A 57,671-nucleotide genomic window follows, 5' to 3' on the forward strand; every position below is an offset into this window, starting at 1 on the left:
GCCCCACGGGTGAAACCGCAGGGGCCTCCCTGCGTTTAAGCCCTGCCAGGGCCAACCCCCCCCTTGCCTTTGAGGCGGCACCCCGCTATATTGGGTAAAACCGGAGGCAAGCCTGCCCCCTGGGCGGCCTTGGTCAGATTACGCCCTCTTTCCACCCCCAGCCTCCCCATGTTCTCCGGGGGCGATGGGGCCCCACCACTCCGGCCATTGGGCCCCTGCAAACAGTGTGCCTTCAGCCGTTGCCCTGTTGGAACAGTGCTGATCAGCACTCCCTATTGCGTTACCTCTTTCGCTAGTCTGTCTTATCAACCTGCTTTTGACCTTATCAACCTGCTTTTGACTGCTTATTCCTTTGCTCGGAAGTTGGCTGCAGTTGTAACTAGGCTCGTAGACGGCCATTCCATAATTTGAGGGAAAGCAAGAGAAACAGCTGGTAGCAAATTATGGACAAAAATTGCAGATGAAATCCAGCAGAAGAATTAGATTACCTTAGCAAAAGAAAGCAAACCCCAGCCGACTTTAATCGGCAGGAGTAGCAGAAGAGGAATTGACGTAAAATACTTGCAAAAATAATTGACCAGCAAAGCGCCCAAACCGACGCCAAAACGAATTTTTGACCTGATTTTCATAAAACAAGCTAAAAACGGAAGGATAGAGAATTTATCTATCTCTTCCTTTTTGCATTTTCGGGCTATTTTTCTAAAAACAGGCCAGAAACAGAAAAGTAAAAGATATAAATCAGGTTGTTGTGCAGAGAAACATCTGCAGCCAACCATGCATATATGTCAGCCTTCGGCCGACGGCTTTGGCTACCGCTTGTACGAGTCCGTTGCAGTATATTCAGTAGTCGATGTATAGTTTAGATTATTTTATGCATTAAATAAGTCATTTAGGCATTTAAACTATAGATGCTCTTGTGCATAGTCTTTGATCATCTAGGTTTTAGGCGATTAGGGTTGCTTTCCCATTTCAATCTATTGTTTGTCTTTTATATTATATCTGAAATGTGGTCACTCATTTGGTGTGACTTTTGTTTCTGCCTGATTATTGAAATCAGGTATTAAAAGCATGGACGCTTCTAAAGTAAAGTAAAAAGCCTTGATGAGATATCTCTTCAAGGCTTTTTACTTTACTTTACAAGTTTAGCGTGTTTATTGTGTACCTCCTACAGCAACAATATGTAGCGTCTCTGTAGATAGATACTCCTTTGCAACCGTTTGAACCTCTTCTCTGGAAGCTTGTTGCATTTTATTTTGGAGGTTGGTAAAGAAGTTTGGTGGAAGACCTAAAAGTACGCTGCTTCTATATCTGTCCATTTTATCAAAAATGGTAGAGTTGTCAGAAATAAACTTTCCAGCCAGATGCTTTTTAATTGTATTTAATTCTTCTTCTGATAGAAGCTCTCGCTGAAGAACTTCGATTTCTTTTTCTATCTCACGTATGGTTTCTTCTATCTTATCACCTTTGATATCTGTGCCTATAGATAACAAGGTGCCATGCTCTTTTATTGAAATAGAAGAGTGAATACCGTACGTAAATCCTTTCTCTTCTCTAATATTTTTCATTAGCCTTGAACCAAAGTAGCCTCCTAGCGCATGATTGGCAAGATACAATAGGGAGAAATCTGGATGCTCCGGAGATGGAAGAGTTCTTCCCACTCGTATGGCAGCTTGCATTGTATTAGAAGACCGTTCCATCTTTTTAGAAGCAGTTGCCTCCTTCTTTGAATACTGCTTCTCAACATTATTTAGGCCTGTGTTTCTTTGGGTCTGATCTAAGAAGCCTTTCAGCAGATTGTTGCCCTCTTCATCAAAATCACCCGTTACAAAAACCTCAGAAGAATTAATGTCATAACGGGTTTTATAAAATGCTTTAATGTCTTCTAACGTAAGTGCTTTAATCTCTTCTTCACTAATAACTGTGGAGTAAGGATGGTCTGCCCCGTATATAGAAGAGGTGAAAAGTTCTGTGGCAAGGTAGCCATTCTTTTGTTTGTCTATGGCTAGTGTCTGAATTACCCTTTGCTTTAATAATTCAAACTCTTCTTCAGGGAAAGAAGGATGTTCTAAGATTTCAAAAACTATGGGTAATAGCTCTGGAAGAAACTTGGATAAGCAGTATAAGGTAAGAGTTGACCTGTCAAACCCATGCGTAATTTCTAGAGAAGCCCCATAGAAATCAATGATATCAGCCAGTTGTTTTGCGGTATGACTGGTTGTACCCTCTTTTAACATTTTTGCGGTTAAAGAAGCTACGCCCGGCTTATCTTGATACCATTTCCCTGCTTTAAAAACAAATTCAAGCCTTATGATGGGTTGAATAGAATTAGGATACAAATGTACTCGTGTCCCAAAAGAAGAAGTAAGAACCGTTGGGTATATAGATAAGTCGGGTGTTTGCTCTGCTAATTCTGGTGCTTTTGATCTGTCTAAGGCCATACTAATAGGTTTCACCGTCAATTCTGAAGTGAAGGGTAAATCGTAGGGTTTGTGCTAAAGGGTTATTTTGTTCATTAGGAATTAGATAAGCGGCATCAACCCCAAACTTTTGGTACCTCACGCCTAAGCCCATGGTGAAATACTGACGGCCCCCTTTTAAATCATTCTCATAGAAATAACCGGCACGGGCAGCAAAAAGGTTATTATACCAGTATTCTAGACCTGTAGAAACAGTAACTTCTTTCATTTCTTCACTGAATCCTCCGGGGGCATCATTAAAAGATTTGAAGATACCTGAGAAGGTATTGGTGTTTTCATTGGCAGCAGCGTTGTCTGCTGGAGTATAGGGTACCAGAAGTTTATTGCCATCTACAGCTAGAGTTATCTTGTTATAAGGATCCAGCTCCATAGTTATAGCAGTACCAAGGCGTAAGTTGGTAGGTAAGAAATCTTTCCTGTCTGCGGTAGTATAAGAGATTTTAGCGCCTATGTTTGAGACATTACCACCAAACGCAAGATTATAGTTCTTACCGCCTAGTGCTAAATCTTTAGTATAGTAAATACCCAAATCTACTGCTACAGAGTTCCCGGGCTCTGATTCTCCTGTAAAGCTACCGTTGGTATAAGTAGCATTACCAGCCAGGTTGGAGCGTATATAGCGGGCACCTACCCCAAGGCTTAAGTTTTCACTCAGCTTTTGCCCATAGGCTACGCTCACCGCATATTCCTTCGGGTTGAAATAACCTGTTTCAGCACCTTGTTCATTTGAGAACCTGATTTCCCCAAGGTCAAAATACATCAATGAAGCCGATATAGAAGAATTGGGTGTCAACTTCTTGTGTCCTGATAAGTAAGCCAGATACATGTCATTCACTATTTTCTGTAACCAAGGCGTAACAGACAGAGAGACGCCTAAGTCTTCTTCAAGAAACGCAAGTTTGGCTGAATTCCAGTAACTGGCATTGGCGTCTGGTGAAATAGCCACGCCAGCGTCTCCCATGGCAGCAGAACGGGCATCTGGTGAAACGCTTAAAATAGGAACTGCAGTGGTAATGGGCCTGTATTCCTGATTTCTGCCATCTGTGGTTTGTGCAAAGGCAGAAAGGCCAGAGGTCAGAATCAAGAATAAACTTAGTACTGTAGATCGTAAGGAAGTGCAGTTCATGCGGTAGAAGTTGTGTATCAGATACGTTATTTAAGTAATACTAGCTTTTTGCTCTGTGTTGTACTGGAGCCATCAAGGCGAGAACGTACATTCACCCGATAAATATATACGCCTTTTGGTAAATATCCATCATGGTCGCCTTTGCCGTCCCAGGTGAGATCAGAAAAGTGAGCATTGCCTGTACTGGTAGTACGCAATGTCTTAACCAATGTACCTGATACGGTAAAAATGTGAATTTGTATATCCAGTTCCTGCCCCGGCCTGTTATGGTCAAAATGGAAAGTAGTTTGGTCAGCAAAAGGGTTTGGTGCCGTTAAAACATGCTCCAGCGCTAATTGTTCAGAAGATGCTACCACAAATTCAATTCTGGCAGTACTGGAGTTATTATGAGTATCCCAGGCTTTTAACTGCAAGGTATGCATACCCTCAGAAAGATCAGTGAGGGTGTAGCGCACTTTGCCCGCCTGATAAGAGTCTACATCAGCGGTATAAAAATCATTTAAGATAATAGGAGAAGATGTCTGATCATCTAAAATGGCGGTGATCTCATGGCCTATACCAGCACCGGCCGTGTTGATGCCGTTCTCATCAGAAAGATGCGCCAAAAGAATAGCGTCTTTATTGACAATACCTCCAGAAACAAAAGTGGCATCATTCATAAACAGTTTTACCAGAGGCGGGGTATTGTCAGCTGAAGCAGCGGCATCTGCCTCTCCAACCGGAAGTATGGCCGCCCCATGGGCATCAGTGGTGGCAGAGAACGCATACAGTTGAATAGACCCCGGCCCCACTACATAATTGATATCTTTGGGTACTACAAAAGAGACTTCAAATTCCCCATTTGTAACAGTGGCCAAGCCATCATAGAGAATGTTGGTACGGTTTTGTACCTGGCGCTTAGCACTCTGATCTCCCAAGGTGGTGAGGGAAGAACGTTTATCATATACGGTTAAATGCACTTTGCCCTGAAAGTCTGAGGTAATCTGCTGTTGATTACCAATAGAGCCGCCTAACGTTATTTTTGATAAGGCTTTTAAGGTATCTGAGGAAACCGCGGTGTATGCTTTGCCATTGATGGTAGTAAGGGCTACTCCCAACTGCGGGTAAGCCAGTCGCATAGAAGGGTCTCCCAGCAATGTGAAATTGCGGTTGTTTACATGATACAGGCTGTTATTCTTGGTCTCACTGTACAGATACCCCATATCTGGCATCTTACCGTTTGGAAGACGAATAAAAAGCCGTTGAAAGAACTCAAGATTTAACAGACGGTTTCCGGAGGAGTAAACCGGCCGGGTGGTGGTCAATAGACCAACAGCACCGCCATTAGGGTGCAGAAGGGCTGTTTCTGCACCAGAGTTACGCTTAGGATCATCATACCGGCCAAACTCACAGGTGGCCGTTAACAGAAACGTGAGGCGGTCTGGGTTCTTCCAGCTCTGTATTTCATTCAGGGTAAGAATCTGTTCATCTGCTAAGCTAATGGCATTTCCATGGCCGGTGTAGTTCACTAACAGCGCACCCTTTTCTACCTCCTCTTTCAAAGATCTGTTGGTGTCAGGAGAACGTTGCCCGTTCGGGACGGTGACTTGCGAGAAAAGATCCAGGTACACCTTTTGGGAAAGGTAGTTAGGATGCGTCCGCTCTACATACTCTGCCAGGTAATCAGCGTCATTCAGGTGTTCATTGAGGTCACCGTCGTCAGCTAAGAAGACAAGCCTTTTACGCCAATTCCCAAAGGTTTGACTGCTCTCATACTTGATAATCTTGTTGATCAACAGGTCGGCCTCTGCGCCAGATTTTGCCGGCAACCTACCTATGCCAATGTCTAACCGGTGCGCAAGGCTGAAATCAACCTCTGACCATTCTCCCTCTTCGTCATCAAGAAACCCAAAGAAATCTTCTGAAGAATAGGTGTTGACAGGGTTTAATGATTCCCGGGATTGATAAACAGGAATGAAGTTGGTGTTTTGGGTAACCCTGCGTTTGGGGTCATAAGAAGCATCTCCCAGTAACAGCAAATTAATTCTTTCGGCACCTTGCTTGCTGCTGCGCTCATAGAGCATTTTCATAAAGTCTCTGATCGCTGAAATGTCCTGCTTGCCAGAAGAAAACTCTTCATAAATCTGCGGGAGGGACACTACCTCAACCGTAAGGCCAGAACTGGTGCGCCTATGGTTTGCCAACCGCTGCGCCTGGGCCAGAAACACCGGGGGAGAGATAATCACCAAATCCAGGCTTCCGTCTAGATTTAAACTATGTAAATTCTGGTTAGAAACTTTGCCTGCAAAAGTAGGGGCCGGAAAGCCGGAACCCTGAAACACCACGTACTCCCGCAAGCTCTGGCTGCTGGCAGAGAATGATGCCGTCCCATTGGTTAGCACATACTCCTGCTGCACCGGATGCAGCGGGTCAGTCACGTCCCAGATGAAGCTGCCAGCCGGTACCCCCGCCACTTGAAAAGTACTTATGGGGTTTTGCAGGCTGGCGATTGACCTGAAATTAGTTTGGTTTCCAAATAAGCGTAATTGGCGTTGAGCCACAACGGTGAAGTAATTCAGAAAACCATTGGTAGAGGAATTCCCCTTTGCGTCAAAAATATAGTGCAGGCTGAGGTCTCCTGTATAATTCAGGTTGCTGAGGCTGGCTTGAAAAGACAGGGTACTGTTCACTCCTGCGTTATGGTAGTTGCCAGACCCTCTGCCTGGAAGAATGTGCTCACCCAGGTTTGTTCCGTTTAACTTAAGGCTAAAAGAAGAGCCAATGGTGCTTTCAGATACGGGAGAGTTCCCCATCACTGAAGACGTGACTTTTACCAGACTGTTAGGCACCAGATCAGAGGCAGGCAGAGAGAAGGCAGACGGTTGGGTAAAAGAATTGAATTCTTCGCCATACCACTCCCGGCCAGACTGCAGAACATTGACACGGTCTACTTCATGGTGCCAGCGGGCGTCATAACTGGTAATAGCAGGGTAGGTGCCGCTAACAGAAGCCTGCTGCTTGACTCTGCCGGAAGGGGTGGGTTGTACGGTTAGATAGTAATAAGTAGTGTCTGAGTAGAGGTTGAAGGAATGAAGGAAAGGGGTTTGGGCAGACGTACGGTTGAAAGACCATGTATGCGGCCCCTGCCCATAGAAAAGAAGATAGTCATTGGCATCAAAAGAGCCATCTTGCTCTCCAACTACCAGTATGTCATTTTCTACCAGATCATCTGGCCGGGGTGCGCTGTTGAGTTGGGGCAGCATACCACCACCGTTGCCGTAGATTTTGAGGTGCCTGGGGTTGAGGCCTTGTACATTGACCCCCATGGCTTGCAAAGCCGCCCGGTCAAGCTTGTAAATGCCATCGGCGGCCACGCCTATCTTATACCAATCGCCGGTGCTTAAAACAGAAGCCGTGGTATGGGTGCGGAGCGCAGAGGGTTGGCCTGGTCTTTTGCGAGCAGCAGCAGCGGTAGATGTATAGACATAGCTGAAACTGATCAGCTTTTCAAGGCTTCCTGTCTGTGGGTTCAACCTGAACGGCTGAAAAGACACAATGGTGCTGGACACGCGGTTGGCGGTACCGGTGCTTAAAACCGGTATGATGTCTGTTTTTAAGCTGTTTTTCGGAAATGAGCGCAAATCTGCTTCTGTGAGCGGGGCAAATTCCAGCTTTGTAAATTCAAAAGCACCAATAGCTACCTGGGGGAAGGAAATCTGGTAATAGGGAATTTCTTCCTGACCATGATAAGAAGCTTCTGCAAACGTGGGAACAGAAGAGACCGGGCTTTTAGAGGGGGTGGCAGCGGGTAGGGCGCGCCAGGAAATGGTGCGCGTTCCTTGGGTTTGAGCCCAGGCAGACGGGGTGGCCATCCAGAGAAGGGCTACGGCAAAAAGAAGCTTCTTACACAGGTGCATGTATGCGGGGTAAAGTATTCACTCCGCAACACAGCCTTTGCTTCATAGGTTCAGCAGGGGGTAAACCCTGCTGAACCTTAAAGTATTGATCCTTAATTGGCTGTGAGGCGGTAAGAATAAGATTCCATGATCAGGTTGGCCAGCAGCTTCTTGCAAGCTTCTTCTACTTTTTGGGTAGCAGCGGCTTCATCTTCGGCTTCCAGCTGTAAACGTATATGTTTGCCAATTCGTACATCAGCCACTTGCTGTAATCCTAAATGCTCCAGACCCAGCATAACGGCTTTGCCTTGAGGGTCTAACAGTTCAGCATGGGGCATGATATCAATCTCGGCGGTGAATTTCATATTGCAGAAGGTTTAATAAGGGAAATAAGAACATAAAATGCCACCAGAAGGGGCACGGCAGTAAAGTTAAGCCACGATAATAGAACAATTGCAAGTCCTAAGAAAATAAACTGCTTCTGGTTGTCCTGCCACTTGAAATTCTTGAACTTGAGCGCAAACAGCGGCACCTCAGAAATTAACAGGTAAGAGAACAGCAGGGTAATGCCCAGCAGGAAGAAAGGGCTAAGAATGATGCCAGACAAGCCATAGGTGTCATTGGCCAGAATAAGCGGGAACGACACCATAAGCATGGTATTGGTTGGCGTAGGAACCCCAATAAAAGAACTTGTCTGCCGGGTGTCCAGGTTGAATTTTGCCAGCCGCAACGCAGAGAAGATGGTCAGGATAAAGCCGGCGAAGGGGAGCCATTCTTCGGCGCCAGCCCCAAACGATGTATTCTCAGCCAGGCTCATTTTAAGGAGCTGGAGCATCATGGCACCCGGGACCACGCCAAAAGAAACCATGTCTGCCAACGAGTCCAGCTGCTTCCCAATCTCTGAGTGAACGTGCAGCAAACGGGCAATCATGCCGTCCCAGAAGTCAAAGGCCACGGCTAGCGCCACCAGGTAGGCGGCAATGGTCAGCTTCTGCTGAAAGATAAAGTAAACGGCCAGGCAACCGCAGAACAGGTTGAGGCAGGTGATAAGGTTAGGCAGGTGCTTCTTCATGCAAGGGAGTAAATGGGCGTTTTTGGGGTGTTTTTCAGAAACTAGGCCAAAAACGGGTTGCTGTTCTTTTCTTCACCAACAGTGGTAGACGGCCCGTGGCCGGGATATACCCGTACCGCGTCTGGTAAGGTGAAGAGCTTGGTTCTAATGCTGTTGATCAATGTCTGGTAGTCACCACCGGGCAAGTCTGTGCGGCCAATACTGCGCTGGAAGAGTACGTCACCGCCAATCACCTGTTGGCTTTCTTCATGGTAGAACACCACATGCCCGGGGGCATGCCCAGGTGTGAAGAGCACCTGCAGCCTGGTATTGCCAAATGACACGTCTTCGCCTTCTTTTAAAAATTTTTCAGGGAGCACCTCCTGGTACTGCGGAAAACCATAGGCGGCTGAATAGGTGGGAACCGCCCGCAGCACCGCCAGGTCAGCCTCATGAATTTCTAACGGAACATGGTAAGTGGTAGCCACAAAATAATTTCCCAGCACGTGGTCAATGTGGCAGTGCGTGTTGAGCAGCCTTGCCACAGTCAATCCCTTGGCTTCAATAAAATCCTTCAGTTCCTGCTCCTCCTGCCTGGTAGCGCAGCCGGGGTCAATGATCACACACTCCTTTGAAGAGTCAAAGAGCACATAGGTGTTTTCACTGAATGGGTTAAAGGTAAAGCTCTCTATTTGCAGACCAACAGGCGTCATGGCGGTTTCTAGCGTTATTTTGGTGGCTCTAAGTTACAGATTTCAGCGGCACAAGCCGTACCTTGTCGCATGATTTATGATTATCTGGTTGTAGGCCACGGACTGGCCGGTGCCATTCTGACCTGTTTTTTGGAAAACAACGGTAAAACAGCTTTGGTATTTGATGTGCCCAACCCCCATGCGGCCTCCCGGGTGGCGGCGGGTTTGATCAACCCGGTGGCAGGCAAGCGCTTTGCCAGGAGTTGGCGGGTAGATGAGTTTTTGCCGGCCGCCACGGCGTTTTACCGGGACCTGGAAACCCACCACCAGGTAGCCCTCTTTCACCAGAAACCCATCTTGAAATTATTCTCCACCCCAGAGGAACAGAACACCTGGATGGGCAAAAGTGCTGATCCCGCCTGGCAGGAGTATGTAGAAACCACGCATTTGCAACTACCGGTTTCTGCAGACCTGCACCAGGAACTGGGAGGCCTGTTGATTCAGAAGGGAGGCTATGTGGCCCTGCGTGCGTTTCTGGAACTGCGGGAGCAGGAACTGGCCCGGCGACAGGTTTTACGTACAGAACCTTTTGACCCAGAGCAACTGGAGCTGGTACCCGGCGGGGTAAAGTACCAGGGCGTAGAGGCCAGAAAAATCATTTTCTGTGAGGGCGCCGGCGGTGCCCAAAACCCTTTTTTCAGCTGGCTGCCGTTTTCTTTGAACAAAGGTGAAATTTTAGACATAAATGTACCTGATTTTGAAGCCGAATATATCTATAACAAAGCAGTTTACGTTGTGCCTGTAGGGCAAGGCCACTTCAGGATTGGGGCCACCTACAACTGGCGGGAAGTGAATGAGGAAATAACCCCGGCGGCGCGGGAAGAACTGGCGGCCAAAACAAAAGACATTCTTAAGAAACCCTTTGCCGTGGTAAATCAGTATGTAGGCATACGGCCGGCGGTAAGAGACCGTAAACCCTTGATTGGCAGGCATCCAGAGCTGCCGCAGGTGGCGGTTTTCAACGGTATGGGATCTAAAGGTGTGCTCATGGCCCCGCTGTTGGCGCAACAGTTGATTTCAGCGTTAGAGATAGAAACACCGCTGTGGCCAGAAGTAGACATTGCCCGTTATTTTTCATTATATTTAGCATCTAAGTCAAACACATGAGTCAACTCTCTACTCGCGTAAGAAATGTGTACCGGCTAATGTTGATTCTCCTGTGCGCAGGGGTACCATCATTCACCTTTGGGCAAGCCACGGCCCCAGATGATTTCGGGCAGAACCGCATTCAGTACAAGCGGTTTAACTGGCAGTACTACAGCACCCAGAATTTTAATGTCTACTATGCGCAAGGCGGCATAGAACTGGCCCGCCATGCGGCTGAGCATGCTGAGAAGGAGCTGAAACGCATCACCTCTCTCATTGGCTACTATCCTTACTCCAAAATTACCCTCATTGTCTACAATTCAGTCTCTGACCTGAAGCAGAGCAACATTGGCCTCATTGATGACCCTTACAAAGGCGGCAATGACGTGTTGTTTGTGAAAAGCAAGATTGAAATTCCTTTTCAGGGGTCCCAGACGGAGTTCAAGCGGGAGATCACCTACCGGGTGTCTGAGTTGCTGCTGTCTGACATGATGTACGGGGGGAGCTTGAAAGAAGTCATCCAGAGCAACTACCTGCTGCGTCTGCCAGAATGGTTTGTGTCTGGGGCTGCTGCCTACATCTCAGAAGGCTGGAGCGTGGAGATGGACAACTACGTGCGCGATATGCTGCAGAAAACCGGCGGCAAGCGCTCTGAGCCGTTGTTCGCCCGTAACCAGAAGCGCACCGGGCAAGCCATCTGGAACTACATAGCTGAAAAGCACGGCGCGTCTGCCATCCAGAACATTCTTAACCTTACCCGTATCACCCGTGACATTGAAATAGGTATTGCCAGCAGCCTGAACATGCCGTACAAGCGCTTCATGCGGGACTGGTTTGCGTATTACAACCAGATGAACACCTTTGCCGAAGGTGAGCTCCCTGCCCCAGACAAGGAGAAGAAGATCAAAAAAATCACTTCACCCAATGACTTCTATTCAGAGCCGGTATTGAGTCCCAACGGGCAGCAGATGGCTTTTGTGATCTATGACCGGGGTAGCTACAAAGTGGTGATCAGGGATCTGAAGCGTGAAAAACAGAAAACTATCTACAAGGGTGGGTTTAAAATGCCAAATCAGGAACAGGACCATACGGTGCCGCTCCTTTCCTGGCGCTCAGAAAACCAGATTGGCATCACAGACTATAAAAAAGGCAAACTCCAACTGAAGCTGCAAGCCGCTGACAGCAGGTACTGGCCTGCTGTTGAAACCGTGAAAGGCTGGTTGGGCAAGTCTCGCGGGGTGCTTCCGTTGGGGGCGTACAGCCAGGTGACCGGGTTTGATTATTCAGCAGACGGCCAGTTTCTGGTGCTGAGTGCGGTAAAGAACGGGCAGAGTGACTTGTTCCTGTACCGGGGAAACCGGTTGGTGCAGCAGTTGACCAATGATATTTATGATGACCTGCAGCCTTCCTTTTTGCCGGGCAGCAACCGCCTTGTCTTTAGCTCTAACCGGTTACAGGATTCCTTGCAATCAGCGCAGGGAAAGTTTAGCCAGGTGGCCAATAACTATGACATCTACCTGTATGATCCGGAGAATAGGCAAAGCCGGTTTTGGCAGCTGACCTATACCCCCGCCAATGAAGTGCAGCCTGTTGGCCTCTCAGCAGATGAAATCATGTACATAGGGGAGGAAACCGGCATCAGAACTTTGTACCGGCACAATACCCAAACGGGTGAGATCAGCAGGGTGACAGATTTCCGGCAGAACATCAAAGACTATGACTATCACCTGGGCACCGGCAATCTGGTGTTTATTGCCCTGGACAGAGCCAAAGAATATGCCTACTATTACCCTAATTTCCCTTTAACCACGTTTTCCGCCTTCAAAACCAAGCGGCAGGAAGTACTGGAAGGGCATCTGGCCAAACGCGTAGAGCAGGAAAGAGCCCGGGTGGCAGCTGCCCTGGCCGCCAAAGCCAAGGCAGATTCAATGGCTGCACTGGCACCGGTAGCCTCTCCCGGCCAGCAGATTACCACTGACTCAGCCGCGGCAAAGACGGCTGTTGCGGCCGCAGCGCCTAAGCCCAGAACCATTCTGGCCATGCCAGCGGCAGACACCCTGGCGCTGAATAAACCAAGGCCCTACGATCTGCGCTTTGGCGTAAACAACCTCATTACTTCTATCTATGCAGACCCGTTGCTGGGGTTTGGGTTTGTGATGGAAGTGGGCATGGCAGACCTCTTTGAAGATTACCGCATACGGGGTGGGGTCTTTGCGCTCACAGACCTGCAGACCACCAATTTTTATGCAGAGTACTCTAACCTGAAGAACCGCTATGATTACCGTGTTGGCTACCAAAAGCAAAGCGTATACATGGTTGACGGCCCGGCTGTTAGAAGACTGGGCAAACACGAGATCCTGCCCGCGTTCAGTTACCCCCTGACCAATGCGCTGAGTGTGAAAGTACTGCCAAGGTACTCAAACATCAGGTACACGTTTATTGAGAATTTCACTGAGCCAGACATTGTCATGGACTTTGCCGGTATTGGCGGGGAGTTGGTGTATGACAACTCAGTGGTGACCGGCATGAACATGCGCGAAGGCACCCGTATGAAAGTAGGGGTGACCCGCATGTACGGCATCGGGAAAAAGGAGAACGGCTTTGGCAAGTTTTACGTGGACCTGCGGCACTATCAGAAAATTCACAAAGAGTTTGTGTGGGCAAACCGGGTGAGCTACGGCCATTCGTTTGGGCCATCCCCTAAAAAGTACCTGGTTGGCGGGGTAGACAACTGGATCAATGCCTCAGAAGACTCGGTGCAGATTCCGGAGGGCGGCGCTACCCCAGATGATGTCATCTCCCAGTTCTTCTATATGGAATTTGCCACACCATTGCGCGGCTTTAATTACAATGCCCGCAATGGCACCCGGTATGTGATGTGGAACTCAGAGCTGCGGCTGCCCCTGTTCCAATACCTGTTTGAAGGGCCTATCAACTCCGGGTTCTTCCGGAATTTCCAGCTGGTTGGTTTCTTTGACGCCGGTACTGCCTATAATACCGGGAACCCGTTCAGTGAAGACAACTCTGTGAATACGCAGCCGGTACCGCAGCCGCCGTTTGAGATTATAGTGCGTAACTTCCGGAACCCGCTCATGTACGGGTACGGCTGGGGAGCCCGCACTACTTTACTTGGCATTTACGGCCGCTTTGACATGGCGTGGGGAGAGAAAGACTTGGTAAAAGTGGGGCCTAAGTTCTACTTCTCAATGGGCTATGATTTCTAGAACCTGATCAGCTGTTTCTGTTTTCGGCCTGTTTTCTGAAAAACAGGCCGAAAACAGGAGCGCCTCCCTTGGCTGGCAAGGGAGGCGCTCCTGTTTTATAGGGAAAAAGATTTTGCTACTTAAGCCTGCACAGCCTGCAACAGGGCCTCAAACATGAGGCGGCCGTCTGTGTTGCCCAGCTCCTGGTCAACGGCGCGCTCCGGGTGCGGCATCATGCCAAACACGTTTCTGTTGGCGTTGGTCACCCCGGCAATGTTGAGTACGCTGCCGTTGCAGTTGCAGATCTCATTGACTTCACCGTTGGCATCACAGTACCGGAACAGGATCTGACCATTGTCCTCCAGCTGCTTCAGGGTATCCTGGTCTGCATGGAAACGGCCCTCGCCGTGGGCGATTGGAATTTTATAGGCTTTGCCCGGTTCTAACAGGGCGGTAGGCAAGGTGTCTGTATGCTCTGGCGTGATGTACACGTTCTCACAGATAAATTTCTGGCTAACGTTGCGCAGCAGGGCGCCCGGCAGCAGGCCCGCCTCTGTCAGGATCTGGAAACCGTTGCAAATACCCCAAACGTACCCGCCGCTGTTGGCAAACTTTACCACTTCCTGCATGATGGGCGAGAAACGGGCAATGGCGCCAGAGCGCAAATAGTCACCGTAAGAGAAACCGCCTGGCAGCACAATGAAATCACAGTTCTGCAGGTCATGGTCTTTGTGCCACAGCCGCACCACCTCTTGCTGGGTGGTGGTATGCAGGGCATCAATCACATCTTGGTCACAGTTAGACCCTGGGAAAACGACTACTCCAAATTTCATGTTCCAAAGATAAGCAAATTACGTCTGTGATGCCACGCATGGGCACCGCTGAGAATGCTGCAAGATAGGCAGAGACTGGCTCTTTTTTCCTATTTTTGCTTTTTATTCCTTATTGTGCCCTATGTTGCTATCTATGACCGGGTTTGGAGCTGCCCAGCTTGAAACCGATGCCTATACTGTAAATGTGGAGTTGAAGTCGCTCAATTCCAAGTCAATGGACCTGAGTTTGCGCCTGCCCCGCAGCCTCTCAGACAAAGAACTGGAGATCAGAAACCTTATTTCCAAAAGCCTGGTGAGGGGCAAAGTGAACCTCACCGTTGAAATAAGCAGGAACAAAGCCAGCGGCACCCGCAACAAAGTAAACCGTGAACTCCTCATGGCCTATTACCAGGAACTGGAGCAGGCCGCGGCCCAGGTGGGGGCAACGTCGCCAGATTTGTTCAGGCTGGCGCTGCAGATGCCAGAGGTGATGCAGACAGAGGCCGCAGAAGAAACCGTGGCAGAAGACGTGACCTGGGGGCAGGTGGCTCCGGTGCTGCAAAATGCCCTGGACAACCTCAACTCCTTCCGGGCAGATGAAGGCAAGGCGCTTACCAATGAGATTGTCTCCTACATTGACCGCATCAGAATTCTGCTGGCAGAGGTAGACAAGCATGACCCCACCCGGGTGGAGCAGATCAGGCAGCGTATTCAGGGGCACCTCACAGAGATCAGTTCCTCTGAGTCTTTCAACCAGAACCGGTTTGAGCAGGAGATGATCTACTACATTGAGAAATTAGACATAGCTGAAGAAAAAGTACGTCTGGTCAACCACCTGCACTATTTCACAGAAACGGTGTACCTGCCTGAACCAACCGGTAAGAAGCTGGCGTTCATCTCCCAGGAGATTGGCCGTGAGATCAACACCATTGGGTCAAAGGCCAATGACTCAACCATCCAGCACCTGGTGGTGGAAATGAAAGAGGAGCTGGAGAAGATCAAAGAGCAGTTGAACAACATTCTGTAACTATTTTCTGTTTTCGGCCTGTTTTCTGAAAAATACCTTAAAAACGCACACGCAGATGCGGCAGCACGTATTGGTACTCGCCTTGTGGTTAACCCTGGGGGCCACGGTTTTACAGGCGCAAACCCGCTCCTGTGGCACCATGCAAAAGGTGAAACAGCAGGAGCGGTCACAGCCTAACCTGCTGCAGCAGCTCAGGCAGCAGGCACGGCTGGCCACCCAGCTGAGCCCCAAAGACGTTCAGGGAATGAAGCCGCTCTCTGGGGTGGTCACTATTCCGGTGGTGGTGCATGTGGTGTATAACAAACCGGAGCAGAACATCTCAGATGCCCAGATACAGTCGCAGTTGGCGGTGCTGAACCAGGATTTCCGGCGGCTGAACGAGAACAGAGCCAACACACCCGCTCTTTTTCAAGGCGTAGCGGCAGACGCCGAAATTGAGTTCTGTCTGGCCCGGCGCACCCCGGGCGGCGAGCCAACCAACGGGATCACCCGCACCCAGACCAGTGTCACAGAGTTCGGGGTTAATGATTTAATGAAATCTTCCGCCACCGGCGGAACACCTGCCTGGAACACGGCCCAGTACCTGAACATCTGGATAGTCAAGTTCTCAGACAGTGAAAATGTATTAGGCTACGGGGAGTTCCCCAATTCAGTGGCCCCTGAAATAGATGGGGTAGTCATTGATTTCAGGGCGTTTGGCACCATGGGTACCGCCGTAGCGCCTTTTAACAAGGGCAGAACCACCACCCATGAGGTAGGGCATTGGCTAAACCTGTTCCATATCTGGGGAGATGAAGACTGCGGTGATGACCAGGTAGCGGACACCCCTACCCAGAAAGAGGAGAATACCGGCTGCCCCACTTTTCCGCAGGCCAGTTGCAACAATACCAGTGACATGTTCATGAACTACATGGACTACACCTATGACGCCTGCATGAACCTGTTCACGCAAGGGCAGAAAACGGTGATGCAATCCAGCCTGAGCCGGTACCGGGCTGGCCTTCTCACCTCGCCCGGGTGCCAGCCCGTGCAGATTCCGGCACTGGATGCCGCCGTGCAGGGAATCATCTCACCAGCCTATGTGGTCTGTGAAAACCAGGTGGCGCCGGTGGTGGTACTGAAGAACCTGGGTTCCCAACCGTTGACCTGGGTACAGATAGCGTACCGGATAGACAACGGGCCCTCTCAGACCGTTGACTGGTCTGGGGCGCTTGCCACTTTTGGCACAGCCACGGTTGCACTGCCCAGCCTCCCGGTAACAGCGGGGGCGCATACGTTGACTGTTTCCATTGTTTCCCGGAACGGAGTGGCCACAGACGCCTCTTCAGCCAATGACCAGTATGTGACGGCCTTTCAGGTGCAGGGCCTGGGGCTGCCCCTCATGCAGGGGTTTGAAAGTCCAGTCTTTCCGCCCGAAGGGTGGCGGGTCCAAAACCCTGACTACGGCGTCACCTGGTCCAGGACTACCAGAGCGGCCAAAGCGGGCGCAGCGTCTGCGTACCTGCAAAACTATGATTATGACGCGGCGGGGCAGGTAGACGAGCTGGTGCTGCCGCCTCTGAACCTCACCAGCCGCACGGCCCCCGTGCTAACGTTCCAGCTGGCATACTCCCTCTATTCCTCCTCAGATTACTCAGACACGCTGGAAGTGTGGGTGTCTACTGACTGCGGAGTGAATTACCAGCGCGTGTACCAAAAATTTGGGCGGAGCTTAACCACCACCACGCCCCATTACACAGACAAGGAGTTTGTGCCTACCGCCAACCAATGGCGGCTAGAGACGGTAGACCTTTCTGCCTTTGCCAACACCGCCACCGCCCTGGTCAAATTCAGGCACGTGACAGAATATGAGAACAACCTGTACCTGGACGATGTGAAAGTAGATGGCGTTCCTCTGGGGACCGCTGAAGAACAGGCATTGCAGGCTCTGCAGGTGGCGCCCAACCCCACCACGGGGCTGGTGCAGATCACCTCACCGGAGGCGAACGTGGAACGGGTGCAGGTGCTGGATGCGGTAGGTAAAGTGGTTCAGGAAGCAAGCTACAGCCAGGGAAAGCTTGTTCAGCTCTCGCTGGCCAACCAACCAAACGGCATCTATCTGCTCAGGCTGGTGACCCCAAAAGGGGTGGTGGTAAGAAGGGTGCTGTTAATGCGGTAACCGCAAATGCTGTTTTTGGCCTGTTTTCTGAAAAACAGGCCAAAAACAGCATTTGTTACAGAGCCTTTACAAAAGCGGTGATCAGGGAGAACACTTCTTTCAATTTTGTGAAAGGCAGCGTCTCGGGTTTGTCATTGGGGTGGTGGTATTCAGTAGTGGTGCCGCCCAGTGTGTAGAAAAAGAACGCGGGAACGCCTTTCTCAGAGAAGTAATAATGGTCAGAGTTGGCAGCCTTGCCGCGGCTCTTGATCTGCGGAAGCCATTGGTGGCGCTGGTTGAGCTGTTGCAAGAGCGCAAACTGCCGGGGATAAACGCTGCCGTTCACCACCATCAGCCCTTCTTCACCGGTACTCATGAGGTCCAGGTTCAGCAGAAACTTAATCTGGCTCAAAGGGAAGAGCGGGTTTTCTGTGTAGTGTTTTGAGCCCACCAGGCCGGCCTCTTCCCCGGCGAAGGCCATAAAGGCAATAGAATAGTCTGGGCGGTTCTGGGGCTGGGCGTACCAGTGCGCCAGTTCCAGCAGCAGGGCCGTGCCGCTGGCGTTGTCATGGGCGCCGGGGAAGTACAGGTCTTTCCCCTGGTGGCCCAGATGGTCATAATGCGCGGTGATGACCACAAACGAATCTGGTTTTACGCTGCCGGGCACGTAGCCTATCACGTTCTGGCTTCGGTAAGCGGATTCCAGGCGGGCATCAACCGTGTACTCCACCTTGCGGGCTTTGGCGGGCCAGGACTTCTCCAGCACCTCCAGCACCGGGAACGGCAGCTGCTGCCCCCGTACCGTGCCCATGAGTTTTGGCCCGGGCTGCAACACCACAATGGCCTCAATCTGCTGTAACTGCATCTGGAAGAGCTCTGGTAGGTTGAGCAGGTCATTGAAGTGCCGTTGCCGCACCACCAGCACCTTGTTCCTGAGGTTGGTGGTCAGAAAATTCTGGGCGGCGTCTACGTCTTTCAGGAGCAGCGTGTCAATCTCATAGACCTTGCCTTCGCCCTGGCCCGCCCCGGTGGCGCCATGGGCGATAAAATCTGTGCCTGGTTTCAGGGGTTTGCCCTCTACCTTAAGGCTCAGCCGGTTGTCAAGAATGTTGATGGGCAGGGTGAACGGCTGTAAAAAGCCAGAGGAAAGCGGCTTTAGGCCAATGGCCGCATACTGCTTTATCAGGAATTCGGCCGCCAGGCTGTCACCCTTGAAGGCGTACCCGCGGCCGTGCAGCTGGGGAGACGCCAGCTCCTGCACCGTATGCCGCACCCGGGAAAGGTTTTGGGCGGTAGTAGTGAGTTGGAGCTGCAGGAGGAGAAGGCAGAAAAAAAGCAGATATTTCATAGCGCGGGTGAAAGGTGGTGGTTTCTGTTTTTGGCCTGTTTTCTGAAAAACAGCCTAAAAACGGCGGAGACCCAGAAACCAGACGGCCAGCCCCAGCACGCAGCCTATAGAATTGCTGACCATGTCTGCGGGGTCAAAGGCCCGGCCCCAGCCCATGGCGCCCTGCATGAATTCTACCAGAATGCCAAAACCGGTGACTACCAGAAATGAAAGCAGAACGAGCCGGGAGGTGAGGGGTACGGCCCCCGCCCGCTTACACCCGAAGAGCAGGAGCAACAGCTGGCAGCCAAACAGAACGGCGTGCACCAGTGAATCAAAAGAGAGGAGGTCCCAATGCGGGGTGGGAGGTAGGGCCTGGGCGGGCAGCAGTGTTCCAATCAGGATCAGTACTGCCCACCCCAGCGCCGGTGCAAAGTGTTGAAACCGCACCAATGAAAGCTTAGGCGCCTACCAGTTCACGGTAAGCCGCGGCAGAAAGAAGCTCTGCCACCTCTGCCTGGTTGTCAATTGACATCTTGATCATCCAGCCGTCACCGTAGGCGTCTGAGTTTACCAGCTCAGGGCTTCCGTCTAGCTGCGGGTTTACCTCCAGCACCTCACCGGTCAATGGGCTGAACAGGTCAGAAACGGTTTTCACAGCCTCAACGGTACCAAACACTTCTTCTTTGGCTACGGTCTTGCCTACGGTGTCAATGTCTACATACACAATGTCACCCAGCTCGCGCTGCGCGAAATCAGTAATGCCTACATAGGCTACCTCGCCTTCAATGCGTACCCACTCGTGGTCTTTGGTGTATTTCAGTTCTTCTGGGAAGTTCATAAGGTTGTGTGGTTAATGATGTCCAAAAATACATTCTTTTTTGATGTGGCGGAACCAGTTGCTTTTAAAATATACGCGGGCGGCTCCACTACAGGGTAGTGAAACGTTTCTGCTTTCGGCTTGTTTTCTGAAAAGCAGGCTGAGAGCATGGTTGAATCTATCTTTTGCGCTACAAAATGGCATTAAAAGAACCTGACTTTGCTCCCATTTCCCTACTGCAAAACCAACATTTGAACAAGCTCTAAAAACAGAAAGGCTAGTCAGACAGGCTGAACCGCAGCTGCACGCCGCCCTCTGTCACGGTATTTCTAAAGGAGTTGGCCACCTTAGGCTCATTGATGTTCTGGGTGAAGTAGAACTGCAGGTTCAGACGCTGGCTCACCACATAATCAATGGTGGGCCGCAACTGCATCTGCAGGGCACCGGCGGTGGTGAGGTTGTTCTGGTACTCCTGCCCGTTGTTGTCTACGGCAATGGTGCGCTGAATGGTCTCGTTGTCTCTGATGGTGAAGTCCAGGCGCATGGTCAGCTCATTCTCCAGGGTGCGCTTGCCGCCAATCTTGAACGGCAGCTTGAAGTTGGTGGCGCTGTAGCCAATACCTACTACAATGTCTTTGATGCCGTTCTCGGTGATCTGGGCGTTGGTCATGTTCAGGAGCAGGTTGCGCTGGGTCTTGTATTCCACGCGGCCGGTGATCTGGCTCTTGGTCCTGAAGTTTACCCCAATCAACGGAGACATGCTCTCTGTAATAGCCACCTGGCTGATCACATAGTACGGGATCACTTCGCCCTTGTCACTCACCTGGTCAGGGAAGCCGTTGGGTGCGAAATTGTAGTCCAGCGCCGTGCTGAAGTTAGCCACCGTGTAGTTTGACTGGTAGGCGTGGTTCAGGGTAAACGAGCTGAAGTACTTCTGGAAGAACGGCAGCTGCGACAGCCCGTTGTACACTATGTTCCAGTTGGGCAGCGGAATGGCATCAAACGGTTTGTTCGGTTTGGCTTTGTACCCGCTTATGTCTTTGCCCTGGTACGCGTTCAGGAACGCCGGAATCAGGACATCCTGTGAGTTTAGCCCGTACACCCCCGGCGACGGATTGGCCGCGTTCAGGCGGGCGGCCACCTCGGCCCGGTACCTGATAAAGTCATCAAATACTTTAGAATAGGTGCCAGAGCCGCCCTCAAACATGGTCTGAACCGCAATGAAAGACACACGGTAAGAACCTGTGGTGAAAGGGTTCTGGCGCTGCACCGCCAATGCTGAGTCACGGCGGTAGAACACTTCTTCAATCTCAGATTTGTTCATGGCCGCGTCTAAGGTGATGATGAAGTTCCTGAACGGTTCAATGGTAGCCCTCCCGGTAAGGTTAATGCTGTTGAGGGAAGACAAAGGCGTGTTCAGGTATTGGCTGCTGTCTGTGTACCAGCCTTCCCGGTTGGCCCGGTTGTAAAGGTCATCCAGCTCATACTGCTTGCCCAGCACGAAGGCCAGGCCCGGTGCCCCAAAGCCGTCTGCCAACCCAAAGTTCTGGGCCGTGGGCAGGAAGCCCGGCAGCAACGTTCCCTGGGTTTGGGCAAAAGTAAAGTTCACAGACCTGGCTGACATTAGCGTGCGTAGCACGCCCTTCAGGATTTTGTTCTCCCGCTGCCGGGTTGTGTCTGCCGCCGCGGTGGCATTGGGCCTGGCCCCCGTGCGTGTATTCTGCTGCCGGATTCCCGGATTGGGGGCGGCGTCATTCACCGCTTTCAGGAATTTGACCTTGTTGTAAAGCCGCACCAGGTCAACTTTTCCGCTCAGGCTGGTCTCTGTGCTGTTCTCAATGGTGTTCCCCAGGCGCAGGGTGTCATTGTTGCTCAAAGCCGTAGACGCTGAGGTCCACCGGTAGCCAGCCTGGTAGCGGGCGTCACCGCTCAGGAAGTCGGTGAGCGGGAACTTGTCTAGCGGCAGGCGGTAGGTGAGGGCAATGGTCTGGTCAAAGTTGGTGTTACGCCCAAAACGGCGCAGGTTGTGCCAGATCTCATCTGTTTTCCAGCGCAGGGAGTCTACATCATCATTGATACGCCCGTCTGGTTCGTCTACCACAGCGCGGTTGGTGGCGGTGTAGTCTAAGGTCAGGCTCTTGGTCAGATCCCACTTCACATCATAGATCCGGTTAAAGAAGAATGATTTCTGAAAGGTAGGCCTATACCCCGCCGTGTCTGGCAATTCATACGGGGAAACCCGCCCCTGCAGAAACGTCTCATTGTAGCGGCGGTCCAGATCTGCCCGCACGGCCACCCGGCTGGGCAGCAGCGTGAAGTTGAACTCCTTCAGCCAGCGCAGGTACGGTGACTGCAGTGCTTTGGCATTGGCAAACGGTGTGTAACTCTTAGGTGTGTTGTTAAAGGTGTAGGCAATGCCCCCGGTATATGATTTTGAGAAATTGCGGTCTGTGACAATGTCTGTATGCAAGACTTCACTGTAGGCATAAGACACTGAGAAGTTCTCTATGTCATAGAGCTTGCTCTTCTCCTCTGGGTTGGTCTTTTCTTTGCGCACGTTCAGCAGGTTAATGCTCTTGGTGGTGGTCTGACTGACGACTTCCTTCCGGTAGGCATCCCGTTCTGACTCATTGTCAAACTTCTCCATTGACAGATCCAGCGGCGTGTCCCGGTCTAGCGGGTCATACTTAGGCTCTGCCACCGTGGTCCCGTACTGAACGGAGAGCGGTACTACCAGCCCCAGTTTAGAGGGCAGCAGTTTCTCTGCGGCAATGTTGGCGGTGACGTCAAACTGGCTGGTGTTCTCCCGGGTAAGCTGGGTGGCCCGCTCCTGAATGCCGCCAAAACCTACCGTAGTGTGGCTGCCGGTGGCGGTAATATTGGCAAAGTCTGCAAGTTTCACATTGGCCCGGGCAGTAGCGGCCCAACCGCCGGTGCGGTCAAAGTCTGACACCCGCAGCTCGTTGACCCACAGGCAGACAGAATGGGAGGCCCGGTCTGCTGAAGAAGGGTTCTGAAGCCCAATCATGATGCTTTGCACATCACTAAAGTCTGGGTTACCCCTTACCCGCATGATTTTTCCATTCACCAGGGTTTCAAATACCTGGTTCAACGGTACGCCCGCTTTGTTGCGTTCTGACTTGGCCCGAACAAAATCATCAAACGCCACGTCAATCTGGTTCTCCTCAAACCAGATCTGATAAGGATCACTGCTGCCAGGCGGGGTGATCTTGAGCGGAATGGAATACTCGTAGTAGTTTTGGGTGAAGTCTGTGCCAATTCTGATAAAGGCCATCATCTCACCGTCCTGGGTGCCGCTGGGGCTCTGGGCGTGAATGTACATCTTCAGGCGTTTGTAGATGAGCATGTCCTGTGACACATTCTTGTACACTGCCTTGCTGAAAGAATCCTGCAGGTTCTCCACACACAATTGCAGGGACTGCTCATTCTGTCTACGGTTGTTGGCAGAGGCGTAATCCCGCTGCCGCTCAACCCCAGGTGGCACCACGTACGGAATGGTACCGGCATCTACCTCGCCGTTTTCTTCAATACTCACGGTAGAAACGTTGAAATTGTCTGCGTCAGACTCGCAATCTCTACAGGGGCCGCCTTCGTTCAAAATGGTGTTATACGTACGCCACTGGTTGGCTACAAACTGCATCTGCACAAAACGCAGGACCACCGGTTTCTCAAACTGGGTCATGTACATACGCATGAACCGGATAGACTTGAAGCCTTGCATGTTGTTGACATTGCCCGTTGGCTTGCGTACCGGTATCCGGAACTGGTACCAGCTGTACCGTTGACCGTTGGGATCTGTAGAGTCAACCTTGTCTACAATGTAGTTGTCGCCCACCTGCATTCGGCTAGGCCGAAGATCAATCCCGTACTCATAGTACTGCTCCAGGTCGCTTATGACGTTGTCTTTGTTCAGGTCCTCTTTATCTGGGTAAGCATAAGAAGACAGGTTGCTGTTGACCGGCGAGTTGCCCTGCATGCCGTTGAAGTTCTTATACCGGCCCAGCACCCCCACGTTGCGGGCGTCATAGTCCCCGTCCAGGTGATGCCGGAAATTATCAGCAGACGGGTCACTAAACGCCCCGTATTGGCCCCCGTGCAGGTTGCGGAAGAATGCCTGCTCATCTGAGTCATTCAAGCCGTCCAGACCTATGTCCTGGAACTGGCGTGAGCCTGACTGGTTGTCAAACGCGTCTGTCAGAAACTGGCTTCTGGTAACGTAGCCCCACTCTGTCTGCTCCAGTGCCTGGAGGTTCCCGTCTACCGGAAGGCCATTTTCAAAGGCGTACCGCTGGTCTTTGAGCAGGTCTTCTGAGATATTTCCTAAGTTGAAGACCAGCTTACCATTCTCATCAAGGCTGTTTTGGGCGTCATCTTCACCGGTGATGATTCTTCTGCCGCGTTCGCCTTTGATGAAAGGATCCATCATCCAGAATTCCAGATATTCAATGTTGGCGTTGTCAAAGTTGTTGTCAAACGAGATTTCGCGGCTAATCCCTGCCCAGTGGTTTCTGGGGGTAGTGGTCAGGAACTGCCCGTCTGGGCTCACGTTTGGGCTGTAGTTGTACTGACCACGCTCAGTAGGGTAATAGGCCAGGTCAAAGGTGTACTCAAAGGTATTGTTGGTTTCCGGATCACGGTTAGGGAAGATCTCCCGGCGCTGCACCCCGCGTACATAATGGTTCTCCAGCTCAGATTTGGTGATGTTTGACGGTCTGAGGTTGTTAGCGGTGTAATAGATCTGGTCAATGGTGTACCAGGCCAGTTTTGCTCTGTTATAGGCGTAGGCCAGCCCGGTCGCTCCGTTGATAAGGGGGGCCGGGGTGGCAGAAACGCGCCAGGCGTTGGTGTTAAACCCGCCCAGGGAGTAAGGAGTTTTGGCGTTTTCAAAATCATCAATGTACGCCACGCCGTCTTCGCCCTCAAACTTGGTTTTTTGGGGCACCAGCTGCGCAAACTCAGCCCCCAGCGTGACGGTAGACGGTACTTTGGTGTCTAAGAACGGGAGCTTGTCTGTGAGGCGGGTTAGCAGGCGGGAGTCACGCCGGTAGTTTACATCAAAACCATAGACGGTGTTGTTGCTGGGGTCATCGCCAATGCTTACCCGGTTAATAAACGGCCGCTCGCCCTGGCTCAGTACCGTGGCCCCCAGAATCAGGTCATTGTCTACTTTATAGTCAAAGCGGGCGCCCAGCAGGGTGCGGGGCTGCACGTTGAGGATGTCTGCCTTCTCAAAGGTGATGCGCAGGTTGCTGGCACTGCTCAGGTAGCTGGGGTTCAGGATCTTCACCCGGCCCAGATCATAAAAGACCTGGTAATCCTGGCCCTCTACCAGCCGGGTTCCGCCGGAGTAAACAGCCACTGACCCTTCTGCTATCCTAATGCCGGGTAAGGTAATCTCATCTGTGCTGGAGGCTTGGTAACGGCCGGTCAAAAAGAACTTATTCTTTTGTGAAAATTGCTGGGCATCTGTCTGTATGGAGTCATACAGCTCCTGAAACACATATTTATTGATAAAGCGGTCTTCTGCCGGAGAGGTGAACTGTGTTCTGAGGAAGGAGCCAAAAGGTTCTACCACCGGAAAATACATGCGCCCGTTCTCAGGGTCTATGGTGATACCGGGCAAAAAGTCAAAGTTGCCGTCTGCCGGGCGGTCATTGTTGGTATTGACGTTATCCAGGTTAAACACCTGCACCAGCGGAATTCCCTTGATGCGGGACTCATCCTGTAAGCTGGTTAAATCGCCCCCGGTCTCGTCATCTTTGTAAACCACGTTGAGCTGGAAGTTCTGGCGGTCAATCTGGTTGGCATTCAGGGCATAGACGTTTTTCATCATCAGGTCCCATGTGGGCAGGTTCACCGCCGGGTTGGTGGCCCGTAGCAGTTTCAGGAAGATCACCTGGTCTTCTGCCACATTGGTATAGTCTTCCTGTAGTTCCCCAACTTTGTACGTTCGCCCATTCAAGGTATATTCAAACGCCACCCCCAGCACCTGTTCTGGGAGCAGGGCGGCATTTAAAGAGATATAGCCCAGTTGTGGGTTGAACTTGTATTCATTCTGCTCCAGCCTACGCGCCCGTACCCGTTCAAAGTCAACGGTTTTCCTTAGGCCCAGGCCCTCTAAAAAATTATCTACCTGATTGTTGTTACGGGCAGAAAGGGCTCCATAGAGGCTGTTCTGGCCGTTGCCGGCCCCGGCCCCATTGGGCAGGCTTCTGTCAAACTGGCTGCGGTAAGGATCTGGTTCGCCCAAGTCCATCAAGGCAACCACGTTGCGCAGATTCTGGGTAGAGCGGTTGTCATTGGTAATGTACACTTCCAGACGGCGAATCACAATGCCCGAGTTTACCAGCGGCAAGTTGCGCAGGGCCTGGTCATAGCGGTTCCTGAAAAACTGGGCCAGGAAGAAGTGGCGGTTGGCGTCATACTCATCTGCCCTGATCTCAAACCTCCTGTTCTGCGCCCCGTTCTGGATGTCTATCTGGTCAATGCTGCCGCGCTGGTTGGCGGCAATGGTGGTTACTGACAAACGCCCTAACTGCAGCTGTGCCTTTAAGCCGAACAGGTTTTGCCCCCCAGAAATAAGGGAGTTGTTCAGCGGAAGGCTTACGTTACCGGCCTCAATTTTTCTGATGATCTCCTCTGGGTAGCCGGTGTATTCCAGCTTGAGGTTGTTCTCAAAGTCAAAATTTGCTTTGGTGTCCCAGTTGGCGGTGATGCGCATTTTCTCGCCAATGCGTCCGTCAATGTTCAGGGCAATGCTCTGGTCAAACTCAAAGTCCCCCACGCTCTGCTGCCGCAGCGGGATAGCCGGGTTCTCATTCTTATTAAAGAGCGCGCCAAATTTCAAGGTGGCTAGACCATTGGGTCTGATGTCAACGGTATTGCCGCCAAACAAACGGTCAAAGGTGCGGCCGCCCAACTCAATCTTGGGTACCAGGCGGCGGCTGGTTGACTCTGGGTTCTGTTCATCAATGCTCGCAGATTTGGAGCGCCAATATTCTCTGATGGCCTGCCGCTGTTGGTAGCGGGAGTACTCCTCAAAAGTCATGGTGCTGGGGTCCCGGTAATCAAAACCGCCAATCTGCTCATTAATTTCAAACCGCTTGAGGCTATCATCTGGCTCTACCACCGTTTTCACGTTAGAGGGCAGGGGCAAGAGGAGGGGGGAGAGCGTAGTGCGGTTTGAAAAAGGATCACCGCGGCGGTCATCAAACCTGATTTTAGGGCGGGTAGACTTGATGTACCCCTGGTTTTTAAGCGTGTCCTGTGTTTCTTCGGGTTCACCCGGTGAAGCCAGTAAATAGGCACTCATGCCTGCCAAGGACACTTTCATTGGCTTGGCCTGTGAGAGCCAAGCCATCAACAACACCAACCCTACCGCGGCTGCAAGAATGTGAGGCTTTCTTCTGTTAAACACAAAAAGGGGAAGTAACTTAAGATGACTTAAGAGCTAATTTAATCATTTCTTCCACGCTTAGGCCTGCACCTTCACGCTTAATGATTGAGTCTAAGGTTTTTTCGGCCACGTTTTTCGCGAAGCCCAAGGTCACTAGTGCTGATAACGCCTCCTCGCGTGCGGTATTGTGTGCCCCAAAAGAGACCTGTACCGCGTCTGGTCCCAAGCCTTTTCTGAACTTGTCACGCAGCTCCAGAATAATGCGCTGGGCCGTTTTAGCCCCAATGCCCTTCACCTGCTGAATGGTGCGCACGTCTTCCCGTACAATGGCCTGCTGTACCTCTGCCACCGTGAGGGAAGACAGAATCATTAGCCCGGTATTAGGGCCTACGCCCGATATGGAGATCAAATGGAGGAAGGCGCTTTTCTCTGCCGGCGTGGCAAACCCGTACAGGGTGTGGGCGTCTTCTTTGATGTGCAGGTACGTGTAAAGTTTGCACCGCTCACCTTCAGGCAGCGCGCCAAAGGTGTTAAGGGAAATTCTTAGCTCGTACCCCACGCCCCCCACGTCAATGATGACAAATGTAGGGTCTTTGTGGGCAAGGCGGCCATCTAAATAAGCAATCATGTAGTCTTGGTTCTATAGCGCAGGCATTAATTGAAAATTTCTGTTTTCGGCCTGTTTTTCAGAAAACAGGCCGAAAACAGAAACAAAGAAGATATGTACGGCGTGTCTTACACGCAATACGGCATGGTACTATTTAGAGTTTTGCCTTGCACGTTTGCGCGTCTACCACCGCAATGGCCACCATGTTGATGATGTCCCGCACAGAGGAGCCCAGCTGCAGAATGTGCACCGGCTTGCGCATGCCCATCAGTACCGGGCCAATGGTTTCGGCCCCGCCAATCTCCTGCAGGAGTTTATAGGCAATGTTACCGGCGGCCAGCCCCGGGAAGATCAATGTGTTGGCTCCTTCATTGGCCAGCTCGCTAAACGGATAGTGCTCCCGCAGCAGATCTGTGTTTACTGCGGTATTGGCCTGCATTTCCCCGTCAATGAGCAGGTCTGGGTACCGCTGCTTGGCCATACGGGTAGCCTCGCGGGTTTTGGTAGGTACCACGCCTGCGCTTGACCCAAAGTTGGAGTAGGACAGCACCGCAATTCTTGGCACCCGGTCAAAGAACCGTACGTAGCGGGCAGTCAGGCCTATGATGTCTACCAGTTCCTCTGCGGTAGGCTGCAGGTTCACGGTGGTGTCTGAGAAGAAATAAGGCTCTTTTTTGTTCTGGATGATGTACATGCCGGCCACCTTGTTCACGCCTTCTTCCACGCCAATAACCTGCAGCGCGGGTTTAATGGTAGAGGAGTAGTCACGGGTCAAGCCAGAGATGAGGGCATCGGCCTCGCCGGTCTCCACCATCATGCAGCCAAAGTAGTTCCTGATGCGCACCAGCTTGCGGCAGTCAAACAGGGTCATGCCTTTGCGCTTGCGCTTCTCGTAAAGCAGGTGGGCAAATTTCTCACACTTGGCGTCTTCCTCGCGGGGGTCAATAATTTTCACCCCGTCCAGTTCTAAATGGAATTCCTCAATCAGTTCCTGAATGCGGGCTTTCTCCCCTAGCAGAATAGGGAAGGCCATGTTTTGCTCCAGCACCGTCTCTGCCGCCTTAAGGATCTTGTAGTTGTCTGCCTCGGCAAATACCACGGTCTTGGGGTTCTGGCGGGCCTGGGTAATCACCCGGTTCATCAGTTTCTGGTCTATCCCAATGCGGGCCTGCAGGTCATGGTGGTAGCGCTCCCAGTTTTTGATTGGGTTCTTCGCCACCCCGGTCTCCATGGCCGCTCTCGCCACGGCAGGGCTCACCGTAGTGATCAGGCGTGGGTCCAGGGGTTTGGGGATCAAATACGTGCGGCTGAAGGAGATGGTATTGTCACCGTAGGCCTTGTGTACAATGTCGGGCACCGGCTCTTTGGCCAGTTCTGCCAGGGCATACACGGCGGCCAGTTTCATAGCCTCGTTGATCTCAGTGGCACGCACGTCTAAAGCCCCCCTGAAAATGTAAGGGAACCCGAGTACGTTGTTCACCTGGTTAGGATGGTCTGAACGGCCGGTAGCCATGATCAGGTCATCACGGGTAGCCATGGCGGCCTCATACGCAATTTCCGGGTCTGGATTGGCCAGGGCGAAAATGACAGGGTTGGCGGCCATCTTTTTCACCAGCTCTGGGTCCAGCACGTTGCCGGCGCTCAGCCCCACAAACACATCAGCGCCTTCCATGGCCTCTGCCAGGGTGGTGATCTTGCGCATGGTCACAAACTGGGCGCGGTAAATATCCAGATCATTGCGCTCCGGGTTGATGATGCCGTCTTTGTCAAACATGACAATGTTGTCAATGTTCACACCCAGGGCCAGGTAGAGCTTGGCGCAGGCAATGGCAGCAGCCCCGGCCCCATTGATCACCATCTGAATCTTCTTGATGTCTTTGCCCACCAGTTCAAGGGCGTTCAGCAAGGCGGCGCTGGAGATGATGGCGGTGCCGTGCTGGTCATCATGCATGAGCGGAATGTTCATCTGCTCCCGCAACGCATTCTCAATCTTGAAGCTTTCAGGGGCTTTGATGTCTTCCAGGTTGATCCCCCCAAACGTAGGCTCCAGTGATTTTACAATCTGGATGAATTTGTCTGGGTCTGTTTCATTGATCTCAATGTCAAACACATCAATGCCGGCAAATTTCTTGAAAAGAACGCCTTTCCCTTCCATCACGGGTTTAGAGGCCTCCGGGCCAATATTCCCTAACCCAAGAACAGCGGTTCCGTTGGAAATCACGCCCACCAGGTTGCCTTTGGCGGTGTATTTGTACACATCATCTTTGTTGGCGGCAATTTCTTTACAAGGCTCGGCCACGCCGGGGGAATACGCCAGGGCTAGATCCATCTGGGTGCTCACCATTTTAGTGGGAACCACCTCAATTTTACCCGGCTGTCCTTGGCTATGGTAGTTCAGCGCGTCTTTCTTGTTGATCTTGATCATGTTTTCTCCTGTTGTTGTCAAATGGCCCATGGCCACCAGGGGCGGCAATGGGTAAGAATTTCAAGTTGGTAAGATTTTTCCTATTCAGCAAAGGGAACAGCGCCAGATGCGCCATGTGGTGCGTTTCTGGCCTGTTTTTCTTAAATGAACAGAAAAACAAAAAGCATCTCAGACGTTTGCCCGAGATGCCATTCATATAATAGGGGGGATATCAGCCTACAATAAGCTTCATACCCGGTTTAAGTTCGTCCCCTTTTAATTTATTCGCTTTTTTAAGCTGCTCTACGCTAATGTTGTTATAGCGCTTGGAGATGTTCCAGAGCGTGTCTCCGGGCTGCACATGGTGAATCGTCTGCGGGGTGGCCACCTCTGCTTTTCTGGCAGGTGCTCTTTTTACCGCCACAGAGGCTGTGGCCGCATTCTCTTTAGGGGTTGCCTCCGCATTAGGGCCTGCCACTTTTCCTTTAGCCGCGGCCGTTTCCTCGGCAGAGGCCAGCAAGGTTGCCTCTGCTGTTGGCGCTGGGGCTTTTTCTTCTTTGGCCTCTGCCGGAACAGGTTTAAAAACAACCAGTTTTTGGTGGGCAAGAAGCGCATTTCCTTTCAGGCTGTTCCATTCTTTCAATTGGGCAACCGTCACCTGGTGCTCCTGCGCAATCTTGGTCAGGTTGTCACCTCTCTGTACCACATACACCCCTTTTTTAGCCGAGTCTGAAGGTGCTGTTACCGCCCTGGCAATCATAGTAGACGCCGCCGGCATGGTCATCTTCACCGGTACCCTATGGCGTGCCGAGTCCAGAATAGCCAGCCGGTTTTCCTCTAGCAGGGGCCTGCTGAAGGCCGGAATGCGCAACGGAAAGTTCTGCACCGTCTCTGGCAGGTACTGCTTTTTTACCGCCGGGTTCAAGTCAGCGATCTGGTTCTCTGGCAGGTTCAGCTGCTTGGCCAAAAGCTTCAGGTCCAGTGACTGGTTGATGAGCAGCGTGTCTGCCAGAATGGGCTGCTGTAAAGAATCAGGCCGAATGTTATGGTCTGGGGCGTGGTTCATGGCGTAGACAATGGCCGTGAAAGAAGGCACATAGCTGCGGGTCTCGCGGGGCAGCCACGGGTAGATGCCCCAAAAAGTAGTTTTGCCGCCAGAGCGGGCAATGGCTTTCTTTACATTGCCCGGGCCGCAGTTATACGCTGCCAGCGCCATTTCCCAACTGCCAAACATGCGGTACAGCTGTTTCAGGAACTTGCAGGCGGCCTCAGTAGATTTCTCCGGGTCCATGCGCTCATCCAGATACGAGTTCTGCACCAGCTTGAAGTCATTGGCCGTTGGTGTCATAAACTGCCACAGCCCCACCGCTTTGGCCGACGAAACGGCTTTAGGCAGCAGCGCTGACTCTACCACGGCCAGGTACTTCAACTCATCTGGCATGTTGTGCTTGGCCAGGTACTTCTCAAAAAGAGGGAAGTACAGTGGCTGGCGGCTCAGCACACGCCGGGTGTAGTTGCGGTTCCTGATGGTGAAATAATCAATCAACCCTCTCACGTGCTTGTTGAACTCCAGCGGGATCTCCTGCTCCAGACAGCTCAGGCGGTCCTGAATGAGTTCATCGGTTTCCACGGGAATAAACTCCACTGAGTCAACCAACACCTTGGTCGTGTCTTTGGGGGCAGCAGCCGCGTCTGGTAAGACGGTTGCCTGGCGGGCATGCACAGAAAGGCATAGACCCAGTGAAAGAACAAGGCCAGAGAGAAAGGTAGAAATGCGCATTAGACGGTTACTTGTGATTGATGGTTCATCAGTTGTCTGGAGAAGGCAAACAGCTGCTCCTCCCCAAAGGCTTTAGTCATCAGTTGCACCCCAATTGGCAGCCCTGCGGCATCTTGCCCAATTGGTAACGAAATAGCCGGAATGCCTGCCAGATTGGCCTGAACGGTGTAAATATCCTCCAGGTACATGGCCAGCGGGTCTTTGGTGTTCTCGCCAATCTTGAAAGCGGTGGTTGGCGTGGTGGGCAAGATCAGAAAATCATACTGCGCCAGCAAGTCATCTGTCTTTTCTTTGATGAGGCGGCGTACCTGCTGCGCCTTGGTGTAGTATGCGTCATAATAGTCGGCGCTCAAAACAAAGGTGCCCAGCATGATGCGGCGCTGTACCTCCTTGCCAAAGCCTTCGGCGCGGGTTTTCTTGTACATAGACGCCAGGTCTGTGGCATTCTCACTTCTGTAGCCATAGCGCACGCCGTCATAGCGGCCTAAATTGGAACTGGCCTCAGCAGTGGTGAGAATGTAATAGGTGGGCACTATGTAGTCCAGGAACGGGAATTCTACGGCCTCAACAGTATGTCCTTGGGCCTGCAGCCCCTCCAGTACCCGCTGTACGGCCTGCTTAACCTCTAGGTTAAGACCTGGGCTCTCAAAAGAATCTCTGATGAACCCTATGCGGGCAGGCTGGTCAGGCACAGGTGCCTGGCTATAGGCGGGAACAGGGCGCTGGCTCACGGTGCTGTCATATTCATCGGCCCCGGCCATTACTTCTACCAGAAGGGCGGCGTCTTCCACGCTTTGCGTGATCACCCCAATCTGGTCAAAAGATGACGCATAGGCAATGAGCCCGTAGCGTGAGATGCGGGAGTAAGTAGGTTTCATGCCCACCACGCCGCAATACGCCGCCGGCTGACGCACAGAGCCGCCCGTGTCTGAGCCAATAGAGGCCAGGCACAAATCTGCCTGTACGGCTACCGCCGAACCACCCGAGGAACCGCCCGGTACGCGGGTATTGTCAATGTCATTGAGCGATGGCCCAAAGGAGGAGTTCTCATTGGAGCCGCCCATGGCAAACTCATCACAGTTCTGGCGGCCAATAATGATGGCGTCTTCTGCGAGCAGGCGCTGCACAGCCGTAGCCGTGTACAGAGACTTGAAGCCGTTCAGGATCTGGCTGGCGGCCTGCAGCGTGTGGCCCTCGTAGGCCAGTACGTCTTTGATCCCAATGACCATGCCCGCCAGTTTGCCGGCAGTGCCCGCCTGGAGTTTGGCATCCACTTTTTCCGCCTGTTGGCGGGCTTCGTCTTCAAATACCTCCAGAAATGCGTTGAGGTGACGTTTGTCTGCAATGTTCTGCAGGTAACGCTCCACCAGTTGGCGGCATGAGAGCGAGCCTCGGCCTATCTCCTCCCGGATAGCGTCAAGGGATGTATAGCGCATGAATTAAACGTTGGGGTTATGAGGGGTAGTAGGGTTTACAACAGGCTCATTGTTGTTGTAAGGAGCGTTGTTAGGGTTGTTGTAACCTTGTGGCTGGTTGTAGCCGTTGGTATTAGGGTTTGGGTTGTAAGGGCCGCCCTGGTTACGGTTTGCGGTATTGTGCGGGCGGTCATCATTGGCCGCGTTCTCAATATCGTGCTTGATCTCTTTGGTGGCGTCTTTGAACTCCCTGATGCCTTTGCCTAAGCCGCGGGCCAGGTCTGGAATGCGCTTGGCGCCAAAAAGCAACAGAACGATCAAAACTAAAACCACCATTTCCCCGGTGCCCAGGTTCCCAATGAACGCCAAAACATTTGAAAGCAACATAGCTGTACTGTTAAAGTGTTAAGAATGCAAAAATAATGTTTAATTCCCGAAATCTTGGCACATCTGCCAAGTTTAAAACGGAGCAACCGGTCAGGTATTTTCTGCGGCGGGAGAAAGCTCTGTCTCTGTTTTAAGCCTGTTTTTGAAAAAGTAGCCTTAAAAGCGCCTGAACCTACGTTTTTGTAAGAGCTTCCGGTTTTTTGTGTAGGTTTACTTCTTCAGTTAATTTTCTGCCTAGTGCATAATGCTTAAGAAGTTCCTCTCCTTTCTCACCTCACTTTCAACCCTGTGGCTTTTGCTGGGCGTGCTGTGCCAGTACATACCGGCACAGCATTTCTGGCCGGCCGGGTTTATTGCCATGTCCCTGCCGGGGGCACTGGTTCTGAATATAGTGCTTGGGGTTTTCTGGCTGCTGCACCGCCCGCTGTGGGCGCTCTGGCCGGCGCTGTTGGTGGTGGTGTTCTGGGGGCAGCATACCCGCTACTTCACGCTCAACACCCCAGACGCCGCGCCAGACCCGGGGCAGCAGCGCATCAAGGTGTTGAATTACAATGTGCGCGTATTCAACTCCTACAAGCATCTGCACAAAGATGACCCCGAGCTGCCCGAGCGCGAAATTCAATGGGTGGCCGACCACCCAGCTGATATTTTGTGCCTGCAGGAGTTCTATCATTATTCAAAAGATAAGACCTACAACAGCCGCAAGCGGATTGGAAAAGAGCAAGGAAGGGAAGTATTTGTAGATAAATTTCTGATTAATAGGGTAGGGGCCGAATTCGGGTTGGCTATTTTCTCGCGGTTCCCTATTGTAGACAAAGGCCGGGTGGAATTCGGGTTCCCCACCAAGAACCAGGTGATTTTTGTGGATGTGAAGCTGCCTAACCAAGACACGCTGCGGGTTTATAATATGCACCTGGAATCTATGGCCATTGAGGAGAAAGATGTGGCCGCCGCCGTAGAAAGCGAAGAAGGACTTAAAACCAAAGGCCGCAGCATCGCCCGTCGGTTGAAAGGCGGCTTTATCGCGCGCAGCCGTCAGGTGCAGCGGTTACTGGAGCACATAGAAGCCTGTCCGTACCCCGTTCTGCTTAGCGGCGACCTCAACGATTTGCCCAGTTCGTATACCTACCAGCAACTGCGTCGTCATCTCAACAACGCCTTTGAAGCCGGCGGAAGCGGTTTTGGGTTCACCTACAACGGCAAGCTGCCCCTGCGCATTGACAACCACTTCTACAGCGACCAACTGGAACTGCTCCAGTTTGACGTGCTCAACCAGATTGCGTTCACAGACCATTTCCCCGTAGAGGCCACCTATGTGCTGAAAGAAACAGAATAGGCGCCCCTGTTTTGGGGCTATTTTTAGAAAAACAGGCCGAAAACAGGAATTGGCTCATACGCCCGCAAATCCATTACTACGGGGGGCTGGTGGTAGTCCTGAGCCTTGAGTTGTGAGTTAAAAGTGTGACTTTGTCTTGGTTTGGAAAAGCAACTTGCCAATCGTAAGAACCCACCTGCCCCTCCCGGGAAGGAAGTTGTCTGGCATGATGCGTGTGGCATATTCCGTGTGACCGTACCTCAGCAATGCGCGTCCTCCTGTGTAAACATCCCCCTTCGCCCCCTTCCAAGGGGGAAGTATCGAAGTGAGTCCTGAGTCTTGAGTTCAGAGTCCTTTCTTTTCATCTTAGGGAATTTAGCCGGAATGAAGCAGCAATGCCTGGTTTCGCCGCCGCGCCGTGAGGGCAGCCAGAGACCGCCCTCATCTGTAGGCACGAGTCCGGAGACTCGCGCCAGCGAAGGAAACTTGAACCAGAGAAAGCGACAAACAAGCAGCAATAAAAAAACAGCACTTCTGCCCCTGGCTGATGTGCGCAGCACGGGCTCGCCATAGGCTAGCGGGACAACAACGGTTACCTGCAGAGGCAGACATAACAGCACAAGCAGTAACAGGAGAGGAACCTGAACCAGTCCTGGGGGTGAGCGCCTCTGTTAATACGGTGCCGCTTCAGCGGCAAGGCCGGAGGGCCTAGTTTTAACAGCAGTGCTCACCGGCAGGACGGGGCCCCGCGGCCGTGAGCGCTTACCGGAAAACATGAAACAATGCAGCTAGTAAACCAACGCATCAAGCGCCAACGCCAAGGGAACAACAGCCTACGCATTGCCCCTGCAGCAGCATGATTATGAGGCACCTCGTCCAACAGCCCAGCCAAGGAAACAACAGACCACGCATTGCCACTGCAGCCGCAAAAAAAAGTCATGCTGACAAAGTAACCTCACAACACTAGCTTCCATGCTTCGTCCAAACTAAAAACAAGAACCCAACCTGTTTTTGGGCTGTTTTTCAGAAAACAGGGCTAAAACAGACGCACTGGCCCCAGAACCTGGCCCCCATACCACAAGTACCAGTAAGTTTTATAATTTTGCCACAGAATTAGTTTAACCCCACATGGACCATTCCTTATACTTATATAACACCCTTTCCCGCACCAAAGAGCAGTTTGTGCCGCTGCACAGCCCGTTTGTGGGCCTGTACGTCTGCGGACCAACCGTTTACGGTGACGCCCATTTAGGCCATGCGCGCCCCTACATCACCTTTGATGTCATGCGGCGCTACCTGCAGCACCAGGGCTACAAGGTGCGCTACGTGCGCAACATCACAGACGTGGGGCACCTGCAGAATGACGCGGACCACGGCGAAGACAAAATCCAGAAACTGGCCAAAGCGGCGCAGCTGGAGCCCATGGAAGTGGTGGAGAAGTACACCAACAGCTTCCACCGCGACATGGAGCGCCTGAACGTGCTGCCGCCAGACATTGAGCCCCGTGCCTCTGGCCACATCATTGAGCAGATTGAGATGATCCAGGAGATTCTGGCCAACGGGCTGGCGTATGAGGTGAACGGCTCAGTATACTTTGACGTGCCGGCCTACAACCAGCACCACCGCTACGGAAAGCTCTCCGGCCGTGTGATTGAAGACCTGCTGGCCAACACCCGCGAGTTGGAAGGGCAGGAGGAAAAGCGGTCGCCGCTGGATTTTGCGCTCTGGAAGAAAGCCTCGCCTACGCACATCATGCGCTGGCCTTCGCCGTGGAGTGACGGGTTTCCGGGGTGGCACCTGGAGTGCTCGGCCATGAGCCGGAAATACCTGGGGCAGCAGTTTGACATTCACGGCGGCGGACTAGACCTGATGTTCCCGCACCACGAGTGCGAAATTGCCCAGAGCCAGGCCAGCCACAACCACACCGATGCCGCCCGTTTTTGGGTGCACAACAACCTCATCACCATCAACGGCAAGAAGATGGGCAAATCGTTGGGCAATTTCATCACGCTGGGCGAGTTCTTCACCGGCAGCCATGAGGTGCTGCAGCAGGCGTATTCGCCCATGACCGTGCGTTTCTTCATCTTGCAGGCCCACTACCGCAGCACGCTTGACTTCAGCAATGAAGGGCTCCAGGCAGCACGCAAAGGCTATCTGAAGGTGATGAACGGCTTAAAGATTCTGAACCAGCTGCAGTATCCGGCTTCAGCCGAAGGGGGCGTAGAGGCCAAAGCCGAAGAAGAGATCAAAAAGCTGACGGCAGACTTGTTCGCCCCGCTTCATGATGATTTAAATACCGCCAAGGCCATTGCCTCTTTGTTCAACCTGCTCAAAAAGGTGAACAGCATGCACACCGGCGCCTTGAGGCTGGAAACCATTTCGCAGGAAACCTTTGAGCACATGCGCAGCCAGTACCGCACCCTGGTGACAGACGTGCTGGGGCTCAAAGAGGAGCAAACCGCAGATGCGCAGGCGCTGCTGGAGGTGGTGCTAGGGTTCTACAAAGAAGCCAAAGAGGCCAAAGATTACGGCAAGGTTGACCAGATCAGGGCGCAGCTCAAAGGGCAGGGCATTGTGATCAAAGACATGAAAACCGGGATTGACTGGGCCTATGAAGAATAAGATGAAACTGCTGGTGCTGGGTTTGCTGTTGGCCACGGGGCTTCCGGCCTGTGAGAACGGTAGAAAGCAGGAAACCGCCGGGGCTACTGAAACTCCCGCGGCACAGACCCCCGCGGCCAATGTGCCCACGTTCAATGCAGACTCAGCATTTGCGTTTGTGCAGAAGCAGGTGAGCTTTGGGCCACGGGTACCCAACACCGCTGCCCACCGGCAAACCGGAGATTACCTGATCAACCAGCTGAAAACGTACGGCGGCAAGGTGCAGGTGCAGGAGTTCACCGCCAAAGCCTACAACGGCAAGGTGCTGAACCTGCGCAACATCATGGCGCAGTACAATCCGGAGGCGGGTAAGCGTATTCTGCTGGCCGCCCACTGGGATACCCGCCACGTGGCTGACAAAGACAAGCAGAACCCGGAGAAACCCATTGACGGGGCCAATGATGGCGGCAGCGGCGTAGCGGTTCTTCTGGAAATTGCCCGCCAGTTAAAGGCCAACCCGCTGCAGGGCAACGTGGGGGTAGACCTGCTGCTGTTTGACGGCGAAGACTACGGCCAGCCAGACAGCAGCACAGACCCCTACCAACCCGACAGCTGGTGCCTGGGGTCGCAGTACTGGAGCAAGAACCTGATGCCGGCGGGCTATACCGCGCAGTACGGCATTCTGCTGGACATGGTGGGGGCTAAGAATTCCCGTTTCGCCAGAGAGGAAACCAGCCGGGTGTACGCCGGTGACGTGGTGGAGAAAATCTGGAAGACGGCGCACCAGATTGGCTACTCAGACTATTTCCCGTTTCAGGACAGCCCCGGCATTACAGATGACCACACCTACGTGATCCAGAACACCAATATAAGAATGGCAGATATCATTGCCTATGACCCCACCAGTGAAGACGGCTACTTTGGCCCGTACCACCACCGCCATACAGATAACCTGGAGGTGATTGACAGGCGCACCCTGAAAGCGGTGGGGCAGACCGTACTGCACGTGGTCATGACCGAACAGTAGAACACCTCATCGGCACAGCCGAAGTGCGTTTTGGAGCCGTTTTCTGGAAAAGAGCCAGGAAACGGCTTTTTGTTTAAGAGATGCGTGAGTACTAGACAGTCTGGATGTATCTCACGTAAAAAGTAGTATCATTGAGAAGGGAATTAACTATGACCTATGGAGTATCTAACAGATAGAATAACTCTAGATGAGAGAATCTGCAACGGGAAACCTTCCATTAGGGGGAAAAGGACAGCTGTGCAGACCATTCTTGGATTTTTGTGTGCAGGAGAAGCGGCAGAGGAAATACTTCACCAATATCCATCTCTGGAAAAGGAAGACATTACCGCGTGCCTTCAATTTGCGGCAGAATTAATGAACAGAAGCTATGTGCTGAGAACCGTAGCCTAACCAGTATGCCAAAGTTCCTCATAGATGACATCTGCCATACTATTTCTCCCTTTAAAATTCACCAGACTACCTTCATCAACCGGACATTGATGATATTTGGAGAGATAAGCAGATCTGGAAGTTCGCGAAGGAGCAGCCATTAACCAGTATCTCAAAAGACAGCGATTTCTCAAACAGAATTTTGTTCAAAGAACCGCCTCCCAAAGTAATTCATATTCGGTTTGGCAACATGAAGATGCGGGAGTTCTTCTTAACCACTACACATGTGTGGGAGCAAGTGATCGCATTAAATAAGACACACAAGTTGGTCAACGTCTTTAAAGACAGGGTAGAGGCAATAGACTGAAGTTTAGCTGTTTTTAGGCTGTTTTTACAAAAACAGCCTAAAAACAGGAACTATAAAAATTCCAGCCTCGCACCTTCAGGAGTCACCTCCAGCGCAGCCTCTCTGCCTACTACCAGGGCCAGGTTCCTGGGCACATGCCCCACTGGGAAATTAAAGCAAATAGGGTAACCGTAGCCCGCGCAATGCTCCAGCACAATCTCCTCTACCGTCTTCCCAAACGGCACCGCGTTGTCCTGCATCTCAGTGAACTGGCCCACCACCAGACCCGCCAATTGGCTCAGGCGTCCCATGCGACGCAGGTGCACCAGCACGCGGTCTATGTTGTAGTAGTATTCGCCCACGTCTTCCAGAAACAGGATCTTGCCGTTGTAGTTCAGGTCTGAGGCGGTGTTGACAATGGTGTCCAGTAAGATCAGGTTGCCGCCTGCCACGGGGGCGGTGGCGGTGCCCAGTTGGTTTAGCGGATGTGCAGGAACGGTGTAAGAAATTGGCTCGCCGAACAGGGCTTTGCGCAGGCTCTCATCTGCGGCAGCGGTGTCTGGCTGGCCCATGAGCAACGGCATAGTGGCGTGCAGGCATTCAATTCCCAGATTCTGGAGGTGGCACAGGAGTGCGGTAATATCACTGAAGCCCACCACCCATTTGGGGTTCTGCTGCAAGCGGGAGAAGTCAATTTGATCCAGAATGCGGGTGGTGCCATAGCCGCCGCGGGCGGAAATCACGGCTTTGATCTCGGGGTTGTCCAGCATCTGCTGGAAATCAGCGGTGCGCAGTTCATCAGAGCCGCCAAACTGCCGGTCCTCAGCGCCTACGCTTTGGCCAATGATGACCCGCAGGCCCCAGCTCTCCAGCAGTTGCACACCGGCCAAAATTTCATCTGGGCTCACTTTCTTGGCTAAGCAGACAATGCCCACGGCATCGCCTTTCTGGAGGGCGGGTAGGTTCACGGGTACGCGTTGTTTGGTGATTGGGCTTCCAAAATAGGCATTTTTTCTGAGCAGCCCGCTTTCTGTTTTGGAGCTGTTTTTAGGAAAACAGCTCCAAAACGCCCTTTCTAACTGTCTTTGCCGTATCTTCCATTCCTAATTCCTAATTCTTAATTCCCAATTCCCAATTCATAATTAAAAAGTGGCCCGCATCAAGATAGACCTCCCAGAGCATTTCTCCTTCCAGACCCAACTGCCCATCAGAATCACCGACCTCAACTACGGTGGCCACCTGGGCAATGACGCCCTGCTGAGCCTGCTGCATGAGGCGCGGGTGCGGTTTCTGAAAGAGCACGGGTACTCAGAGCTGGATTTCGGTGGCGCCGGGCTGATCATGAGCGACGTGGGCATTGTCTACAAAGGCGAAGGCTTCTACGGCGATGTGCTCACCGTGCAGGTGCAGGCGGTTGAGTTCAGCAAGTACGGGTTTGATCTGGTGTACCGCCTCACCAACCAGAACGGCAGGGAGATTGCCCACGCCAAGACCGGCATGCTCTGCTTTGACTACGGCGCCAGAAAGCTCCAGACAATTCCCGCCCAAGCCCGGGAGCGGCTGGAAACTAAACCGTAAGATATTTTGTACCTTTGTGGTATGAGCACTTTAGTTATCCCAGACATAGAGATTCTGAACCGGCAGGACATTAGAAAGCTGACCCTTGACCAGCTCAAGGCCTGGATGGTGGAGCAGGGCGAAAAGCCGTTCCGGGCCAAACAGGTCTATGAATGGATCTGGAAGCTCACGGCCACCTCGTTTGCCGAGATGAACAACATTGCGCTGCCGCTGCGCGAAAAACTGGAGCGCCACTTCACCCTTAACACGGTAGAAGTGAACACCAGCCAGCTGAGCGAAGACTATACCATCAAATCTACCTTCAGGCTTTTTGACGGCAACATTGTGGAGGGCGTGCTCATTCCGCACCCCAAGCGCATGACCGCCTGCGTGAGTAGCCAGGTGGGTTGCTCCCTGACCTGCTCTTTCTGCGCCACCGGCAAGATGGACCGCATACGCAACCTCAACGCTGATGAGATCTATGACCAGGTGGTGCGCATCAAAGAACAGTCTGAGCAGAACTACAACCGCGCCCTCACCAACATTGTGTACATGGGCATGGGCGAGCCGCTCCTGAACTACGCCAACGTGATGAAGAGCATTGAGCGCATCACGGCGCCAGACGGCTTGAACATGGCTGCCCGCAGAATCACGGTGAGTACCGCCGGTATTGCCAAGATGATCAAGAAAATGGCCGATGACGGCATCAAGGCTAACCTGGCCCTGAGCCTGCATGCCGCCAATGACACCAAGCGTAACGAGATCATGCCCATCAACGAGACCAACTCGCTGGAGGCATTGAAAGAGGCGCTGGTCTATTACCACCAGAAAACCGGCCGCAAGGTGACCTATGAGTACATCTTGCTCAGCCACTTCAATGACAACTTGGAAGACGCCAAAGAACTGCTGCAGTTCTCCAAGCTCATTCCCTGCAAGGTGAACATCATTGAGTACAACCCCATTGGCGACGGCCTGTTCCAGAAGTCAGGCGATGACCGCCTGGAGCCGTTTATGCGCTATCTGGCAGACAGAGGTGTGCAGGTGAACGTTCGGCGCAGCCGGGGCAAAGACATTGACGCAGCCTGTGGCCAGTTGGCCATCAAAGACCAGAAAGAAGAGGCGTAAGCCTTGGTTCACCTTCTTTCAAACAGAAAAGCCACCACCTGCGGTGGCTTTTCTGTTTGAAAGAAGGTGAGTACCGTGAGACAGGGGTGGGTGCGTTTTGGGGCTGTTTTTCAGAAAGCAGCCCCAAAACGGGAACCGTGAAAACGGCTACCCCTTCCGCTGCTCCCTAAGGGCGTCTCTGATCTCAGTGAGCAGTACTTCTTCTTTGGTAGGGGCGGGTTGGGCGGTTGGGGCCGCCGCTTTTTCCCGCTTGAGTTTATTGATGAGCTTCACCAGGATAAATATGGCGAAGGCAATGATGATGAAATCCAGGATGTTCTGGAGAAAAGCGCCGTAGTTGAGCGTGACATCGGCTACTTTGCCGTCTGGGCCCATCACATCGCGGCGCAGCACCATTTTCAGGTTTTTGAAGTGGTCACCGCCCACCAGCAGGCCCAGCGGCGGCATGATCAGGTCATTGACCAGTGAGGTGACAATCTTCCCGAAGGCGGCGCCAATCACCACCCCCACGGCCAGGTCTACCACGTTGCCCCGCATGGCAAACTCTTTGAAATCTTTGAAAATAGCCATATTGAAAGGGTGCTAAATGTAGGTTTATATTTTTCTTTCGCACTGCAAACGGATATCAAAAGAACCTGACTTCACCATTTTCTCGCACTGTAGCGCTGCCACGCCGCTCAAAAACGCTGTAGAAGGACCTTTCCCTCCCATTTTTAGCCGGCAAAACCAAAATGAAAGTAAGCTCTAGAAGGTTGGTTCTGTTTTTGACCTGTTTTTCTAAAAGTAAGCCGAAAACGTTATTTTTTTCTTCTTTTGGTTTCCTTCAGAAACCGCTCCACGCCTTTTCTGATCTGTTGGGCCATGTCTTCCTGAAACGCTGGGTTAATGAGTTTCTGCTCATCCTGGGGGTTGGAGGAGAAGGCGGTTTCTACCAGTGCGTTGGGGAACTCAGTGGGCGCGTTGAGCGCGAAGTTGAAGCCGCCAATGTTGCCAAACTCTTTCAGCCCCAGTTCCAGCACCTCTTCATACAGCGCTTGTGACAGCGGCCGGAACGCCACGTGCCGGTAATAGGTGCTGGTGCCCTGCACCTCTGGCCGCCCCGCCGAATTCACGTGCACGCTCACCAGCAGGTCTGGCTGGGCTTTTTTCAGAATACGCACGCGCTCAGAGTTGTCAACGGTTACATCTGCCTCACGGGTCATGATCACGTGGGCGCCTTTCTTCTGCAGTTCTCTTTTAAGCTGCTGGGCAATCTGGAGGGTGATTTCCTTCTCCGGAATGCCGGTTTTGCCAATGGTTCCTTTGTTGGTGCCGCCGTGCCCGGCATCTACCGCCACGGTCAGGTGCTTCAGCTTCAGTTTCTCAGGCTGCCGCTTTACCTTAATGACCAGTGAATTGCCTTGGTAGCCAATGCCGTAGCCCCACGCCTGCGGGTGCTTCAGGTCAATGATGACCCGGAACACATCTGAGGTGAGCTGCTGGTACTGCACGTTCTCCACTTCGCGCAGCGTGCGGTGCTGGGTGATCCAGTTGGAGTTGGAGACGGCCCCGTAAATATCAACCACTATGCGGCTGGGGGCTACGTCCATAAAAGAAGTGTAGGGCAGGCGCTGGCCCACGGCCACCCGCACGTAATCGTATTTCCCTTTCTCGTCATCGCCGGTCACGCTCCAGGAGCTGGTGAGGCTTTCGCCGGTAAGCGAAGAGGGCCCTCCTTCCAGCTGCACCTGCTGCACCGGCATGTAGGCGTTGAGCGTGTTAGACAGTTTAATGCGGTAATCGCGGCCAATTTTGCCCGTGATCTGCACCCGCACCAGCGAGTCCAGAAAACCCATTTTGGCGCCGCCCAGGCGGTCTTCGCCCAAACCATAGTTGAGGTAAGCGCTGGAGGTGTTGGTGAGGCCGTAAAGAGGCTGCGCGGGGTTGAGCAGGGTAACGTTGCTTTTGGTGCTGAAGACGGTAGCCGGGAACGCGTTGGTGGTGTCATCTACCAGCACCGGTACGTTCAAGCTGGGGAGTCTGTCGCCGGGCTGAAGGATGTACGTGCCCACGTACAAGCCTTTCTCTCCTTTGTTCTGTACCGCCGGAAGCTCCTGCAGCGGGTGCTGGTTCCAGAGGGTTACCTTCAGGCCAGATCTGGCCTTGACCCGCATCTGGAGCCGGTCGCCGGGCTGGAGCCACAGGTCGGCATCTGGCTGGGTGCGCACGTACTCCACTTGCAGGGAGTCAGGGGCGGCGGCGGGAGGGGTTGCCTTGGCGGCGGCTGGTTTGGTGGCTGGGTTCTGGGCCACGGCTGCCTGTAGGGCGAGGCAGGTGAAGAGGAGCAGGAAAAAGGGTTTCATGGGGTAGGTCTGTAAGAGTGCCAATATAAAGCTTCTGCCCTACATGTGCCATGAATTAGAGGGGTGCCTTCTGTTTTTGGGCTGTTTTTTGAAAAACAGGCCCAAAACAGGAGTCACTTCTTCTTCTCCATCTCCCTCAGTAGTTTGATGCTCATGAGCCCCAGCCCTGCCGCCAGTACGGCAATGGCCACCCAGATGAGAATCTTGGAGCCTTTGGTCTTGCCTACTTTTATATCGGTTTTGAGCCGTTGCAGGGACTGCACGTGTACCAGCGGGAGCTCCCGCGGAATGCTGTCCTGGAAGTACATCAAATCATAGTCTGGGGCGTCCAGCTTTTCACTGCCAAACCGGAGGCTGTACTGCTGGTCAGGCGCCATCTCGGCTACCAGGTACCGGTTCAGCTGCAGCACCTGCAGGGAGTCAATGCGCAGCGGCGGGCTGTCACCGTTGTCAATCTGTACCACCAGCTCCTCTACCCGCTGCCGCGGAAGGTGCAGCGTGGCCGGGGTGTTAGAACTCAGCAGCAGCGGCACCGTGGTTTGCTCTATCTGCTGGCGGCGTCTTTTCTTACGGACTCTGGCGGACGCTTCTTTTTTGCCCAAAACCACGCGTCCCGCACGGTGGTACAGGTGCGGGGCCGAAATATGGAACACCAACTGCTCTGGGTACACCGGCTGACCAAACCTGAGGCGAAGCAGCGTAGTCTTCGCGCTGTCAGTGCGGGAGAGGGTCTGCACCGGAATACGGGTGTACTTGCCCGCTTCAGAATAGGTGTCATAGTAGCCGGCCTTGAGAATGTTGAGCGGCGCACTGGCAGAGTCCTGGAGCTGCAGCCTAAAGTAGCGGTAGTTGCTGAGCGGGAAGTCCAGAAGCTTGACCTCGGTGGTTTTCTGGGTGTTCTCAATGGCGTACAGCACGTCCTGCTCCTTGAGCACAAACCAGTCCTGCTGGTTGTCACTGCCGCTGAGCGAGACGGTTTTACGGGTTTCAGCGTTGCCAATGAGGAGGCTGATGTTGTTGAGGGTGCGCTGTTCTGGATTGTGAATGAGCAGTTCAGACATGCCGCCGGGGCGGCGCTGGTACCGCAGAATCTCATATTCTTTGAACAGCGTCTGGTACTGCACCGGCTGCTCCACGCGCAGCAGATAAGGAACCGCCTGCTTTTCCCGGTTTACCAGGCGTATGTCGGCCAGGCTTTCCTGCAGGTGCCCGGTTATCTGGGGGCTGAGCAGCACGCGGTAATACCCCGGCTGCGGCACCGGGGTAAGCTGCGCCTGCCATTTAAAATCCTGGGCAGAGGCAGACGCAAGGGGCAGCAGCAGGAGGAAGCAGAGGAGCAGGAACGGGTTACTTTTCATCAGGAAGGGGCGTCATGTTTTCCGCCGGGGCGGAATCATCAACCAAGATAAGGTTTTTCAACTTCTGGTACATAAACGAAATCACCAGCAGCAGCACCCCCAGGCAAATGAACGCCGCAATCTTACCACCCTCAGACATATCGCGCAGGTCTAGCAGGAAGAGTTTGAGCAGCGTGAAGAAGAACAGCGTGAGGGAGATAATGCGCAGCGGTTTCAACTTACGGGACATGCCCAGCATCATCAAAAGAAACGAGCAGAGGCCCCAGAGAATTGGGAACCCAATGTTATGCACGTGGCGCAGGGTGTCATACTGGCCTTCGGCCGATGGCCGGGAAACCAGCAGCCACGTGTGCTCCAGCTCAGTGCTGGCCAGAAACACCGCCATGATGCTGATGAGCCACAGACTGACCTTGCCCCAGGCGCCTCCCCAGCCATACTGCCGCCGCACCTTCACCAGCGCCAGCACCAGTACCGCCCCCAGCGCCCCCAGCGGAAGGTAATGGGTGGCATAGGCCCCCAGGGTTTCAGTCTGGGTGAAGAGGTAGCCGTTTCTCAGGGACACGGTGGCAGGATTGAGTTGGAGGGTGTATAGGATCGCCGCCAAAAGGGACAGCCCTAGCAGAAGGTTGTGATACCCCGGGTCACGCAGCCGTCTACTCCATAGCAACAGGCCCAGCAGGAACACATACCGGTAGAAACCCAGCCAGAGTGTCTGGGTGTTTTCGCTCAGCGGGGAAAGGGGCAGTTGGTGGTGCAGTTCCAGCAATGGCACCAGGTACAGGAACGCCACCAGCAGCAGCCCCACTATGGTGCGGTAGGTTCTTAAAAGCCGGCCTTGTGCCGGGGTGGGGGTTTCACGGCCCAGCAGCCACCAGGTGCCCGCCAGCGAGGCCACCGCCACCACGCCCGTCACAAACAGCTTGTTCAGGGCCGGCGGCAACGGCAGGCGGGTCACGGTGTATTCCATCCAGTCCAGGCAGAGCGAGACCAGCATGAGTGCCAGCACCAGCACAGACGCGTACCTCATGAGCTGAATACCCGATTTCTGTGACAGCCACAGTAGCAGAACCGCCTCCAGCGCCCAGAACAGCGTGATGTAATTCCCCTCCAGTTGAATGGGGGCAGATAAACTCAGGAACGTGAGCACCAGGCCAATGAGCAGGTACACCAGGGTGCGGTCAACGCGCTGGCTGCGGTACAAGGCATAGGCGAAGACAAAATTGAACGCGCCCAGCGCAACGGTGAACAACCCCTGGTAACGGCCGCCGGTCACAAAATGGAGTACGTACAGCCCCGCTGAGTAATACAGAAAGGTGTTGCTCACCAGCATCATGATCTCTGGGCCGCTGAACCGCTGCCGCTCTTTTACATTGTAGATGATGGTTATTAAAAAGAACACCAGGTAAAACAGCGTGGCAAACAGCAACGCCCCCAGATACGGCGCGTTGGGCGTGTCTACCACCCGGGTAAAGAGCCAGCCGCCGTACAGCACAATGGTGAAGACGTAGGCAATGAAGTTGAGCAGGTTCCACTTTTTGAAGTATGCCAGCACCAGAATACCTGCGTTCAGCAGCAGAATGAAGACGAAGAGCACTACGTAATTGCCTTCGCCGGTGCTCACCATAAACGGACTCCCGAAGCCGCCCACCAAAGCCAGCACCGCCAGCTCCATACGGTCATAGGCCATGCTCAGGAAGATGGTGAACCCCGTAATGGCCGTCATCAAGATAAACGCCACCGTCTGGCTGAAAATCTGGTACTCATGAAACGCAATGGCAATGGTGAAGTACAAAACCGCCATGCCGCCGCCAATCAGCACCGAGCTGAACGCCTTGTAGTTTTGACGCAGCCGGTGCGCCACGGCCACCAACGCGCCGCCCGCCAGCAAGCCAATGGCCACGCGGCCTATCTCGTTTATCCAGTCCTGGTCAATGGCATACTTCACGAAGAACCCAATGCCCAGCACCAGAATGGCAATCCCCAGCTTGTTGATCAGGTTTTCGCCAATGAATTTTTCCCAGTCAATCTTCTGTGAAAAGGAAAAGGGCTTCTCCGGCTCAGGGCCGGTGTAAGCAGGTTCTTCCGCCGCTGGCGCAAAGGCCGCCATGGGCGGTGCTGGAATAGGAGTGGGTGCTGGTCCTGGCTTTTCGGCCGCGGGCGGAAGAATGGACGGTGGCGGAGTAAACTTTGGAGCCGGGGCAGCTGTCTCGGGCGCTTTGGGCGGGGCAGGCGCTTCTTGGGGTGCTGCCCGCACGGCCGCGCTGGCGTCTCTTTGGGCGGCGGCCGCGGCGGCATCAACAGGCGGTCTAACCACAGACCGGTTTACCTGCTCCCGCAGCCGCGCCAGTTCTTCACGCACCTCCTGCATCTCTTGCCGGCTGGCCAGCAGATGCCTGGAGACGCTTTTCCCAAACCACAGCACCAAAATCACCAGCACCAAAAGCAGAAATACTTCCATAGCAGCCTATTAACGTCTAGGCACTATATTACAATATTATCCGGTAAAAAAGATACCCCTCCACTTCGGCTGCCGCCAATGCCGTGGTTGCCCGTTCCGTTTTTAGCCTGTTTTTCTGAAAACAGGTCAAAAACGCTCTTCAATCAGTTCCTTGTTCATGGCCGCGCCCGCCATGGTGCCGGTGGCCACCGCAAACGAGACCGTTCTGAACATGGTCATGGCATCACCGGCGGCAAAAACGCCTGGTACATTGGTTTTCTGCATGGGGTCTACCTTCAAATGCCCGGTTTCAGTCAGTTCACACCCCAGGTCTATTCCTAGTTTACAGTGCTGTTCAAAAGCGGGGCGGGCAAACATGACGTTCAGGTGGTGGGAGGTGCCGTCTTTCATGTTTACCTGCCGCAGCTGGCCCTGCGCATGCGTGAGGGAGGCAATTTCCTGTTCAACAAGGGTGACATGGTGCTTCTCTAAAACCAGCCGCTGGTCTGGGGTGAGATCAGCTTTGCCGTTGGTGAAGACTGTAAGCTGCGGTGTCCAGTTCTGTAGTAGTTTCACCAGCTCCAGGGCCGTGTCGCCGTTGGCCAGAATGCCCCATTCCTGATGGGCCACTTCATAGCCGTGGCAATAGGGGCAGTGCAGGATAGAGATGCCCCAGCACTCGGCGAAGCCGTGGATGGGCGGCATCAGGTCTTTCACGCCGGTGGCGAGCAGCAGTTTACTTCCTGTATAGACGTGGCCGGCCTCTGTGGTAATTTCAAATGCCTGGTTCTGCCTGGCCGCGGCTACTGCTTTTCCCGGTTGCAAGGTGACGGTGGGGTAGGCCAGTACCTGTTCCCTGGCTTTCTGGGCAATGGCGGCCGGGGTTTCACCGTCCTGGGTCAGGAAGTTGTGGGAGTGCGGTGTTTGGCGGTTGCACGGCTGGCCGCTGTCCAGGACCAGCACGCGGCGCAGGGAACGCCCCAAACACATAGCGCCCGACAGGCCGGCATAGCTTCCCCCAATAACAATGGCATCAAACTCTTCTCTCTCTATCATGGCTGTTGCAGATTAGGCGGTCCCCTTTAGCACCAGATGGCGGTAGATGCCATGCGTTTCTTTTTCAGAACGGCTCTTCTGGCGGGGGCTCAGGGTAAATCATTTTTGGCAAATGTAGCCGAATCTTCTATTATTGCAACACTGTTGCAATAATAGAAGATGAAAAGACGAACCACCCCTGCCCAGCAAGCTATTTTATCCCTGCTCAAATCCTCAGATTCGGCGATGAGCCAGGACATGCTGGAGCAGCAGCTGCAGGGCACAGCAGATAGAGTTACCATTTACCGCGTGCTGAACCGGTTTAGTGAAGACGGGATTACCCACCGCATTGTCTCTGAGGAAGGCAAATCCTACTTCGCGCTCTGCAAAGGCTGCGAGAAGCACCACCATGCCCATGACCATTTCCACTTCCGGTGCCTCGCCTGCCAGCGGGTAGAATGCCTGCCGGAACAGGTGAGGGTGGCGCTGCCCCCCGGGTACCAGGTGGCACAGGTGAACTGCTGGGTGTCTGGGTACTGTGCGGGGTGCAAGGCGTGAGAAGAATGTTTTGGGGCTGTTTTAGAAAAAGTAGGCCGGAAACGGAATGGGCTTGCGGCAGTGATTTGCCACAAAAGGTTCTCTCCTTGAGGGGAGGTAAAGCTGATTAACGTACTGCTGATGAAATGCTTTCTTTAACTGAATAGGTAATACAAGTCTTTTTCTGAAATGTGTGCTCTCCTGTGTAAACACCCCTCTTCGCTCCCCTCAAGGGGAGAATCTGCGTTAAGTGAAGGGGATTGCAATTATTACACTTGTGCTGTTCCAGATTTGAAAATCCCAAGCTTTGCTCTTCCGGATTTGCAATCCGGAAGTAGGTAAAACGGGGATTTATAATCCCCGTTTTACTTCATGAGTAGGGGATTACAACTCCCCAGATATATGGTTCGGGATTGCAAATCCCGAACAGCGGAATCAGCAGATTACAGCAGAGAGATAGAAATTTATTAAACCATTTGGCCTTAGCAAAAGAAGTTTCGCTGCGGGGCAGCGAGGGTAGTTGCAAACTACCCATCATCTGTAGGCACTAGTTGCAAGCTCGCGCCAGTGAAGGAATAGTGGGAAAATATCTCAACCAGCAACTAATTTTCCGTTTTTGACCTCTTTTCGCCAAAACAGGTCAAAAACGCACTTCAAATGTCAGCCATAAAAAAAAGGGCCCCGCCTTTTACAGCGAAGCCCTTTTAGGGAGCCTATGCAAGGCTAAAGAATTAACGGTTTGCTTCCGCGTAGCGACGGTTTACTTCGTCCCAGTTAATGAGGTTGTAGAACGAGGCGATATAGTCTGGGCGGCGGTTCTGGTATTTCAGGTAGTAGGCGTGCTCCCACACGTCAAGGCCTAAAATTGGAACGCCGCCGCAGGTGTCAACGCCTTCCATCAAAGGGTTGTCCTGGTTGGCGGTAGAGCAGATCTGCACTCCGCCGCCTTCTACGGCGCACAGCCAGGCCCAGCCAGAACCGAAACGGGTGGTGGCGGCTTTGGTGAACTCTTCTTTGAACGCGTCATAAGACCCAAACGCTTTGTCAATGGCCTCAGCCACGGCTCCGGTGGGGGCGCCGCCGCCGTTCGGGCTCAGGATGGTCCAGAACAGGTTGTGGTTGTAGTACCCGCCACCGTTGTTTCTGATGGCCGGGGTCTTGGCCGCATCACGCAGGATCTCCTCAATAGACTGGCCTTCTTTCTCAGTGCCGGCAATGGCATTGTTCAGGTTGGTGGTGTAGGCCTGGTGGTGCTTGGTATGGTGGATTTCCATGGTCTGACGGTCAAAGTGCGGCTCAAGCGCATCATACGCATACGGAAGTTGCGGAAGTTCAAATGCCATAGTTTTATCTGGTTTATGGTTAGAAATACAATTGATGTTCCTACAAGTATACTAGTGGGAACGCGCCAAAGTTAAGATTAAATTCTTTTCGCCCTGAAAAAGTCAGTCATCAATTGCGCGCACTCGCTGGCCAGGATCCCGGTTACCAGTTCGGTCTTGGGGTGGAGCAGGTTTACGCCCGTTCGGCGGTAGCCGCGCTTCTCATCACCAGTGGCGTAGACCACCCGTTTCAGCTGGGACCAGTAGCTGGCGCCGGCGCACATCACGCAGGGTTCTACGGTGACGTACAGGGTGCAGTCATGCAGGTATTTGTTGCCTAGGTGGTTGGCGGCGGCGGTGAACGCGAGCATTTCTGCGTGCGCGGTCACGTCATTCAGTTTCTCCGTCTGGTTATAGGCGCGGGCAATGATCTTGTTCTGGCAGACCACCACGGCCCCAATGGGAATCTCACCCTCCTCCAGGGCATATTGCGCTTGCTTATAGGCTTCACGCATGAAATGTTCGTCTGAGTGTATGCTGAGCACGGGCGGGTTGGGTTAAATGGAAACGGGTGGCTTTTTCTACTGCCACCCGCTGTGCTATGTTTCAAATGACCTCACCCCCAGCCCCTCTCCCACGGAGAGGGGGGCTTTCTCACTAAACTGTTTTTAACCTCTTTTCCAGAAAACGGATCAAAAACACAATCGTATTGTCTCCCCTCTCCGTGGGAGAGGGGCTGGGGGTGAGGCTTTACTTGACACTGGCTGTGGCCATTACCGCTCTGGCGGTTTCCTGCCATTGGTTCTGCAGCTGCGCCGGGGCGTTGAAGCTGAAGATGACCATCTGGCCTTTCAGGAAGGTGTACTGAATGAGGGTGTATTTTCTTACCGGGGCCAGGCTGCGGGTGCTGCGCTCATCACGTACGGTAGAGACAAACTCGTAGACCAGGAAGTCGCGGCCATTGATTTTCTGCTTCTCCTCTTTGAGGAACTGCACCTCAGTGAACATGCGCTGGATAGACGCCTTGTAGAACGGCAGCAGCATGTCCAGGTCGTTGGCCGGGAACGTGCTTTCGCGCTGGTTCACGCTGATGTCAATCTGGCCGTCTGGGCTGGTGTAGATGCCCAGCGGTTTGCGGGCCGCCGGATACTCGCGGGCAATGCCGTCATCTGGCATCACCTCAAAGTTCTGCGGTATGGAAAGCGCCACATTTTTGGCGACCGTCACTTTCTTGAGTTTAGGCGGCGCAAAGGCGAAGAGAAAAGGTACTAAAAGGGCTATTAAATACGTTCTGTTCATAATTGATCATGAAGGTTTCAGCATTACCGCCAAAAGCAAATACCGCGCCGTATTGTTCTGCGGGCGCGCTGCAAAGGTAATCCAGAAATACACACCAGCACAAACAGAGGGGGAGGCACAGAAAAAGCCCAGCTAAAATAACCGGGCTTTTATCTAGGTTCTGAAGAAAACTTATAAATAAAACAGAGATACATGAAGACTGGAAGGAGGGGCAGCCATGCCTTGATGTATCCATGAGTAAGGATTTCTATTGATAAGTAGTCAAGTTTACAGATTTATTACAGAAGGAGCTAACTTTTTTTAAATTTTCAATTAACAAGGGTTAGTTATTAGGTATTTTAGAAAATGTTCAGAACGCTCGTTTGTTTATTATTGAGAAGGATTCTACATAAGAGTCATTCTGGTTTTTGCTTTGAAACTTTAGTATTCCTGTCTAATTTTGCGCGAATTTGATTTTATATATGGAACCTACACCCACTGCACAATATGTACCCGGCGACTGGCTGCCCATCGTGATTCAGTTTGCGGCGGCCCTGGGCTTCGTGGTTTTCGCCATGGTGGTCACGCACCTGATTGGCCCCAAGCGCCAGAGCAAGGTGAAAAACGCCTCCTGGGAATGCGGTATTGAGAGTAAAGGCGATGCCCGTACCCCTATTTCCATCAAGTATTTCCTGATTGCCATTCTGTTTGTACTTTTTGACGTGGAAATCATCTTCCTCTACCCGTGGGCGGTGAATTTCAGGGCCATGGGTCTGGACGGCTTTATCTGGATGCTTCTCTTTATGGCGCTGCTTTTGATCGGGTTCTACTATGTAATCCGCAAGGGCGTGCTCAAGTGGGAATAGAATAATACTTTTCCGCGGTGCGCGGCAAACTTTTACAAGCGGGCTGTTGTTCAGGAAGAAGGCGTTTCTGGCCTGTTTTTCTGAAAACTAAGCGAAAACAACATGAGCGATAACAAAACTGATATAACCATGGTGGGTACCCCTGAGGGGGTGGAGGGAGCCGGTTTCTTTGCCACTTCCTTTGAGAAAGTAGTAGGCCTAGCCCGTAAGCACTCGCTGTGGCCGTTGCCGTTTGCCACTTCCTGCTGCGGTATTGAGTACATGGCCACCATGGGCGCGCACTATGACATCTCCCGTTTCGGGTCTGAGCGCCCCAGCTTCTCGCCCCGCCAGGCCGATTTGCTGATGGTGATGGGCACCATTGCCAAGAAAATGGGGCCGGTGGTGAAACAGGTGTATGAGCAGATGGCCGAGCCGCGCTGGGTGATTGCCGTAGGCGCCTGCGCTACTTCTGGCGGTATCTTTGACTCGTACAGCGTGCTGCAAGGTATTGACCGCATTGTGCCCGTTGATGTGTACGTGCCAGGTTGCCCGCCGCGCCCTGAGCAGATTCTAGATGGCCTCATGCGCATTCAGGATTTGGCTGAGAACGAGTCACTGCGCCGCCGTAACTCACCAGAGTACCAAGAACTTTTAGCCTCTTACAACATTAAATAAGGCATGGCCGAAATAACCAACGAACAGCTGATTGCGCGGCTTCAGGAGAAGTTCGGAGACCAGTTGTTTGACATTCAGGAGCCGTACGGGCTTGTCACCGTGACCACCACCCGGGAAAACATTATTCCCATGCTGCAGGCGCTGTATGATGACGAGGTGCTGCAGATGCAGTTCCTGACCACCATGTGCGGCATGCACTTTCCAGACAACAAGGGGCAGGAGCTAGGCGTGGTGTACCATGTGCACAGCTTGCAGAACAACATCAGGCTGCGCATCAAAATCTTCTTTTCAGAAGAGGATGCCGTGGTGCCAACGGCCACCAACCTGTACGCTACGGCCAACTGGATGGAGCGCGAGGCGTGGGATTTCTACGGAATACGGTTTGAAGGCCACCCCAACCTCATTCGCATTCTCAATGTGGAGGAGATGGAGGTGTTCCCGATGCGCAAGGAGTTCCCGCTGGAAGACCAGACCCGCGAAGACAAGATTAATACCTTCTTCGGAAGATAAAACAAGAGAGACCCCCACGGCTTTTTTCAAAACAAGCCGCCGGGGTTTCTGCTTATACTAACAGCCACCATGGAGTTAGCCAAACAGAATACTGAACTAAACACCACCGATACCTTTATTCAGGATTTAACCACCCTGAACTTAGGGCCAACGCACCCCGCCACGCACGGCATCTTCCAGAACATCCTGCAAATGGATGGCGAGAAGATTGTGTCGGGTGTGCCTACTATCGGGTACATACACCGCGCGTTTGAGAAAATTGCCGAGCGCCGCAACTTTTACCAGATTACCCCGCTCACAGACCGCATGAACTACTGCTCCTCGCCCATCAACAACATGGGCTGGTGGATGACCGTAGAGAAGCTGTTGGGTGTTACGGTTCCTAAGCGTGCCGAGTACATCAGAGTCATTGTGATGGAATTGGCGCGTATTGCCGACCACTTGATTTGTAACTCCATCTTGGGTGTGGACACGGGAGCCTTCTCGGGCTTCTTGTACGTGTTCCAGGAGCGGGAGAAAATCTATGAAATCTACGAAGAAATCTGCGGCGCCCGTTTGACGACCAATATGGGCAGGGTAGGCGGCATGGAGCGTGATTTGTCTCCGGTGGCTATTCAGAAAATCAGAGACTTTTTGCGTGACTTCCCTAAGGTGATGCAGGAGTTTGAGACCATGTTCAACCGCAACCGCATCTTTGTGGACCGCGTGGAAGGTGTGGGTCCTATCACGGCAGAACGTGCTTTGAATTACGGTTTTACTGGTCCTAACCTCCGGGCTGCGGGCGTTGACTATGACGTGCGCGTGATGAACCCTTACTCTTCTTACCAGGATTTTGAATTCGAAATTCCAGTAGGAACCAAGGGTGACACTTATGACCGTTTCATGGTGCGCAACGAGGAAATCTGGCAGAGCCTGCGCATTATTCAGCAGGCCATGGACAACCTGCCCGAAGGACCTTTCCACGCAGATGCCCCAGAGTACTACCTGCCGCCAAAGCAGGACGTTTACCGCAACATGGAAGCGTTAATTTACCACTTCAAGATTGTGATGGGTGAAATTGACGCACCGGCCGGCGAAGTGTACCACTCAGTGGAAGGCGGAAACGGAGAGTTAGGGTTCTACCTGGTGTCTGACGGAGGCCGCACGCCGTACCGTTTGCACTTCAGAAGACCTTGCTTCATCTATTATCAGGCTTATCCAGAGATGGTGGTGGGCACGCAACTGTCAGATGCCATTGTGATTCTGTCCAGCATGAACGTGATTGCCGGAGAGCTTGACGCTTAAGCTGGTAGATTAGAAACGATTTTTCCCAAGCCTGCCGCAGGGCAGCTTTTACATACCTGCCATTGACCAAATGGAGCAAACAGTAGAAAATAAAAAAGTAGAGTTCTCAGAAGGGGCCATGGCCGAGATTCGACGCTACATTTCCCACTATCCTGAGGGACGTCAGAAATCAGCGATTCTGCCTATCCTGCACATCGCGCAAGCGGAGTTTGGCGGCTGGGTAAGCCCTGAGGTGATGGACAAGGTGGCTGAGATTCTGGACATTCAGCCGATTGAGGTGTATGAGGTAGCTACCTTCTATACCATGTTCAACCTGAAGCCGGTAGGCAAGCACGTGTTGGAAGTATGCCGCACAGGCCCTTGCATGCTGCGTGGCTCTGACCAACTGATTGAGCACCTAGAGAACCGCTTAGGCTGCAAAGTAGGAGAGACCAGTGCAGACGGCAACTTCACCTTAAAAACGGTAGAATGCCTGGCCTCTTGCGGAACCGGCCCTATGCTGCAGGTGCGTGAGAAATTCTACGAGAACTTGGACGCCGCCAGCGCTGACCAGATGCTGGAAGACCTGAAAGCCTCAACTGTAAGGAAACCATGGGAAGAAAATTATTAACTGAACATATCAACGTTGAAGGCATTCATACCTTTGACGTGTACCGCAAGCACGGCGGCTACGCCTCGGTAGAGAAAGCCTTGAAAACCATGACCCCAGAGGAAGTGGTGGAAGAAGTGAAGGCATCGGGCCTGCGCGGCCGGGGTGGCGCCGGTTTCCCTACGGGTATGAAGTGGAGCTTTTTGGCCAAGCCCGAAGGCAAACCGCGCTACTTAGTGTGCAACGCCGATGAATCAGAGCCGGGTACGTTCAAAGACCGGTATTTGATGGAGAAACTGCCGCACCTCTTGATTGAAGGCATGATTACGTCTTCGTTCGCGCTGGGTGCCCGCACGTCTTATATCTATATTAGAGGTGAGTTATTGTATGTGCTGCGCATTCTGGAAAAAGCCATTGCCGAGGCGTATGCTAACGGTTTCTTAGGCGAAAACATCCTGGGCAGCGGTTATTCGCTTGATTTACACGTGCACCCCGGCGGTGGCGCGTACATCTGCGGTGAGGAAACGGCCTTGTTAGAGTCTCTGGAAGGTAAGCGCGGAAACCCGCGTAACAAGCCACCTTTCCCGGCGGTTTGGGGCCTTTACGGCTGCCCAACCGTGGTAAACAACGTGGAGTCCATCGCTACGGTGCCATGGATTGTGAACAATTCTGCCGCTGAGTATGCCAAGATTGGTATTGGCCGTAGCGCTGGTACTAAGTTGATTTCCGCGGGCGGAAACATCAACAAGCCCGGTGTGTACGAGATTGAACTGGGGATTCCGGTGGAAGAATTCATCTACTCAGATGAATACTGCGGCGGTATCTGGAAAAGCCGTGACATGAAAGCGGTGATTGCCGGAGGTTCTTCGGTTCCAATTCTTCCCAAAGACCTGATTCTGAAAACAGCCAACGGCGAAGACCGCTTAATGACTTATGAGTCTTTGTCTGACGGAGGTTTCGCGACGGGTACCATGTTGGGTTCCGGTGGTTTCTTCGTGATGGACGACCAGACCTGTATTGTGCGCCATACTTGGACCCTCGCCCGTTTCTACCACCACGAGTCCTGCGGCCAGTGCAGCCCTTGCCGTGAAGGTACCGGCTGGATGGAGAAAGTCTTGCACCGCATTGAGCACGGCCACGGCCACATGCATGACATTGACCTGCTCGTGAACGTTGCAAAGCAGATTGAAGGAAATACCATCTGCCCGTTGGGCGATGCCGCTGCTTGGCCGGTTGCCGCTGCCATCCGTCACTTCAGAGACGAGTTTGAGTGGCACGTAAAGCACCCGCAGGCAGCTACGGCACCAGGCGCGGTGTTCAACAAAGCTGAGTCTGTTTTAGCATAAGCATACTGTTTTCGGGCTGTTTTTCAGAAAACAGGCCGAAAACGCAAGATTAGAAGAACCACTTTCC

43 protein-coding genes are annotated in these 57,671 nt (G+C 52.8%); 18 read left to right on the plus strand and 25 right to left on the minus strand.

The window, feature by feature from the left end:
• Positions 1-1,151 precede the first annotated feature (1,151 nt).
• From FHS90_RS05705 to FHS90_RS05730, 6 genes are all read right to left on the minus strand, one after another.
• Complete coding sequence (locus FHS90_RS05705; RefSeq protein ID WP_182512322.1) at positions 1,152-2,438, minus strand: M16 family metallopeptidase; 1,287 nt, start codon at positions 2,436-2,438, stop codon at positions 1,152-1,154.
• Position 2,439: 1 nt separating this feature from the next.
• On the minus strand, positions 2,440-3,561 hold the full coding sequence (porV, locus tag FHS90_RS05710; protein WP_246386715.1) for a type IX secretion system outer membrane channel protein PorV: 1,122 nt from the start codon (positions 3,559-3,561) through the stop codon (positions 2,440-2,442).
• A 68-nt stretch (positions 3,562-3,629) separates the two neighbouring features.
• Positions 3,630-7,499 carry a type IX secretion system sortase PorU gene (porU, locus tag FHS90_RS05715; protein WP_182512324.1) on the minus strand — a complete coding sequence of 1,290 codons (3,870 nt, stop codon included), beginning with the start codon at positions 7,497-7,499 and terminating at the stop codon, positions 3,630-3,632.
• Between the two features lie 92 nt (positions 7,500-7,591).
• A complete protein-coding gene (gene purS / locus FHS90_RS05720; RefSeq protein WP_066838321.1) occupies positions 7,592-7,843 on the minus strand; it encodes a phosphoribosylformylglycinamidine synthase subunit PurS in 252 nt (83 codons plus the stop codon).
• A complete protein-coding gene (gene pssA, locus FHS90_RS05725; protein WP_182512325.1) occupies positions 7,840-8,550 on the minus strand; it encodes a CDP-diacylglycerol--serine O-phosphatidyltransferase in 711 nt (236 codons plus the stop codon). The genes purS and pssA overlap by 4 nt, the downstream gene beginning before the upstream one ends.
• Positions 8,551-8,591: 41 nt before the next feature.
• Complete coding sequence (locus FHS90_RS05730) at positions 8,592-9,242, minus strand: MBL fold metallo-hydrolase (protein WP_182512326.1); 651 nt, start codon at positions 9,240-9,242, stop codon at positions 8,592-8,594.
• 69 nt (positions 9,243-9,311) lie between these two features.
• Here FHS90_RS05730 and FHS90_RS05735 point away from each other — a divergent pair, with 69 nt between their 5' ends.
• Positions 9,312-10,388, plus strand: coding sequence for an NAD(P)/FAD-dependent oxidoreductase (locus tag FHS90_RS05735; protein WP_182512327.1), 1,077 nt, complete (start codon positions 9,312-9,314; stop codon positions 10,386-10,388).
• Entirely contained in the window at positions 10,385-13,591 is a 3,207-nt protein-coding gene (locus FHS90_RS05740; protein WP_182512328.1) for a BamA/TamA family outer membrane protein, read from the plus strand. Before FHS90_RS05735 ends, FHS90_RS05740 begins: the two co-directional genes overlap by 4 nt.
• A gap of 119 nt (positions 13,592-13,710) precedes the next feature.
• Here FHS90_RS05740 and purQ read toward each other — a convergent pair whose 3' ends face one another.
• Complete coding sequence (gene purQ / locus FHS90_RS05745) at positions 13,711-14,403, minus strand: phosphoribosylformylglycinamidine synthase subunit PurQ (RefSeq protein ID WP_066838311.1); 693 nt, start codon at positions 14,401-14,403, stop codon at positions 13,711-13,713.
• A gap of 121 nt (positions 14,404-14,524) precedes the next feature.
• Here purQ and FHS90_RS05750 point away from each other — a divergent pair, with 121 nt between their 5' ends.
• A complete protein-coding gene (locus FHS90_RS05750) occupies positions 14,525-15,409 on the plus strand; it encodes a YicC/YloC family endoribonuclease (RefSeq protein WP_182512329.1) in 885 nt (294 codons plus the stop codon).
• Between the two features lie 55 nt (positions 15,410-15,464).
• Positions 15,465-17,567, plus strand: a complete 2,103-nt coding sequence (locus FHS90_RS05755; RefSeq protein WP_182512330.1) for a M43 family zinc metalloprotease — start codon at positions 15,465-15,467, stop codon at positions 17,565-17,567.
• Between the two features lie 55 nt (positions 17,568-17,622).
• On the opposite strand, the gene FHS90_RS22255 is transcribed toward FHS90_RS05755, so the two are convergent.
• The 9 genes from FHS90_RS22255 to FHS90_RS22835 all read right to left on the minus strand — a co-directional run bounded on the left by FHS90_RS22255 (position 17,623) and on the right by FHS90_RS22835 (position 33,703).
• The gene (locus FHS90_RS22255) at positions 17,623-18,894 is read right to left on the minus strand and encodes a M28 family metallopeptidase (RefSeq protein WP_220482998.1); all 1,272 of its coding nucleotides are present in this window, start codon (positions 18,892-18,894) and stop codon (positions 17,623-17,625) included.
• A gap of 54 nt (positions 18,895-18,948) precedes the next feature.
• Positions 18,949-19,323: a VanZ family protein gene (locus FHS90_RS22590; RefSeq protein ID WP_182512331.1), complete on the minus strand. Its 375-nt coding sequence runs from the start codon at positions 19,321-19,323 to the stop codon at positions 18,949-18,951.
• Between the two features lie 10 nt (positions 19,324-19,333).
• Entirely contained in the window at positions 19,334-19,714 is a 381-nt protein-coding gene (gene gcvH / locus FHS90_RS05770) for a glycine cleavage system protein GcvH (RefSeq protein WP_066838290.1), read from the minus strand.
• Positions 19,715-19,970: 256 nt separating this feature from the next.
• Positions 19,971-27,026, minus strand: coding sequence for a T9SS outer membrane translocon Sov/SprA (sov, locus tag FHS90_RS05775; protein WP_246386719.1), 7,056 nt, complete (start codon positions 27,024-27,026; stop codon positions 19,971-19,973).
• A gap of 121 nt (positions 27,027-27,147) precedes the next feature.
• On the minus strand, positions 27,148-27,738 hold the full coding sequence (gene ruvA / locus FHS90_RS05780) for a Holliday junction branch migration protein RuvA (protein WP_066838287.1): 591 nt from the start codon (positions 27,736-27,738) through the stop codon (positions 27,148-27,150).
• Positions 27,739-27,871: 133 nt separating this feature from the next.
• Positions 27,872-30,142, minus strand: a complete 2,271-nt coding sequence (locus FHS90_RS05785) for an NADP-dependent malic enzyme (RefSeq protein WP_182512332.1) — start codon at positions 30,140-30,142, stop codon at positions 27,872-27,874.
• Between the two features lie 211 nt (positions 30,143-30,353).
• A complete protein-coding gene (locus FHS90_RS05790) occupies positions 30,354-31,901 on the minus strand; it encodes a lytic transglycosylase domain-containing protein (RefSeq protein ID WP_182512333.1) in 1,548 nt (515 codons plus the stop codon).
• Positions 31,901-33,337 carry an Asp-tRNA(Asn)/Glu-tRNA(Gln) amidotransferase subunit GatA gene (gene gatA, locus FHS90_RS05795; protein WP_066835019.1) on the minus strand — a complete coding sequence of 479 codons (1,437 nt, stop codon included), beginning with the start codon at positions 33,335-33,337 and terminating at the stop codon, positions 31,901-31,903. The genes FHS90_RS05790 and gatA overlap by 1 nt, the downstream gene beginning before the upstream one ends.
• Positions 33,338-33,340: 3 nt before the next feature.
• Complete coding sequence (locus tag FHS90_RS22835; RefSeq protein WP_082893592.1) at positions 33,341-33,703, minus strand: Sec-independent protein translocase subunit TatA/TatB; 363 nt, start codon at positions 33,701-33,703, stop codon at positions 33,341-33,343.
• Between the two features lie 244 nt (positions 33,704-33,947).
• Between FHS90_RS22835 and FHS90_RS05805 the strand changes: the two genes are divergently transcribed.
• From FHS90_RS05805 to FHS90_RS05825, 5 genes are all read left to right on the plus strand, one after another.
• Positions 33,948-35,039, plus strand: a complete 1,092-nt coding sequence (locus FHS90_RS05805; RefSeq protein WP_182512334.1) for an endonuclease/exonuclease/phosphatase family protein — start codon at positions 33,948-33,950, stop codon at positions 35,037-35,039.
• A gap of 1,107 nt (positions 35,040-36,146) precedes the next feature.
• Positions 36,147-37,640, plus strand: a complete 1,494-nt coding sequence (gene cysS, locus FHS90_RS05810) for a cysteine--tRNA ligase (protein ID WP_066835022.1) — start codon at positions 36,147-36,149, stop codon at positions 37,638-37,640.
• A complete protein-coding gene (locus tag FHS90_RS05815) occupies positions 37,630-38,646 on the plus strand; it encodes a M28 family peptidase (protein WP_066835023.1) in 1,017 nt (338 codons plus the stop codon). The genes cysS and FHS90_RS05815 overlap by 11 nt, the downstream gene beginning before the upstream one ends.
• Before the next feature lie 156 nt (positions 38,647-38,802).
• Complete coding sequence (locus FHS90_RS05820) at positions 38,803-39,036, plus strand: DUF433 domain-containing protein (protein WP_182512335.1); 234 nt, start codon at positions 38,803-38,805, stop codon at positions 39,034-39,036.
• Positions 39,037-39,148: 112 nt separating this feature from the next.
• Entirely contained in the window at positions 39,149-39,382 is a 234-nt protein-coding gene (locus tag FHS90_RS05825) for a DUF5615 family PIN-like protein (RefSeq protein WP_241499006.1), read from the plus strand.
• Positions 39,383-39,432: 50 nt separating this feature from the next.
• On the opposite strand, the gene FHS90_RS05830 is transcribed toward FHS90_RS05825, so the two are convergent.
• Positions 39,433-40,329, minus strand: coding sequence for a S66 peptidase family protein (locus tag FHS90_RS05830; protein ID WP_241499004.1), 897 nt, complete (start codon positions 40,327-40,329; stop codon positions 39,433-39,435).
• 181 nt (positions 40,330-40,510) lie between these two features.
• On the opposite strand from FHS90_RS05830, the gene FHS90_RS05835 reads away from it, so the two are divergent.
• Together FHS90_RS05835 and rlmN are read left to right on the plus strand one after the other, a co-directional pair.
• Positions 40,511-40,939, plus strand: coding sequence for an acyl-CoA thioesterase (locus FHS90_RS05835; RefSeq protein WP_066835028.1), 429 nt, complete (start codon positions 40,511-40,513; stop codon positions 40,937-40,939).
• A gap of 21 nt (positions 40,940-40,960) precedes the next feature.
• On the plus strand, positions 40,961-42,043 hold the full coding sequence (rlmN, locus tag FHS90_RS05840) for a dual-specificity RNA methyltransferase RlmN (RefSeq protein ID WP_066835030.1): 1,083 nt from the start codon (positions 40,961-40,963) through the stop codon (positions 42,041-42,043).
• A gap of 147 nt (positions 42,044-42,190) precedes the next feature.
• Here the strand turns inward: rlmN and mscL are convergent, their stop codons facing one another.
• The 5 genes from mscL to FHS90_RS05865 all read right to left on the minus strand — a co-directional run bounded on the left by mscL (position 42,191) and on the right by FHS90_RS05865 (position 49,236).
• Positions 42,191-42,613 carry a large-conductance mechanosensitive channel protein MscL gene (gene mscL, locus FHS90_RS05845; protein ID WP_066835032.1) on the minus strand — a complete coding sequence of 141 codons (423 nt, stop codon included), beginning with the start codon at positions 42,611-42,613 and terminating at the stop codon, positions 42,191-42,193.
• A gap of 227 nt (positions 42,614-42,840) precedes the next feature.
• Positions 42,841-44,385 carry an N-acetylmuramoyl-L-alanine amidase gene (locus tag FHS90_RS05850; protein ID WP_182512336.1) on the minus strand — a complete coding sequence of 515 codons (1,545 nt, stop codon included), beginning with the start codon at positions 44,383-44,385 and terminating at the stop codon, positions 42,841-42,843.
• A 113-nt stretch (positions 44,386-44,498) separates the two neighbouring features.
• Positions 44,499-45,743, minus strand: coding sequence for a hypothetical protein (locus FHS90_RS05855; RefSeq protein WP_182512337.1), 1,245 nt, complete (start codon positions 45,741-45,743; stop codon positions 44,499-44,501).
• Positions 45,733-48,201 carry a DUF2339 domain-containing protein gene (locus FHS90_RS05860; RefSeq protein WP_182512338.1) on the minus strand — a complete coding sequence of 823 codons (2,469 nt, stop codon included), beginning with the start codon at positions 48,199-48,201 and terminating at the stop codon, positions 45,733-45,735. Before FHS90_RS05860 ends, FHS90_RS05855 begins: the two co-directional genes overlap by 11 nt.
• A gap of 126 nt (positions 48,202-48,327) precedes the next feature.
• Complete coding sequence (locus FHS90_RS05865) at positions 48,328-49,236, minus strand: NAD(P)/FAD-dependent oxidoreductase (protein WP_066835041.1); 909 nt, start codon at positions 49,234-49,236, stop codon at positions 48,328-48,330.
• Positions 49,237-49,395: 159 nt separating this feature from the next.
• Here FHS90_RS05865 and FHS90_RS05870 point away from each other — a divergent pair, with 159 nt between their 5' ends.
• Positions 49,396-49,773, plus strand: coding sequence for a Fur family transcriptional regulator (locus tag FHS90_RS05870; RefSeq protein ID WP_182512339.1), 378 nt, complete (start codon positions 49,396-49,398; stop codon positions 49,771-49,773).
• Between the two features lie 710 nt (positions 49,774-50,483).
• Here the strand turns inward: FHS90_RS05870 and FHS90_RS05875 are convergent.
• From FHS90_RS05875 to FHS90_RS05885, 3 genes are all read right to left on the minus strand, one after another.
• On the minus strand, positions 50,484-51,095 hold the full coding sequence (locus tag FHS90_RS05875) for a superoxide dismutase (RefSeq protein WP_066835043.1): 612 nt from the start codon (positions 51,093-51,095) through the stop codon (positions 50,484-50,486).
• A 77-nt stretch (positions 51,096-51,172) separates the two neighbouring features.
• Positions 51,173-51,619, minus strand: coding sequence for a nucleoside deaminase (locus FHS90_RS05880; RefSeq protein ID WP_241499005.1), 447 nt, complete (start codon positions 51,617-51,619; stop codon positions 51,173-51,175).
• A 205-nt stretch (positions 51,620-51,824) separates the two neighbouring features.
• Complete coding sequence (locus tag FHS90_RS05885; RefSeq protein WP_182512340.1) at positions 51,825-52,373, minus strand: hypothetical protein; 549 nt, start codon at positions 52,371-52,373, stop codon at positions 51,825-51,827.
• Between the two features lie 461 nt (positions 52,374-52,834).
• On the opposite strand from FHS90_RS05885, the gene FHS90_RS05890 reads away from it, so the two are divergent.
• The 6 genes from FHS90_RS05890 (at position 52,835) to nuoF (ending at position 57,604) form a co-directional block, all read left to right on the plus strand.
• On the plus strand, positions 52,835-53,218 hold the full coding sequence (locus tag FHS90_RS05890) for an NADH-quinone oxidoreductase subunit A (RefSeq protein WP_066835096.1): 384 nt from the start codon (positions 52,835-52,837) through the stop codon (positions 53,216-53,218).
• Positions 53,219-53,320: 102 nt separating this feature from the next.
• A complete protein-coding gene (locus FHS90_RS05895) occupies positions 53,321-53,875 on the plus strand; it encodes an NADH-quinone oxidoreductase subunit B (RefSeq protein ID WP_066835047.1) in 555 nt (184 codons plus the stop codon).
• 3 nt (positions 53,876-53,878) lie between these two features.
• Positions 53,879-54,385: an NADH-quinone oxidoreductase subunit C gene (locus FHS90_RS05900; protein ID WP_182512341.1), complete on the plus strand. Its 507-nt coding sequence runs from the start codon at positions 53,879-53,881 to the stop codon at positions 54,383-54,385.
• Positions 54,386-54,454: 69 nt separating this feature from the next.
• Positions 54,455-55,669 carry an NADH dehydrogenase (quinone) subunit D gene (nuoD, locus tag FHS90_RS05905; RefSeq protein WP_066835098.1) on the plus strand — a complete coding sequence of 405 codons (1,215 nt, stop codon included), beginning with the start codon at positions 54,455-54,457 and terminating at the stop codon, positions 55,667-55,669.
• Positions 55,670-55,739: 70 nt separating this feature from the next.
• Positions 55,740-56,279, plus strand: a complete 540-nt coding sequence (locus tag FHS90_RS05910; RefSeq protein ID WP_182512342.1) for an NADH-quinone oxidoreductase subunit NuoE family protein — start codon at positions 55,740-55,742, stop codon at positions 56,277-56,279.
• Positions 56,261-57,604 carry an NADH-quinone oxidoreductase subunit NuoF gene (nuoF, locus tag FHS90_RS05915; RefSeq protein WP_182512343.1) on the plus strand — a complete coding sequence of 448 codons (1,344 nt, stop codon included), beginning with the start codon at positions 56,261-56,263 and terminating at the stop codon, positions 57,602-57,604. Before FHS90_RS05910 ends, nuoF begins: the two co-directional genes overlap by 19 nt.
• Positions 57,605-57,671 lie beyond the last annotated feature (67 nt).

The sequence above is a fragment of the Rufibacter ruber genome (assembly GCF_014138425.1).
GTDB lineage: Bacteria > Bacteroidota > Bacteroidia > Cytophagales > Hymenobacteraceae > Nibribacter > Nibribacter ruber_C.

Bases quoted from the DNA above. Each gene is read 5' to 3' on its own strand.
- FHS90_RS05705 (WP_182512322.1), bottom strand. From the start codon at position 2,438: ATGGCCTTAGACAGATCAAAAGCACCAGAATTAGCAGAGCAAACACCC.
- porU (WP_182512324.1), bottom strand. From the start codon at position 7,499: ATGCACCTGTGTAAGAAGCTTCTTTTTGCCGTAGCCCTTCTCTGGATG.
- purS (WP_066838321.1), bottom strand. From the start codon at position 7,843: ATGAAATTCACCGCCGAGATTGATATCATGCCCCATGCTGAACTGTTA.
- pssA (WP_182512325.1), bottom strand. From the start codon at position 8,550: ATGAAGAAGCACCTGCCTAACCTTATCACCTGCCTCAACCTGTTCTGC.
- FHS90_RS05730 (WP_182512326.1), bottom strand. From the start codon at position 9,242: ATGACGCCTGTTGGTCTGCAAATAGAGAGCTTTACCTTTAACCCATTC.
- FHS90_RS05735 (WP_182512327.1), top strand. From the start codon at position 9,312: ATGATTTATGATTATCTGGTTGTAGGCCACGGACTGGCCGGTGCCATT.
- FHS90_RS05740 (WP_182512328.1), top strand. From the start codon at position 10,385: ATGAGTCAACTCTCTACTCGCGTAAGAAATGTGTACCGGCTAATGTTG.
- purQ (WP_066838311.1), bottom strand. From the start codon at position 14,403: ATGAAATTTGGAGTAGTCGTTTTCCCAGGGTCTAACTGTGACCAAGAT.
- FHS90_RS05750 (WP_182512329.1), top strand. From the start codon at position 14,525: ATGTTGCTATCTATGACCGGGTTTGGAGCTGCCCAGCTTGAAACCGAT.
- FHS90_RS05755 (WP_182512330.1), top strand. From the start codon at position 15,465: ATGCGGCAGCACGTATTGGTACTCGCCTTGTGGTTAACCCTGGGGGCC.
- FHS90_RS22255 (WP_220482998.1), bottom strand. From the start codon at position 18,894: ATGAAATATCTGCTTTTTTTCTGCCTTCTCCTCCTGCAGCTCCAACTC.
- gcvH (WP_066838290.1), bottom strand. From the start codon at position 19,714: ATGAACTTCCCAGAAGAACTGAAATACACCAAAGACCACGAGTGGGTA.
- sov (WP_246386719.1), bottom strand. From the start codon at position 27,026: ATGAGTGCCTATTTACTGGCTTCACCGGGTGAACCCGAAGAAACACAG.
- ruvA (WP_066838287.1), bottom strand. From the start codon at position 27,738: ATGATTGCTTATTTAGATGGCCGCCTTGCCCACAAAGACCCTACATTT.
- FHS90_RS05785 (WP_182512332.1), bottom strand. From the start codon at position 30,142: ATGATCAAGATCAACAAGAAAGACGCGCTGAACTACCATAGCCAAGGA.
- FHS90_RS05790 (WP_182512333.1), bottom strand. From the start codon at position 31,901: ATGCGCATTTCTACCTTTCTCTCTGGCCTTGTTCTTTCACTGGGTCTA.
- gatA (WP_066835019.1), bottom strand. From the start codon at position 33,337: ATGCGCTATACATCCCTTGACGCTATCCGGGAGGAGATAGGCCGAGGC.
- FHS90_RS22835 (WP_082893592.1), bottom strand. From the start codon at position 33,703: ATGTTGCTTTCAAATGTTTTGGCGTTCATTGGGAACCTGGGCACCGGG.
- FHS90_RS05805 (WP_182512334.1), top strand. From the start codon at position 33,948: ATGCTTAAGAAGTTCCTCTCCTTTCTCACCTCACTTTCAACCCTGTGG.
- cysS (WP_066835022.1), top strand. From the start codon at position 36,147: ATGGACCATTCCTTATACTTATATAACACCCTTTCCCGCACCAAAGAG.
- FHS90_RS05815 (WP_066835023.1), top strand. From the start codon at position 37,630: ATGAAGAATAAGATGAAACTGCTGGTGCTGGGTTTGCTGTTGGCCACG.
- FHS90_RS05820 (WP_182512335.1), top strand. From the start codon at position 38,803: ATGGAGTATCTAACAGATAGAATAACTCTAGATGAGAGAATCTGCAAC.
- rlmN (WP_066835030.1), top strand. From the start codon at position 40,961: ATGAGCACTTTAGTTATCCCAGACATAGAGATTCTGAACCGGCAGGAC.
- mscL (WP_066835032.1), bottom strand. From the start codon at position 42,613: ATGGCTATTTTCAAAGATTTCAAAGAGTTTGCCATGCGGGGCAACGTG.
- FHS90_RS05850 (WP_182512336.1), bottom strand. From the start codon at position 44,385: ATGAAACCCTTTTTCCTGCTCCTCTTCACCTGCCTCGCCCTACAGGCA.
- FHS90_RS05855 (WP_182512337.1), bottom strand. From the start codon at position 45,743: ATGAAAAGTAACCCGTTCCTGCTCCTCTGCTTCCTCCTGCTGCTGCCC.
- FHS90_RS05860 (WP_182512338.1), bottom strand. From the start codon at position 48,201: ATGGAAGTATTTCTGCTTTTGGTGCTGGTGATTTTGGTGCTGTGGTTT.
- FHS90_RS05865 (WP_066835041.1), bottom strand. From the start codon at position 49,236: ATGATAGAGAGAGAAGAGTTTGATGCCATTGTTATTGGGGGAAGCTAT.
- FHS90_RS05870 (WP_182512339.1), top strand. From the start codon at position 49,396: ATGAAAAGACGAACCACCCCTGCCCAGCAAGCTATTTTATCCCTGCTC.
- FHS90_RS05875 (WP_066835043.1), bottom strand. From the start codon at position 51,095: ATGGCATTTGAACTTCCGCAACTTCCGTATGCGTATGATGCGCTTGAG.
- FHS90_RS05885 (WP_182512340.1), bottom strand. From the start codon at position 52,373: ATGAACAGAACGTATTTAATAGCCCTTTTAGTACCTTTTCTCTTCGCC.
- FHS90_RS05890 (WP_066835096.1), top strand. From the start codon at position 52,835: ATGGAACCTACACCCACTGCACAATATGTACCCGGCGACTGGCTGCCC.
- FHS90_RS05895 (WP_066835047.1), top strand. From the start codon at position 53,321: ATGAGCGATAACAAAACTGATATAACCATGGTGGGTACCCCTGAGGGG.
- FHS90_RS05900 (WP_182512341.1), top strand. From the start codon at position 53,879: ATGGCCGAAATAACCAACGAACAGCTGATTGCGCGGCTTCAGGAGAAG.
- nuoD (WP_066835098.1), top strand. From the start codon at position 54,455: ATGGAGTTAGCCAAACAGAATACTGAACTAAACACCACCGATACCTTT.
- FHS90_RS05910 (WP_182512342.1), top strand. From the start codon at position 55,740: ATGGAGCAAACAGTAGAAAATAAAAAAGTAGAGTTCTCAGAAGGGGCC.
- nuoF (WP_182512343.1), top strand. From the start codon at position 56,261: ATGGGAAGAAAATTATTAACTGAACATATCAACGTTGAAGGCATTCAT.